General features: G+C 69.5%; 45 protein-coding genes and 1 pseudogene. 25 read left to right on the top strand and 21 right to left on the bottom strand.

What is annotated here, in order from left to right; translation table 11 throughout:
* Positions 1 to 352: 352 nt before the first annotated feature.
* Positions 353 to 1351 carry an SRPBCC family protein gene (locus tag ACFO0C_RS01480; protein WP_378064615.1) on the top strand — a complete coding sequence of 333 codons (999 nt, stop codon included), beginning with the start codon at positions 353 to 355 and terminating at the stop codon, positions 1349 to 1351.
* Positions 1348 to 2523 carry a zinc-dependent alcohol dehydrogenase gene (locus tag ACFO0C_RS01475; protein ID WP_378064614.1) on the top strand — a complete coding sequence of 392 codons (1176 nt, stop codon included), beginning with the start codon at positions 1348 to 1350 and terminating at the stop codon, positions 2521 to 2523. Before ACFO0C_RS01480 ends, ACFO0C_RS01475 begins: the two co-directional genes overlap by 4 nt.
* A 15-nt stretch (positions 2524 to 2538) precedes the next feature.
* Here the strand turns inward: ACFO0C_RS01475 and ACFO0C_RS01470 are convergent, their stop codons facing one another.
* Positions 2539 to 3534 (bottom strand): AraC family transcriptional regulator, encoded by a 996-nt coding sequence (locus ACFO0C_RS01470; RefSeq protein WP_378064613.1) that lies wholly within the window; start codon positions 3532 to 3534, stop codon positions 2539 to 2541.
* A gap of 272 nt (positions 3535 to 3806) precedes the next feature.
* Here ACFO0C_RS01470 and ACFO0C_RS01465 point away from each other — a divergent pair, with 272 nt between their 5' ends.
* Complete coding sequence (locus tag ACFO0C_RS01465; protein ID WP_378064612.1) at positions 3807 to 6047, top strand: putative bifunctional diguanylate cyclase/phosphodiesterase; 2241 nt, start codon at positions 3807 to 3809, stop codon at positions 6045 to 6047.
* 47 nt (positions 6048 to 6094) lie between these two features.
* On the top strand, positions 6095 to 7675 hold the full coding sequence (locus ACFO0C_RS01460) for a diguanylate cyclase domain-containing protein (RefSeq protein ID WP_378064611.1): 1581 nt from the start codon (positions 6095 to 6097) through the stop codon (positions 7673 to 7675).
* A 132-nt stretch (positions 7676 to 7807) separates the two neighbouring features.
* Here ACFO0C_RS01460 and ACFO0C_RS01455 read toward each other — a convergent pair whose 3' ends face one another.
* Positions 7808 to 9175: a M14 family zinc carboxypeptidase gene (locus ACFO0C_RS01455; protein ID WP_378064610.1), complete on the bottom strand. Its 1368-nt coding sequence runs from the start codon at positions 9173 to 9175 to the stop codon at positions 7808 to 7810.
* Between the two features lie 204 nt (positions 9176 to 9379).
* Between ACFO0C_RS01455 and ACFO0C_RS01450 the strand changes: the two genes are divergently transcribed.
* Both ACFO0C_RS01450 and ACFO0C_RS01445 read left to right on the top strand, forming a co-directional pair.
* Entirely contained in the window at positions 9380 to 9937 is a 558-nt protein-coding gene (locus tag ACFO0C_RS01450; RefSeq protein WP_378064609.1) for a hypothetical protein, read from the top strand.
* 78 nt (positions 9938 to 10015) lie between these two features.
* Positions 10016 to 10714, top strand: coding sequence for a peptidylprolyl isomerase (locus ACFO0C_RS01445; RefSeq protein ID WP_378064730.1), 699 nt, complete (start codon positions 10016 to 10018; stop codon positions 10712 to 10714).
* 50 nt (positions 10715 to 10764) lie between these two features.
* On the opposite strand, the gene ACFO0C_RS01440 is transcribed toward ACFO0C_RS01445, so the two are convergent.
* Together ACFO0C_RS01440 and ACFO0C_RS01435 are read right to left on the bottom strand one after the other, a co-directional pair.
* On the bottom strand, positions 10765 to 12189 hold the full coding sequence (locus ACFO0C_RS01440; RefSeq protein WP_378064608.1) for an MFS transporter: 1425 nt from the start codon (positions 12187 to 12189) through the stop codon (positions 10765 to 10767).
* A gap of 209 nt (positions 12190 to 12398) precedes the next feature.
* Positions 12399 to 13004, bottom strand: coding sequence for a TetR/AcrR family transcriptional regulator (locus ACFO0C_RS01435; RefSeq protein ID WP_378064607.1), 606 nt, complete (start codon positions 13002 to 13004; stop codon positions 12399 to 12401).
* Between the two features lie 94 nt (positions 13005 to 13098).
* On the opposite strand from ACFO0C_RS01435, the gene ACFO0C_RS01430 reads away from it, so the two are divergent.
* The gene (locus ACFO0C_RS01430; RefSeq protein WP_378064606.1) at positions 13099 to 14028 is read left to right on the top strand and encodes an NmrA family NAD(P)-binding protein; all 930 of its coding nucleotides are present in this window, start codon (positions 13099 to 13101) and stop codon (positions 14026 to 14028) included.
* Between the two features lie 82 nt (positions 14029 to 14110).
* Here the strand turns inward: ACFO0C_RS01430 and ACFO0C_RS01425 are convergent, their stop codons facing one another.
* Positions 14111 to 15262, bottom strand: a complete 1152-nt coding sequence (locus ACFO0C_RS01425; RefSeq protein ID WP_378064605.1) for a phospholipase effector Tle1 domain-containing protein — start codon at positions 15260 to 15262, stop codon at positions 14111 to 14113.
* Between the two features lie 102 nt (positions 15263 to 15364).
* Here ACFO0C_RS01425 and ACFO0C_RS01420 point away from each other — a divergent pair, with 102 nt between their 5' ends.
* The gene (locus ACFO0C_RS01420) at positions 15365 to 16537 is read left to right on the top strand and encodes a GNAT family N-acetyltransferase (RefSeq protein ID WP_378064603.1); all 1173 of its coding nucleotides are present in this window, start codon (positions 15365 to 15367) and stop codon (positions 16535 to 16537) included.
* Positions 16538 to 16659: 122 nt separating this feature from the next.
* Here ACFO0C_RS01420 and ACFO0C_RS01415 read toward each other — a convergent pair whose 3' ends face one another.
* The 4 genes from ACFO0C_RS01415 to ACFO0C_RS01400 all read right to left on the bottom strand — a co-directional run bounded on the left by ACFO0C_RS01415 (position 16660) and on the right by ACFO0C_RS01400 (position 20418).
* Positions 16660 to 17331 carry a dienelactone hydrolase family protein gene (locus ACFO0C_RS01415; RefSeq protein WP_378064601.1) on the bottom strand — a complete coding sequence of 224 codons (672 nt, stop codon included), beginning with the start codon at positions 17329 to 17331 and terminating at the stop codon, positions 16660 to 16662.
* A gap of 86 nt (positions 17332 to 17417) precedes the next feature.
* The gene (locus tag ACFO0C_RS01410; RefSeq protein ID WP_378064599.1) at positions 17418 to 18272 is read right to left on the bottom strand and encodes an alpha/beta hydrolase; all 855 of its coding nucleotides are present in this window, start codon (positions 18270 to 18272) and stop codon (positions 17418 to 17420) included.
* Between the two features lie 39 nt (positions 18273 to 18311).
* Positions 18312 to 19340, bottom strand: a complete 1029-nt coding sequence (locus tag ACFO0C_RS01405) for a LacI family DNA-binding transcriptional regulator (RefSeq protein WP_378064598.1) — start codon at positions 19338 to 19340, stop codon at positions 18312 to 18314.
* 40 nt (positions 19341 to 19380) lie between these two features.
* On the bottom strand, positions 19381 to 20418 hold the full coding sequence (locus ACFO0C_RS01400) for a LacI family DNA-binding transcriptional regulator (RefSeq protein WP_378064597.1): 1038 nt from the start codon (positions 20416 to 20418) through the stop codon (positions 19381 to 19383).
* Positions 20419 to 20678: 260 nt separating this feature from the next.
* Between ACFO0C_RS01400 and ACFO0C_RS01395 the strand changes: the two genes are divergently transcribed.
* Genes ACFO0C_RS01395 through ACFO0C_RS01360 form a run of 8 tightly spaced genes read left to right on the top strand, consistent with a single transcriptional unit; the run spans position 20679 to position 34316 of the window.
* Positions 20679 to 21608: a carbohydrate ABC transporter permease gene (locus ACFO0C_RS01395; protein ID WP_378064596.1), complete on the top strand. Its 930-nt coding sequence runs from the start codon at positions 20679 to 20681 to the stop codon at positions 21606 to 21608.
* On the top strand, positions 21605 to 22426 hold the full coding sequence (locus tag ACFO0C_RS01390) for a carbohydrate ABC transporter permease (RefSeq protein WP_378064595.1): 822 nt from the start codon (positions 21605 to 21607) through the stop codon (positions 22424 to 22426). Before ACFO0C_RS01395 ends, ACFO0C_RS01390 begins: the two co-directional genes overlap by 4 nt.
* Positions 22423 to 25023, top strand: a complete 2601-nt coding sequence (locus tag ACFO0C_RS01385) for an alpha-L-rhamnosidase (RefSeq protein ID WP_378064594.1) — start codon at positions 22423 to 22425, stop codon at positions 25021 to 25023. The genes ACFO0C_RS01390 and ACFO0C_RS01385 overlap by 4 nt, the downstream gene beginning before the upstream one ends.
* Before the next feature lie 26 nt (positions 25024 to 25049).
* Positions 25050 to 26303 carry an ABC transporter substrate-binding protein gene (locus ACFO0C_RS01380; protein ID WP_378064593.1) on the top strand — a complete coding sequence of 418 codons (1254 nt, stop codon included), beginning with the start codon at positions 25050 to 25052 and terminating at the stop codon, positions 26301 to 26303.
* Positions 26300 to 29350: a family 78 glycoside hydrolase catalytic domain gene (locus ACFO0C_RS01375; RefSeq protein WP_378064592.1), complete on the top strand. Its 3051-nt coding sequence runs from the start codon at positions 26300 to 26302 to the stop codon at positions 29348 to 29350. Before ACFO0C_RS01380 ends, ACFO0C_RS01375 begins: the two co-directional genes overlap by 4 nt.
* Positions 29351 to 29403: 53 nt before the next feature.
* On the top strand, positions 29404 to 30567 hold the full coding sequence (locus tag ACFO0C_RS01370) for a glycoside hydrolase family 1 protein (RefSeq protein ID WP_378064591.1): 1164 nt from the start codon (positions 29404 to 29406) through the stop codon (positions 30565 to 30567).
* Entirely contained in the window at positions 30564 to 32711 is a 2148-nt protein-coding gene (locus tag ACFO0C_RS01365; protein WP_378064590.1) for a beta-glucosidase, read from the top strand. The genes ACFO0C_RS01370 and ACFO0C_RS01365 overlap by 4 nt, the downstream gene beginning before the upstream one ends.
* A 6-nt stretch (positions 32712 to 32717) precedes the next feature.
* The gene (locus tag ACFO0C_RS01360) at positions 32718 to 34316 is read left to right on the top strand and encodes a carboxylesterase/lipase family protein (RefSeq protein ID WP_378064589.1); all 1599 of its coding nucleotides are present in this window, start codon (positions 32718 to 32720) and stop codon (positions 34314 to 34316) included.
* A 57-nt stretch (positions 34317 to 34373) separates the two neighbouring features.
* Here the strand turns inward: ACFO0C_RS01360 and ACFO0C_RS01355 are convergent, their stop codons facing one another.
* Complete coding sequence (locus ACFO0C_RS01355; protein WP_378064587.1) at positions 34374 to 36407, bottom strand: alpha-L-rhamnosidase-related protein; 2034 nt, start codon at positions 36405 to 36407, stop codon at positions 34374 to 34376.
* Between the two features lie 400 nt (positions 36408 to 36807).
* Between ACFO0C_RS01355 and ACFO0C_RS01350 the strand changes: the two genes are divergently transcribed.
* Positions 36808 to 37725, top strand: coding sequence for an alpha/beta hydrolase family protein (locus ACFO0C_RS01350; RefSeq protein WP_378064586.1), 918 nt, complete (start codon positions 36808 to 36810; stop codon positions 37723 to 37725).
* Positions 37726 to 37777: 52 nt separating this feature from the next.
* Here ACFO0C_RS01350 and ACFO0C_RS01345 read toward each other — a convergent pair whose 3' ends face one another.
* Positions 37778 to 38347 carry a TetR/AcrR family transcriptional regulator gene (locus ACFO0C_RS01345; protein ID WP_378064584.1) on the bottom strand — a complete coding sequence of 190 codons (570 nt, stop codon included), beginning with the start codon at positions 38345 to 38347 and terminating at the stop codon, positions 37778 to 37780.
* A gap of 72 nt (positions 38348 to 38419) precedes the next feature.
* Between ACFO0C_RS01345 and ACFO0C_RS01340 the strand changes: the two genes are divergently transcribed.
* Positions 38420 to 39235 (top strand): SDR family oxidoreductase, encoded by an 816-nt coding sequence (locus tag ACFO0C_RS01340; protein WP_378064582.1) that lies wholly within the window; start codon positions 38420 to 38422, stop codon positions 39233 to 39235.
* Between the two features lie 190 nt (positions 39236 to 39425).
* Here the strand turns inward: ACFO0C_RS01340 and ACFO0C_RS01335 are convergent, their stop codons facing one another.
* Both ACFO0C_RS01335 and soxR read right to left on the bottom strand, forming a co-directional pair.
* Positions 39426 to 39920, bottom strand: coding sequence for a MarR family winged helix-turn-helix transcriptional regulator (locus ACFO0C_RS01335; RefSeq protein WP_378064580.1), 495 nt, complete (start codon positions 39918 to 39920; stop codon positions 39426 to 39428).
* Positions 39913 to 40416 carry a redox-sensitive transcriptional activator SoxR gene (gene soxR / locus ACFO0C_RS01330; protein ID WP_378064578.1) on the bottom strand — a complete coding sequence of 168 codons (504 nt, stop codon included), beginning with the start codon at positions 40414 to 40416 and terminating at the stop codon, positions 39913 to 39915. Before soxR ends, ACFO0C_RS01335 begins: the two co-directional genes overlap by 8 nt.
* A 167-nt stretch (positions 40417 to 40583) precedes the next feature.
* On the opposite strand from soxR, the gene ACFO0C_RS01325 reads away from it, so the two are divergent.
* The 3 genes from ACFO0C_RS01325 (at position 40584) to mqnP (ending at position 42431) form a co-directional block, all read left to right on the top strand.
* Positions 40584 to 41204: a TetR/AcrR family transcriptional regulator gene (locus ACFO0C_RS01325; protein ID WP_378064576.1), complete on the top strand. Its 621-nt coding sequence runs from the start codon at positions 40584 to 40586 to the stop codon at positions 41202 to 41204.
* 35 nt (positions 41205 to 41239) lie between these two features.
* Positions 41240 to 41380 (top strand): hypothetical protein, encoded by a 141-nt coding sequence (locus ACFO0C_RS01320; protein ID WP_378064575.1) that lies wholly within the window; start codon positions 41240 to 41242, stop codon positions 41378 to 41380.
* 154 nt (positions 41381 to 41534) lie between these two features.
* A complete protein-coding gene (mqnP, locus tag ACFO0C_RS01315; RefSeq protein WP_378064573.1) occupies positions 41535 to 42431 on the top strand; it encodes a menaquinone biosynthesis prenyltransferase MqnP in 897 nt (298 codons plus the stop codon).
* Here the strand turns inward: mqnP and ACFO0C_RS01310 are convergent, their stop codons facing one another.
* Entirely contained in the window at positions 42432 to 43058 is a 627-nt protein-coding gene (locus tag ACFO0C_RS01310; protein WP_378064571.1) for a TetR/AcrR family transcriptional regulator, read from the bottom strand.
* Positions 43059 to 43152: 94 nt separating this feature from the next.
* On the opposite strand from ACFO0C_RS01310, the gene ACFO0C_RS01305 reads away from it, so the two are divergent.
* Positions 43153 to 44187, top strand: a complete 1035-nt coding sequence (locus ACFO0C_RS01305) for a hypothetical protein (RefSeq protein ID WP_378064570.1) — start codon at positions 43153 to 43155, stop codon at positions 44185 to 44187.
* Between the two features lie 457 nt (positions 44188 to 44644).
* On the opposite strand, the gene ACFO0C_RS01300 is transcribed toward ACFO0C_RS01305, so the two are convergent.
* Genes ACFO0C_RS01300 through ACFO0C_RS01290 form a run of 3 tightly spaced genes read right to left on the bottom strand, consistent with a single transcriptional unit; the run spans position 44645 to position 46928 of the window.
* Positions 44645 to 45010 carry a PPOX class F420-dependent oxidoreductase gene (locus ACFO0C_RS01300; RefSeq protein WP_378064568.1) on the bottom strand — a complete coding sequence of 122 codons (366 nt, stop codon included), beginning with the start codon at positions 45008 to 45010 and terminating at the stop codon, positions 44645 to 44647.
* On the bottom strand, positions 45007 to 45855 hold the full coding sequence (locus tag ACFO0C_RS01295; RefSeq protein ID WP_378064566.1) for an SDR family NAD(P)-dependent oxidoreductase: 849 nt from the start codon (positions 45853 to 45855) through the stop codon (positions 45007 to 45009). Before ACFO0C_RS01295 ends, ACFO0C_RS01300 begins: the two co-directional genes overlap by 4 nt.
* A gap of 2 nt (positions 45856 to 45857) precedes the next feature.
* Positions 45858 to 46928, bottom strand: a complete 1071-nt coding sequence (locus ACFO0C_RS01290) for an alkene reductase (protein WP_378064564.1) — start codon at positions 46926 to 46928, stop codon at positions 45858 to 45860.
* A 162-nt stretch (positions 46929 to 47090) separates the two neighbouring features.
* Between ACFO0C_RS01290 and ACFO0C_RS01285 the strand changes: the two genes are divergently transcribed.
* The gene (locus tag ACFO0C_RS01285; protein ID WP_378064562.1) at positions 47091 to 47531 is read left to right on the top strand and encodes a MarR family winged helix-turn-helix transcriptional regulator; all 441 of its coding nucleotides are present in this window, start codon (positions 47091 to 47093) and stop codon (positions 47529 to 47531) included.
* Positions 47532 to 48004: 473 nt separating this feature from the next.
* On the opposite strand, the gene ACFO0C_RS01280 is transcribed toward ACFO0C_RS01285, so the two are convergent.
* Both ACFO0C_RS01280 and ACFO0C_RS01275 read right to left on the bottom strand, forming a co-directional pair.
* Positions 48005 to 48166, bottom strand: a complete 162-nt coding sequence (locus tag ACFO0C_RS01280) for a hypothetical protein (RefSeq protein WP_378064560.1) — start codon at positions 48164 to 48166, stop codon at positions 48005 to 48007.
* Complete coding sequence (locus ACFO0C_RS01275) at positions 48163 to 50481, bottom strand: CaiB/BaiF CoA-transferase family protein (protein WP_378064559.1); 2319 nt, start codon at positions 50479 to 50481, stop codon at positions 48163 to 48165. Before ACFO0C_RS01275 ends, ACFO0C_RS01280 begins: the two co-directional genes overlap by 4 nt.
* A gap of 313 nt (positions 50482 to 50794) precedes the next feature.
* On the opposite strand from ACFO0C_RS01275, the gene ACFO0C_RS01270 reads away from it, so the two are divergent.
* Entirely contained in the window at positions 50795 to 51700 is a 906-nt protein-coding gene (locus ACFO0C_RS01270) for a LysR family transcriptional regulator (RefSeq protein ID WP_378064557.1), read from the top strand.
* A 132-nt stretch (positions 51701 to 51832) separates the two neighbouring features.
* Here ACFO0C_RS01270 and ACFO0C_RS01265 read toward each other — a convergent pair whose 3' ends face one another.
* Together ACFO0C_RS01265 and ACFO0C_RS01260 are read right to left on the bottom strand one after the other, a co-directional pair.
* On the bottom strand, positions 51833 to 51967 hold the full coding sequence (locus tag ACFO0C_RS01265) for a hypothetical protein (protein WP_378064732.1): 135 nt from the start codon (positions 51965 to 51967) through the stop codon (positions 51833 to 51835).
* Between the two features lie 41 nt (positions 51968 to 52008).
* Positions 52009 to 52278, bottom strand: a pseudogene (locus ACFO0C_RS01260) (TetR family transcriptional regulator); the annotation flags it as partial.
* Between ACFO0C_RS01260 and ACFO0C_RS01255 the strand changes: the two are divergent.
* Positions 52277 to 53431: acyl-CoA dehydrogenase family protein (locus ACFO0C_RS01255; RefSeq protein WP_378064555.1), on the top strand; the 1155-nt coding region annotated here is incomplete at its 3' end. The pseudogene ACFO0C_RS01260 and the gene ACFO0C_RS01255 overlap by 2 nt on opposite strands.

The raw sequence follows: 53431 nt of genomic DNA, 5'->3' as shown, positions 1-53431 counted from the left end.
GGCATCGACCTGCTCGGAGAGCAGGCCGGCGAGCTCGCCGGCGAGCCGCGCCGTGACCCGTGCCGGGTGGTCCGGTGGAGTGGCGACCAGACCGACGACGACTTCTGGGTTCTGATCGTGTTCGGTCATCACAGCTCCTCGCCGAAATCGGGACGCGTTGCGGTGCGGGCGCTTTCCCCATCGGCGCACATACATGCGCCCGGCCCCCGGTGAATACCGCCCGCCTCGCCGGGAATCACGGGGCCAAGGACGGTCCGGACGGTTTAGGCGTTTTCGTCGAGGGAAGCCGTGCCTCAACCGGACTCGCTCCCGGTCATGGGGGACGGGATGCGGTCGACCACGGAGGTTAACCGTGACGCAAGTGGCAACCCGACAAGCAACGAACAACAGGCAGGCCGAGGTCCAGCGGCGGGGCCGCGGGCTCGGCTGGATGAGTCTCGGCCTGGGTGTGGCACAGCTGATGGCACCGGGCCGTGTGCGCCGGATCAGCGGCGTCGACGACTCCGCGACCTCGCGGACGGTGGTGCCGCTGGTGGGGGCGCGGGAACTGGTCCACGCGGCCGGGCTTCTGGCGAGCCGGCGCAAGGGTGTCTGGGCGTGGACCCGTGTGGTGGGTGACGCGATGGACCTGACCGCATTGGGCATGGCCCTCGCCCACCGTGACGGCAGCCGTCGGCGACGGCTGCTCGCGGTGACGGGCGCCGTCGCCGGGATCACCGTGCTGGATCTGCTGACTGCCGTACAGGCCACCCGGGCCGACGAATCCGGCGCCGCGCCGACGATGCGGGGCGCCCGCAAAGGAGAATCCATGGAGCTGACGGCGACCACGACCATCCGCAAATCCGCATCCGAGGTGTACGCCTTCTGGCGCAATCTGGAGAACCTGCCGACGTTCATGGCGCATCTCGAACAGGTCCGTGCCACCGGCGCCCGGACGAGCCACTGGTCCGCCGCCGCCCCGTTCGGCAAGAACGTCGAGTGGGACGCGGAAGTCATCGACGAGGAGCCCGGCGAGAAGATCGCGTGGCGGTCGACCGGCAACGCCGACGTACCCAACGCCGGTACGGTCCGGTTCGAGCCCGCCCCCGACGGTGTCAGCACCGAGGTCCACGTGGCACTCGTCTACGACATCCCAGGCGGCACCATCGGCAAGGCGGTCGCCAAGTACTTCGGCGAGGAACCGCACCAGCAGCTCGACGACGACCTGCGCCGGCTCAAGCAGGTCCTGGAGACCGGCGAGGTGGTCCGCTCCGACGGCGCCCCGTGGGGCAAACGGGCCCGCAAGGAGTTCCCGCAACGCCCGGCGCAACCGCTGTCGGACGCCGAACTCGCGAAGGGAGCCGACCAGTGAGAGCGAACACCTGGGCGGGCCGCAACAAGGTCGAGGTCCGTGACGTCCCGGACCCGAAAATTCTCAACAAGCGCGACGCCATCGTACGGATCACCTCCACCGCGATCTGCGGCTCGGACCTGCACCTGGTCGACGGGTATGTGCCCACGATGCAGGACGGCGACGTCATGGGCCACGAGTTCATGGGTGAGGTGATCGAGGTCGGGTCCGGCGTCAGCGCGGAGCGGCTGCGCGTCGGCGATCGGGTGGTCGTGCCGTTCCCCATCGCCTGCGGCGCGTGCGCCGCTTGCGCCGCTGAGTTGTACTCGTGCTGCGAGAACAGCAACCCCAATGCCGGTATCGCCGAGAAGATGTTCGGTCACCCGGTCGCCGGGATCTTCGGCTACTCGCATCTGACCGGCGGCTTCGCGGGCGGTCAGGCCCAGTACGCGCGGGTCCCGTTCGCCGACGTCGGCCCTCTGAAGATCGAATCCGGCCTGACCGACGAGCAGGTGCTGTTCCTGTCCGACATCCTGCCCACCGGTTACATGGGCGCCGAGATGTGCGACATCCAGCCCAGCGACGTGGTGGCGGTGTGGGGCGCGGGCCCGGTCGGGCAGTTCGCCATGGACAGTGCCCGGGTGCTCGGCGCCGCGAAGGTCATCGCGATCGACAAGGAGCCGTATCGGCTGCGGATGGCCGAGCAGGCCGGCCACATCCCGGTCAACTTCGACGAGGTCGACGTACGGTCACGGCTGCTCGAACTCACCGGTGGGCGAGGCCCGGACAAGTGCATCGACGCGGTCGGTATGGAAGCCACCCACGGCAGCGCGCACATCGCCGCGTACGACCGGGTCAAGCAGGCCGTGAGGTCGGAGACCGAACGCCCGCACGCTCTGCGCCAGGCGATCATGTCCTGCCGTAGCGGCGGCGTGGTCTCGGTCATCGGCGTCTACGGCGGATTCCTCGACAAGTTCCCCGCCGGCGCCTGGATGAACAGGTCGCTGACCCTGCGTACCGGCCAATGCCATGTCCAGCGCTACATGAAGCCTCTGCTCGAGCGCATCGAACGCGGTGAACTCGACCCGACCCGGATCATCACCCACACCCTGCCGCTCGACGAGGCGGAACGGGGCTTCGAGATGTTCAAGAACAAGCAGGACAACTGCGAGAAGGTCGTCCTCAAACCCTGACGGGTGAAGGCCTCGTCATGCGGAGGCGTCGAGCGTCTGGGACGGTGTCACACCGAACCGTGCGCGGTAGGAGCCCGCGAACCGTCCCAGATGCGCGAATCCCCAGCGGTGCGCGACCTCGGCCACCGTCGTCCGGCCGGGTTCTGCCTGCCGGAGCTCGTCGTGTGCGCGGTCGAGGCGGACCTGCCGCAGGTACGCGGTGGGTGAGAGACCGACGTACCGCTGGAAACCTGCCTGCAGTGCCCGTTCGCTCACGCCGGTCGCGTCGGCGAGTCTCGCGATGGTGATCGGCTGCTCGGGGCGGCTGTGCAGAAGGTCGATCGCCTGGCGGATCGCGCGGGGCGCTGGACACGGTCCGCCTGGCGTGGCGAGCCGCTCCCGGTACGGGTGGTCGCCGGCGAGCAGCAGACCGCGGAGCAGAACCTCCTGCAGAGGTTCGGCGAGCAGCGGGTTCCGAGTCAGGCCGTGCGTCTCGCCGAGAGCGTCCGAGGCGAGCGTGCGGACCATGTTGGTCCACGTCCGGCCGGGACCGTGAGATTGGTCCAGCTGAGGGCTCAGCGGAACCGGTGAGCCGACAGGCGTGTCGAGCATGCGAGCCAACCGCGTTTCGAGGGCGCTGCGGTCGATCTTGACTGCCAGTAGCCGGCAGTCTCCGGTCCACCGGTGCAGAACTGTGTCCCCGACCGGCTGGAACACCGCACCGCTGGTGCCGGTGGCGACCCGGTGTTCGTCGCCGCCCTGCTGCCATTCGAGCCGGCCGGACAGGATCACGTCGACGTGGTAAGCGCCGAGTTCGTACAGCCTCACCTTGAGGTCGGTGCCGAAACGTACGTCACCGATGGTGACCGGGCCGAGGCTGGTTACCCGGAGCCGGGTGTCCAGGCTTTCAGAGGGTTCCAGCATGTCGACGAAGTTGGAGTAGAAGTGCTCGGCGAGTACCAGCCGGGTCTCGTCCAGGTCGGAGCTGTGCAGCGCGACCGGCCGGGTCCCGTCGATATCAGAATCGGACATACCGCATCACCTCTTCGTCATTATATTCGGTACACGGATGGCATTTCTCCGGTGCGGGCGCAATGGCGGCCTCACATTTTCTGGCCTTTCGAGGCCACTTGTGGAACGTGGATCAACCGGCTATCCGGATACCGAAGGTCCCATCCATCTCCCGTAGTGAGCACTATGGCATGACCGGGTGAATTCAGATTTGAACTCAGATGCGGCCGTAATCGCGCCGATGGCCGCTCGTGCGACTTGAGCGGATATGGTGCTGGTGGCTCGCGGCCGCTGTGCTGGCGACGGCAGGGTATTTCCTGCTGCCCGCCTCCTCACACGCCGCCAGGATCACCTACAACGCCATCGGCCTGGCGGCCGTGGTGGCCATGCTCGTCGGCGTACGCCTGTACCGGCCTCGACGCCCCGGGCTGTGGTACTGGTTCGCGGCCGGGCAGTTACTGACAGTGCTCGGCGACATCGCGTACGACTATTACCTGTACGGCTTGGGCGGCGTACCGTACCCCTCGATCGCTGACGCCTTCTATCTCGCCTCCTACCCGTTCCGTTTCGTGGGTTTGCTACTGCTGTCGCGCCGTCGGCAGTCAGACGGCGAAATCGGCCGTCTGATCGACGCGGCCGTCGCCGCCATCGGGCTCGGCCTGGTGCTCTGGACGTTCGTCCTGCACCCGACCGTGGCCGACAGTTCGGCCTCGGCCATTGCGCGTGTGATCAGCACCGTCTATCCGGTGGCGGATCTTCTGCTGCTGGTGATGGTGGCGTGGCTGTTCACCGATCGGCGCGGCCGCACCACCAGCATCAGGTTGCTCAAGGCCGCCGCAGCGACAGTGTTGGCCGCCGACACCTGCTACTCAGTGACGATCGTCTACTTCGGTGCTGATCCGTACGTCCTGGACGCGATGTTCGTCGCCTCCTCGGTGCTCTGGGCCGCGGCAGCCTTGCATCCTTCGATGGCGGCCGACACGGGTGCCGTCGGACTCCCGAGGGCTGAGCACAGCGTGGCGCGCTGGTGCGTTCCCGCCGCGTGCTCACTACTCGGGCCGGCGCTGCTTCTCACCCCCTATGCCGGGAAGAACACGCTCGACAGCACGGTCATCGCCTGCGGCACCATCGTGCTCGTCCTGCTCACCATTGCTCGGACGGTTCTGATCCTGAAGCAACTGAAAACGCAGTCACAGGACATGGAAGAGCTCGCCATGCAGGACGAAATGACCGGGCTGGCCAACCGGCGTCGATTCGAGAACACGCTACGTATCGCGATGGCCGAGGGCCCGGCACAGGTGGCGTTGCTCGGGTTGAACGGCTTCAAGAACGTCAACGACGAATTCGGGCGTTCGGTAGGTGACCGTGCCCTCTCTTCTCTCGCCCAGCGGCTGGCGCAGGCGGTGCCGGACGAGGCTCTGCTCGCCCGGATCGGCGGCGACGAGTTCGCTGTCCTGCTGCCCGGCAGCAGTTCCGCGGAGTCCAGGGCGCTCGCCATTCAGCTTGCCGCCCAGCTGCGTGAACCCGTGCACGCGTGCGGCCACGATCTGCTCGTGTGCGTCGGTATAGGTCTCGCCGACGGTGAACGCGCCGACCCGATGGAGGTGCTGCGCCGGGCCGAGGCGGCAATGTACGCCGCGAAGCGAGCCGGGCAGACGTATCGACGCTGGGAGCCGGCCCTGGACGAGCAGTCGTCGGGGCACGCCAGGCTCGGCGCCGAGATGCGGGTCGGTCTGGACACCGGCCAGTTCCGGGTCGTCTACCAGCCGATCGTGGCCTTCCCGCAGGGCCGGGTCGCCGCTGTCGAGGCGCTGGTGCGCTGGGTACACCCGCATCGGGGCATGGTCAGCCCGGCGGATTTCGTACCGGTAGCCGAGCAGAACGGCCTCATCATCGAACTCGGTACGTGGATCATGCGGACAGCCTGCCGCCAGATGGCACGGTGGCGGGCCGAACTCGGCGCCGACACGCCCGACAAGGTCAGCGTCAACGTCTCCGCCCGTCAACTCGTCCGGCCGGACTTCGCCGCGACGGTCGCCGACATCCTGGCCGAGACGGGACTTCCCCCGCGCCATCTCGCCGTCGAGGTCACCGAGACCGCCGTCTTCGAGGGCGGCCAGGCGGTGACGACGCTGCACGAACTGCGCAAGCTCGGCGTACGGATCGCGCTGGACGACTTCGGCACCGGGCATTCGTCGCTCGGTCTGCTCCAGACGGTGCCGGTCGACATCCTCAAAGTCGACAAGTCGTTCGTCGACAACGTCACCGAGGCCGGCCGGCACAGCGTGATAGCGGAGGCGCTCATCCGGATCAGCACCGAACTCGGCATGACCGCGGTCGCCGAAGGTGTCGAGACCGCCGAGCAGGCCGACGCCCTCCACCGGCTCGGCTACACCCTGCTGCAGGGCTACCACTTCAGTCGTCCCGTCGCCGAGCCCGATTTCGGCCCACGGTCCACCGCAACCGCCGGCGTGACGACTGCCGCCGTCACCGATCAGGGGCCACCCCGCCTGCAGAACGCCAACATGCCTTGAAGAGAGAAGACCTTAGCGGGCCGACGGTGCGCGGGAGGGCAGGGCACATGCAACGGGTAGGAGTCTGGGTAGCGGGGGCGATCGTCGCCGGTTCGGCCGTACAGGGCCTTGCTCCTCTTCTCGAGCCCCGCGCCGCCGTGGTGTCCGACAACATCCTGCTGGCCGTGATCGCGTTCGTGACCACGCTCGGCCATGTCCGGCAGGCCAGGCTGTCGCGTGGGCGGCGGCGCGTCGTGTGGTCGCTGGCCGCCTTCTCCGCCGGCTTCTGGGCGCTGTCCAGCGTGATCGACACCGTGGACGTCTTCATGGCGACCGAGGCGGTGCTGGACGAGGGGCTCGCTGTCGGCGCGGCGATCTGCTCGCTGGCCGCGCTCGTGGCGCTCGACGCCGTCGGCAGGGCCGGTTTGGCCGGCTGGCTGCCACGGCTTCTCGATGTCGCCACGGTTGCCGGCGCGCTGTTCTTCCTCGCCTGGGAGTTCGTTCTCGGCCCAGCCTATGCGCGCCTTCCCGGTGGCAGTGGTCCCCTCGTCGTCCTCGTTGTGCTTCCCGAGCTGATCGGTGCCGCGTACGCGGTTGTTCTGCTCTCGCGCAGCCTGTCCGACCGTGGTGACGTGGCGCTGAGCCTGCTCGCGTCGGCGCTGATGACGTTCGCGGTGACGATGCTGCTCGCGGTGCACAATTTCGCCCAGGGACTGCCCTGGTACGCCACCGGGGTCGGTGCGGGGTACGTTGTCGCTGGTCTGCTGACCGCGCTGGCCAGCCGGGCGCCGTTACCGTCGGAGACGTTCACCGACCAGAGCCGTCAGAATGGCCGGTGGACACTACTGCCGTACCTGCCGGTCGGTCTCGCCTTCGGCGCCGCCGCCTGGCGTTTCGTCCGCACCGGCAATGTGACCGCCGTCCTGTTCTGGTTGCTGCTGGCCACCGCCAGCCTCGTACTGGCCCGCCAGTTCCTCAACCTGCGCGTCAATCAGCGGCTCGCCGACGACCTACGGCGCCAACGCGCTGAGCTGGCCTACCAGGCGTCCCACGATTCCCTGACCGGCTTGGCGAACCGCGCCGGTTTCCAGCACCGGGCGCAGACCGCGCTGGCGGAGGCCGGCCCGGACGGCCTGACCGGAGTCCTGCTGATCGACCTCGACGGTTTCAAGGCTGTCAACGACACCTACGGGCACAGCACCGGAGACGCGCTGCTGGTCGGTGTGGCGGCACGGCTGCGAGCGGGCATGCGTGGCGACGACACGGTGGCCCGTCTCGGCGGCGACGAGTTCGTCGTCCTGCTGCCTCACCTGGCCCACCCGGACGAGGCGCGGGACATCGGCGTCCGTGTGCTCGAACTACTGGCCGAACCGATCGACGTGGGCGCCGTCGTTGGCACCGCACGCGGCAGCGTCGGTGCGACCGTCGGCGTCGGGGCCCGCTATCAGCCGCTCGAGTTGGTGGAGCAGGCCGACGTCGCCCTTTACGAAGCGAAGGCCGCCGGCAAGGGCGTGGTGCGCGGATACGCCACCGCAGACGAGAGCCTCCGCAACGGCACGGAGCCGGCCACCGGTGAGGCCGCGAGCCGTGGCGAAACCGATCACAGGCAGCCCGGCGAGGACCGCCGCCGAGTGAGAGCGGCACCGTGAGCACCGGTGCGCTGGCCTGCCGGCCGCGTCGGCTGGCTGGGGCATCGGGGCGTTGAGTTTGTGCGAGGGGTTCCGAGGGGCCGCCGCCGTTGTCGTGATGCCAGGACAGCGGCCCCCGGTGGGTGGTGTGTGTCAGCTCCCGGTCGGGTACGGCTTGGCAGCCGCTGTCCCCAGGGTCATGAAAGCGGGCAGGTTGAGACTCCAGAAAGACGCCATGCAGCTGTACGCGGGGAAGAACCCACTGCACGAGGAGCTGCTGGGGCCGACCTCGATCGTGTATCCCGGCACACCCAGCGTGCCGTAGATCCAGTCGTCGGTGGCACCCGGCGCGAAGTAGTTCAGACCACCGTCGCCGTGCACGACCGTGTACTTGTTGGACTTGGCCATGTTCGCGGCGATCGTCTTGAGGTCGGTGTTGTTCGGCGCGAGCGAGTTCGTCCAGCCGTACGGATAGATGTTCAACTCGGCGTAACTGTGCAGCGTGAGGAAGGTGCCGGTGGTGGCGGTCGTCGCCGCCGAGAAGTCGGCGGCCGGCTTGGTGTCGCGGTAGATGCTCGACAGGAAGCTCTGAATGGCCCGCGTCTCCGGCTCGCTGCCGGCGCTCGCACCGGGATAGGTCTCGGTGCACTTGGTGCCCTGGTTGACGTCCCAGTGGTAACTCGAGTTCCGGTTGAGGTCGACTCCGCGCCCGGTGCCCGAGCACCCGTTGTCGTGGGCGTTCTTGCGCTGGGAGACGGGCCGCGTCGAGTTCGACGAGACGATGTCGACGCCGTCCGGGTTGGCGATCGGGATGACCCACAGCTCGGTCGTGTCCATCAGCGTCGTCACGGCAGCGACCTTGCCGTAGTTGGCCACCAGGTAGTCGATCCACATGTACGCGAGCTCACCGGTGGCCAGTTCGCGCGCGTGCATCTGGGCCATCAGCGTGAACTTCGGTTTCGAGCCGGTGGTGCTCAGCGCGCAGTCACCGGTGGTGATCTTCGTGATGCAGAGGGCCTGGATGTCGTGACCGCCCCGGTTCTGGGTCTTCAGCCATGACTGACCGATGGTCTTCAGGGCCGCCAGCTCCGGGTGGGCCGTCACGACCTGCTGGTTGTGGGCCTCGTGCGCGGCCGCGGTGTGATAGCCGCCGTAGTAGGTGCCGGCCGCGGCCTGCACCGACGCCGGCACCGGCTGGTAGAGCGGCCCGGTGTACCGCACGCTCAGGCCGTCGCGCCGTAGCCGCTGGGCTTGAGCCGCAGTCGCCAGGATCGGCGCCCCGTCCGGCGACAGTCCCTCCATGACGTCGTAGCCGCGCTTGCTGAGGTCGTCGGCCAGCTCACCCACGGTGGTGGTGGGAGAGGCCACCAGCCAGTAGCCCGGTTCGCTGGTGTCCGGGCCGGCCGCGGTCGCGCTGCCGGGCATCATGAGCCCCGCAGAGATCAGCAGGAGCATCGCGGTCGTCACTGCGGCCGGCAGCCGGCGCGCCCGTGATCGCCGGAGGTTCGGGAACCTGGTCATTGGCACCTCGGTCGTGGGATGGCCGGTGTCACCGTGCACCGACGCTATCGATTTACGCTCATCGATGAAACTGTGCCCGTCAACATGCCGATGTGGTCATATCTGGCGCGCTCGTTCAATGCCTGGCTGCGTGCGTCCGCTCACCGACGGTCATTCTTTGCGCAATGATGTGGCGATCAAGATCAAACCGATTAGCATGCGCCCGTGACCACACCGGAAGACATCCTCGCCACCACCCCCTGGGGGGATCTGGAAGACGCCTACGGTTCCGCGGAGGACCTGCCCGGCCTGTTGCAGCCGCTCCTCAACGGGGAGACGGCCGACTTCGCCGCGGCCATGCACACCCTGACCTGGAACCTGGCCCACCAGGGCAACTTCTACTCGGCCACGCTGCCGGCCGCGCGGTACGTCGTCGCCGTCCTGTCCGATCCACGCACCAAGGCGGGCAAGGCGGCCATGCTGAGCTGGCTGAACGTGCTCGCCGGCAGCGCCGTCGAGTTCGAGGAGTTCGACAACGAACCGGACGCCGACGCCGTCCGCGAGGCGATCCCGTCCTTCTATCCGGCGGTCGCCGCCAACTTCGAACACACCAATGCGCTGGTACGGGTGGCCGCCCGCCGTGCCGCCCTCACCATGCTCGACCGCCCCGGCCTGGAGCACGAGCGTGCCGCAGCGGCCCCGCACCTGCTCGCCGAGCCCGAGTTGCTGACCGACTCGGAACAGGGCGTGGTCCGTGCCGTCGTCGCCGGGTGGGAGGCCTGAGCCGGGGCCGCGCGGCGGCCGGAGAACTCCAGTCGTATAGATTGGCATGCGTCGATCTCTGGAGGTAATGTGCGATCACTGACGCTCGTCGTCGCCACCACGATTGCCCTGGTCGCGGTGGCGGCACCCGCCTCGGCTCACGAACCCGGCCCGACCGCCGGCCCGTGTCAGTACACACCCACGCCCGACGAGCCGGCCGCGCGCCCGGTGCCGTTGCCGCGCGACCCACGCCCAACGCCCGACCGGGGCACCGTCCGCGTGGTGCTGCGCACGAATCTGGGGCAGATCCCACTGGTTCTCGATCGGGCCGCCGCGCCGTGCACGGTCCAGAGCTTCCTGCACCTGACGCGGCACCGGTTCTACGACCGGACCATCTGTCACCGGCTCACCGCGTACCCCACCTTGAAGGTCCTTCAATGCGGCGATCCGAGCGGCACCGGCGAGGGTGGCCCCGGATACCGCTACCGCGACGAGTTGCCTGCCGGCCTTCCGCCAGCGCCGACCGACCCGACCGGTGTGCGCCGGCTCTACGCCCGGGGAGTGCTGGCGATGGCGAACGCGGGACCCGACACGAACGGCAGTCAGTTCTTCCTGGTGTACGGCGATTCCGCGCTGCGCCCCCACTATTCGATCTTCGGCGAGGTGAGCACGCCCGGCCTGACGACGCTCGACAGGATCGCGGCCGGGGGCATCGCACCGACCACGGACGACCCGGCGCCAGTCGACGGGACGCCGGCCCTTCGTACCGAAATCCGCAAGGTCCGCGTCAAGCACTGACCCGAGCCGGGAGGCGCCGCCCGCATCGCGTGACGGCGCCTCTCGCCGGGTCAGGCCGTTGCCGTCCGGCGGTCGTCCGCCGATGCGATGCGGGATCCACCGGGCAGCAGCGCGGCCAGCGCCACCATCACGCCCGCCACGAACACCATGCCGATGAAGATGCGATGTACGGCCGTCGTCAACCCCGCAGCCGTCGGCTCACCCGAGCCGAGCACCGCGTTCGCGACCGCCCCGAAAATCGCCACGCCGAAGGCGCTGCCGAGCGAGCGCAGGAAGATGTTGTTCGCCGTGACCACACCGCGTTGCGCCCAGCCGACGCTGGACTGCGCCGCGATCAGCGTCGGCGACGCGGTGAGACCCATACCCAAGCCGATGACCAGGCAGGGGGCGGCCACCTCGAGGACGGTGGAGTCCCGCCCGAGCAGGAGCAGCAGCGCCGACCCGAGGAACACCAGCGTGGTGCCGATGAGCGCGCACACCCGGAATCCGAAGCGCAGGTAGATCCGGCCGGCCTGACTTGCCGAGACCGGCCAGCCCAGGGTGAGCGCGGCGAGCGCCAGCCCGGCGACGAGCGGTCCGGCGCCGAGTACCTCCTGCGCGAAGGTCGGCACGTACGAGCTGAGGGCCAGCAGGACGACGCCGATGCCCACGGAGAGCTGCCCGCTCGTGACCAGCAGACGGCGGCGGAACATCCAGAGCGGCAGGACCGGCTCGGCCGCGGTGCGCTCCACGAAACCGAACGCGACAAGCATCAACGTGCCGAGCCCGAGGATCGCGACGCTGATCGCAGAGGACCAGCCCCAGGCCTGACCGCCTTCCAGGACGCCGAGCACGAGCAGGGTCAGCCCGACGGTGAGCAGGACCGAGCCCTTGTAGTCGATCACCGGGCGCCCACGGTCGCGCTGTTCGTGGAACTTCCGCACGATCATCCAGGCGGCCAGCAGGCACAGCGGGATGTTCACGAGGAAAATCCAGCGCCAGCTCACGTACTCGCTGAAGACGCCGCCCAGGGTCGGGCCGACGACCGAGGAGACGCCCCAGACGCTCGCGAGGTAGCCCTGGACCTTGGCACGTTCCTCAACCGAATAGAGGTCGCCGACGATCGTGATGGTGGTCGGCTGGATAGCCCCCGCACCCAGGCCCTGCACGACCCGAAACGCGATGAGCACCCACATGTTCCACGCCGCGCCGCAGAAGATCGAGCCGAGCAGGAACAGCGCGATGCCGAACAGGATCACCGGTTTGCGGCCGAACAGGTCGTTGAGCTTGCCGTACACCGGCACCGACACGGCCTGGGCCAGCAGGTAGATCGAGAAGAGCCAGGGAAACTCGTGAAAACCGCCGATGTCACGAACCACCGACGGCACCGCAGTCGCGATGATCGTCGAGTCGATCGCGATGAGCCCGGTCGCGAGCATCATCGCGCCCAGCACCGCACCGCGGTCCCCGCGCAGGCCAAGTCCGTTGTCCGCCATTTCCGCCACCCTAAACCCGTCCCGGTGCGGGTGCCCGCGGAGAGCGTTCAGGGTGGCGCACCGTGCCGCACAGACATCCCGGTTGCTACGCCACCCGGCACGAAGGTCACACAAACGACGGTCTGACCAGGATCACCGACACGGGACCGAGTCCGGTCGCGGCACATAGCCGTTCACCGGCCGCGGGCAACCCCGCAGCCCGTCCTTCATCAGTGGCGCGCTCTCGGCCATGGTGATGAACCACTGCTGGATGCCGTCGTCAAAGGCTGCCGCGGCGATGTGATCGTGAAACCGGTCATGGCCAGTGAGAGTAGGCGGGTCGCGGTGGCGGCCGGGTCGCTGTCCTTCTCGGTTACCAGGGCGATCCCGGTGACCAGGGTCGACAGGTCGGCGAAAGTGACGCCGGGTGCCAGCACTCCGGCCTCGGCGGCCCGGCGAACCAGCGGCTCACCCGCCTCGGACAGCTGGTCGGACGCGCAGTAGACGCCTTCGGCACGGCTGCGGTTCAGCGCCTCGGCCAAACCTCGGATCGTCGCGGCGGCCCGCGTGATCGCGACGAGGAAATCGACGAGCGCGGTGCGCGGATCCGGGCCGGCAGCCAGTTCGCGGGCCTGAGCGCAGAGGGCGCCGATGCGGTCCCGGAAGACGGCTTCGAGCAGGGCATGCCGGGTCGGGAAATGGCGGCGGACCGTACCGGATCCCACCCCTGCGGTCCGGGCGATCTGCTCCAGCGACGCATCGGCCCCCTGCTCGGCCACCGCCTGTGCGGCTACCTCGAGGAGATGTTCGTAGTTCCGGCGGGCGTCCGCTCGCATGTCTCACCTCGGGCGTTGCTAACCGGCGGGGTCCGCCGTATGTTAGCAGCAGTAAACGGCGGACCCCGCCGTTTCCTGTTCGAGGAGTGTGCCCATGTCCGATCGAGCACCAGTCCTGGTCGTCGGCGCCACCGGCCGGCAGGGCGGGGCGACCGCCCGCGCCCTGCTCGCTGCCGGCGTACCGGTGCGTGCCCTGGTCCGTGATCCCGCCACCGTCCGAGCCGCCGCGGTCGCCGCCCTCGGTGCCGAACTGGTCACGGGCGACCTCCGCGACCCCGGCTCGTTGGTCCCTGCAGCCCGGGGCGCCCGGGCCGTCTTCTCCGTGCAGATGCCGGAACTACAGGGCGACACCTGGGACTTCGAGAGCGAACTCGCTCAGGGCGTCAACCTGATCGAGGCCGCGCTGGCCGCCGAGGTCCCGCAGTTCATCCACACCTCGGTCTCCGGCGCCGGGAAACACGAGCACGCCCCGGGCTGGGCCGACGGGCGCTGGGCCGCGATGGAGCGCGTCTACCTGCCCAAAGCCGGGATGCAGGAACGCGTCCGGGCCGCAGGCTTCGACCGGTGGACGCTGATCAAGCCGGGCTTCTTCATGGAGAACTTCCTGCCCGATGTGGCCTACCTGCTGCCGCGAGGCATCACCGGCGGGCTCGCGACGGTGCTCCGGCCGCAGACATACCTGTCGCTGGTCGCCGTCGACGACATCGGCCGAGCGGCAGCGGCGGCCATCGCCGACCCGGACCGTTTCCACCGTGTCGAACTCGAACTGGCCGGCGACCATCTGCCGATGACCGACATCGCGAAGATCATCGGAGAGTCGCTCGGCATCGACGGTGCCGCTCCCGACATGACCGAGCAGGAGGCACTTGCCGCCGGCATGCCGCCCTGGGCCACCACGTCCCACGAGTTCCTGAACGCCGCCGGGCAACCGGCCCGTCCCGAGTTCGCACGTGCCCTCGGCATCCCCCTGACCAGCTTCGCCGAGTGGGCCGACCGCTACCTGCGTCCCCTCCGCCAGCGGTGATCGTCAGCTGAGGCGGTCGAGGAGTCCTTCGGGATCATGTTCCCGCGCGGGTGATCTCGACGTGCTGAGTGACGGGCGGCGCTCAGGGTGCTTCCGGGCGGTACGTCCGGCACGTCGCGGTCGGGCCCATGGCCGAGGCATCGGTGTTGGTGGCATGCGCGGTCGCCTGTTCTCCTCGCAGCACCTTCGACGGTTCACGGGCGCCGTCGCTGCCCCACACCCAGCGCCGGTAGGGCCACTTGTCGTCGTTGAAGATCTCCAGGCGAGGTAGCTGTTCCATCAGCCCCCACACGGCCGTGGACGAGTCGGTCATCGGTGGTGTGGGGTCGGGCCGGGCCAGGAAGGTGAGGGCGTCCGCGCGGAGTCCCAGACCGGACCCGCGGTGCAGGGCCTCGCCGAGCATCCATCGCAGCGTGATGTCCCCGGCACCGACGTCGCTGTGGAAGCCGGTGAACCAGACCTCGGCGATCGTCTGCGCACCGTATCGATCACGGTCCTCGGGGAGCGTACGCTCCATCGCCTTGCCCTTGTCTTTGTCCATGTCGAGCTGGCCCCAGGTGGTGGCTTTGAACCAGGCGCGCCGCTCGTGCAGCGCGAGAGCGTGGGCCACGTGCCGGACGATCGGGTTGTGGCGCAGGTGCGGCAGTCTCGTCGGCACCAGACCGCCGTATGACTTCACGGTGTCCCAGACACCCAGGAACTCGATCTCCGGGGAGCGGTTGCCGGAAAGCTCCCGGAAGGCCCTGACCTCCGCGACGGGTACGGACATCGGCTTGAACAACTGCCAGGCCCGGTTGAAGGTGCGACGGTCGACCCGTTCCGGGAGCCCGCAGCGGTAGATCAGCCCGGCCAGCGCCCGCACCGCGAACGCGCCTCGGCTGAACCCGAACAGGTAGATCCGGTCGTCGGCGTCGGTGTGCAACCCGGCCAGTCGCCGGTACATCTCCCGGACCAGCGGCTGGAGCCCGTAGCCGAAGCCGAGACCGAGAACCCGGAGCACGGTGGTGTGCGCCCCGAGCCGGGACTCCCGTGGCGTGAACGTCTGCAGCGCCGGGCCGTGATCGCGTACCGCGGAGATCCGGATGCCGTTGGTGCCGACGCCTTGGGCGTAGACGGCAACCTGCCGCTGCGGGTCGCTCAGGTCGAGGAACCGGATCAGCCGGGTCACGTTGGTGGGTTCACCGTCGAAGGTGTTTCCGGTGCCGTCGCAGCAGATCACGATCGTGCGGGCCATACCTTCTGCCTACACCTGCCGGTCACCGGTCACAGTCGGCCCGGCGACACCTTGCTCGCTCCGCCGGCACCCGCCGAGTGTGTTTCCGGCAGGATGGCCGGTGTGACGTATGAGGTACGGCCGCTCGGCCCGGGGGATCAGCAGCTCGCGTGGGACCTCGGGAGCCTCACGTTCGGGTACCACGAGCGGCCCATGCCGGAGGGGTGGCTCTCCGACTCTCCCGGCCGGCGCACGCTCGGTGTCTTCGACCCGGCCGGGCGGTTGGTCGCCAAGGCGGTGGACCGCGAGCAGGGCCAGTGGTTCGGCGGCCGCATCGTGCCGGCCAGCGGCGTCGCCGGTGTGGCGACCGCGGCCGAGCTGCGTGGGCGTGGCCTGGGCCGGCTCGTGCTGACCCGGCTGCTGCAGGACGCCCGGGGGCGCGGCGCGGTGATCAGCACGCTGTTCGACACCACGCCGGGGCCGTACCGGGCACTGGGCTGGGAGGAGGTCGGTGCCCTGGTGTACTACCGGGTGCCGACGCGGGTGCTGGCGGAGATCCGCCCCGACCCGACGACGGTGCTGCGGCCGGCGACCGAGGCCGACCTCCCCGCGGTCGACGCGATCTATCGCGAGGTGGCACGGACCGGCACCGCCATGATGGACCGGGCCGGGCCCGCCTTCGTCACAGCCGACCATGACGGCTGCACCGTCGCCGTCGACGGCACCGGCACGATCGTCGGGTACGCGACGTGGGACCGTGGCCCCGGCTACGACGCGAGCGGCAGGCTCACCGTGGACGATCTGATCGGGCTGACGCCCGAGGCGACGCGCACGCTGCTGGCGATGCTCGGCGGCTGGGCCAGTGTCGCGCCGACGGTCGTGATCCGGCTGGGCGCCGCCGATCCGGTCTGGGCACTGTTGGCACGCGGCGACGCCACTCCCGAGTCCACGCAGCCGTGGATGCTGCGTGTCGTCGACGCGCCCGCCGCGGTCGCCGCCCGCGGCTGGCCACGGCACCTGACCGGCGAGGTCGACCTCGAACTCACCGACGAGGTCTGCCCCTGGCATCAGGGCCGCCACCGGCTGGTGCTCGCCGGCGGCACCGGACGGTTGGAACCGGGCGGCGCGGGTACGGTCCGGCTGACACCGCGCGGCCTGGCCGCCTGGTACGCGGGCGCCGCAATACCGCAGCAGCTACGTCGCAGCGGTTTCCTGAGCGGCGGGACCGCGGACACCGACGAACTGCTGCGCACCGCGACGGCCGGTCCCGCGCCGACACTGCACGACTACTTCTGAAAGATCTCGAACCATCCTCTGAGACCCTGCCGCTCCCGCGCTGATGGTGGGCGGGGTTGACGCGGAAGGTTGCGGGACGATGGATCCCGGCCAGCCCGCGATGGCCGGACGGGGTCTCATGGTCAGCGTGCGAGATGCTTGTTCAGGAAGGTGACGGCTCGTGACCAGGCCAGCTTCGCGGCCCCCGGGTCGTAGGTGCCGATCAGGTTCTCGTCGTTGAGGAAGGCGTGGCCGGCGTCGTAGACGTGTAGTTCAGAGTTCTTCAGTTGCCCGAACAGGTCCCGGACCGCGTCCAGCGGAATGCGGTCCTTGGTTGCGTAGTGGCCCTGTACCGCGCCGCGGATGCGGGGCGCGACGTCGGCCGGGTCCTGTGGGAAGCCGTAGAACGGGACGGCGGCCGAGATCTGTTCGGAACGGTCGGCGGCGAGCTGGAGGACGAAGCCGCCGCCCATGCAGAAGCCGATGACACCGACCGTCGTGCTGGTCACCGCGTCGTGTGCGAGAAGGTAGTCGACGGCTCCGGACAGGTCTTTGGCTGCGCGGTCCGCGGGCAGCTCCGTCATGAGCTGCTGAGCCTCGGCCGCATCGTGGGTGGTCGAACCGCCGTACAGGTCGGGAGCGAGCGCGACGAACCCTTCGGCGGCGAGACGGCGGGTGATGTCAGCGATGTGGTCGGTGAGTCCCCACCACTCCTGGATGACGATCACGCCTGGGCCGGTACCCGAATCGGGGAGCTGGAGGTAGCCGTGCGCCTGCCCGCCGTTGCTGGGGAAGCTGACGTTCTGGACGGACATGTTCTCTCCTGGCATGTGATGAGGCTTTGATGACACTATCGAGCGACCGGCCGGCCCGTAGCTGATCCGCGTTGACCGAAAGGGGCTCATCCACCGTCGGTGTCCGTTGCGTCGGACAGCGACAAGAGCCACCGCGCCATACGGCTGACACTCCGGGTGGCGGCGGGGTTGTCGGGCTCATTGAGGTGGCCGTGGCTTGTCCCGGTTTCGCGGATCATCGCCAGGTCGACACCGGCGGCGGCGAGTTCGGCGCCGTATTGCTGTCCGGAGGCGCGTAGCGGGTCGATGTCGGCGTTGAGGATGAACGTGGGCGGCAGGCCGGTGAGGTCGTGGCCGCCGGGAAAGGCGTACGACGCGGTCAGCGTTTCCGGACTGCGCACGTAGTTGAGGTTCATCCTGCTGACGGCCTCGGCGCCGATCAGCTCGGGGTTCGGCAGCGTCGCCACCTTGGCGGCCAGCTCGGCGGGGAGTTCGGGCAACGCCGCGTGCAGGAGCGGATAGGCCAGCAGCACAGCGGCGGGAGGCGGACGGTCGTTGTCGCGCAGGCGTAGGGCGGCGCCCGCGGTGAGGGTTCCGCCGGCACTGGCCCCGCCGATCGCCCAGCGCTGAGCGGGGTGCACCGAGACAGCCCACGTGAAGGCGGTGGTGACCTCCTCGGAGGCGACGGGGTAGTGGAAGCGGCCGGCCTGGTCCCCGGTCGCGCCGGTGGCCCAGTCCAGGGTGGGCGCGAGACGGTAGTCCACGGCCACGACCGTGATGCCGCGGTCGGCGAGTTGCCGGGCGACCCAGTCGCTCTCCGGCATGTCGAGGTCACCACCGAAGAAGGCGCCCCCGTGCGCCCAGACCAGACCGGCTCGGGATTCGTCGGCCGGCGTGTAGACGCGCACGGGTATCCGGCCGTACGGCCCGTCGATCCACAGGTTCTCGATGCTGACGATCATGACAAGGCTCATCCCGTTGTGGTGCGCGGAGTAAGGGGATCAGATGGTCGCGGTGGTGCGCCGCACCACCAGGCTGGGCGTCAGCTTCACCTGAGTCGGCCGGCGGTCGCGCTGGTTGATGCGCTCGACCAGCAGGCGGGCGGCGTTCGCGCCCATCTGGCGGCCGTCCTGGTCGACGCTGGTCAGCGAGATCGGCCCGAAGGCGGCCAGGGCGCTGTTGTCGTAGCCGGCGACCGAGATGTCGCCGGGTACCGACAGGCCGGCCTCGGCGATCGCCTCCAGCGCGCCCAGGGCCACGACGTCGGCGCCGGCGAAGATCGCGGTGGGCCGTACCGGCCGGGCGAGCAGCTCCTTCGCGCCCTGGTATCCGCCGGCCTGGGTGTAGCTGGTCGAGGCCACATCGATCTCGTCCTCCAGGCCATGGGCGATCATCGCGTGGCGGTATCCGTTCGCCCGTAGTGCGTTGGGCATCTCAGCGAGCCGGATCCGGTCGGTCTCGTGGTGCTCGATGTGGGCGATGCGGCGGTGGCCGAGGCTGACGAGATGGTCCACGACCAGGGCGGCGCCGGCGATGTCGTCGTCGGTGACGCTGTCGTAGGTGGGGGAGGCGCCGTGCCGTCCGACTACCACGGTGGGCACGCCGGCGGCGACCTCGGTGAGGCGTTTCTTCGCCGAGACCGGGGCGATCAGCACCAGGCCGTCCATGCTGCGGTCGATCATCGCGTCGATGACTTTGGCTTCGGCCTTCTCGCCGTTGCAGCCGGGTGCGAGCAGTACCTGGTAGTCGCTGTCGCCGAGCTGGGTGGTGATGCCGTCGAGGATGTCGGCGAAGAACAGGTTGCGCAGCTCGGGCAGCATGACGCCGATGGTGTACGTCTGGCCGCGCAGGCCCCGGGCGGCGGCGGACGGGCGGTAGCCGAGCTCGTCGATGGCCTGCTGGACCTTGGTGCGCATGGCGGGGCTGGCGCCGTACGCGTTGCGCAGCACCTTGGAGACCGCGGTGGTCGACACCTGGGCGTGGCGCGCGACGTCGACGATCGTGACGCGACGGGGCGCGGGCTTGTCCACCGGATCTCCTTCGTGAAGTGGGTTCAGCAAAGCGTACTGATCAGCGTGGCGGGCCGGTCGTGCCCCGTACGACCGGGGTGGGGGTGAGTTTGACCTGGGTGGCCTGGCGGTCCGGGTCGGTGATGCGGTCGAGCAGCAGGCGGGTCGCGGCGGTTCCGATGCGGTGGCCGCCCTGGTCGATCGAGGTCAGGGAGACGGCGCGGATTCCGGCCAGGGTGATGTTGTCGTATCCGGCGACGGAGATGTCGCCGGGTGCGGACAGTCCGGCCTCGGTGAGCGCGTCCAGGACGCCCAGCGCGACGACGTCGGCGCCTGCGAAGATCGCGGTTGGCGGGTCCTCCCGGTCGAGGAGGATCTTCGCGCCGTGTTGGCCGCCGGCGCGGGTGTAGCTGGTGGAGGCGACATCGATGTGCTCGCCGAGCCCGTGCTCGCGCATGGCGTGGCGGTAGCCGTCGGCACGCAGCGCGTTGGGCATCTCGGCGAGGCGTATCCGGTCGGTCTCGTGATGCTCGATGTGGGCGATGCGGCGGTGGCCGAGGGCGGCCAGGTGCGCCACGATCAGCCCGGCGCCGATGAAGTCGTCGTCGTTGACGGTGTCGAAGCGTGCCGATCGGCTGTGCCGGCCGATGACCACGGTCGGCACGGTCTGGGCTACGCGCTCCAGGTGCCTGGGTGGGGACACCGGTGCGATCAGGATCAGCCCGTCCATGCTGCGGTCGATCATGGCTTCGGTGACGCGGGCCTCGCTCGCCACGTCGTCGCAGCCGGATGTCATGAACAGCTGATAGTCGGTGCTGTCGAGGTGTTCGGTGACGCCGTCGAGGATGTCGGCGAAGAACGGGTTGCGCACGTCGGGCAGCATCACGCCGACCGTCCAGGTGCGGCCGCGCAGGGCGCGGGCGGCGGCGGACGGCCGGTAGCCGAGGGCGTCGACGGCGGCGTGGACCCGGCTGCGCATGTGCGCGCTGGTGCCGTATGCGTTGCGCAGCACCTTCGACACCGCGGTCGTCGACACCCCCGCGTGCCGGGCCACGTCCCCGATCGTCACCCTCCGGGCGGTTGCCGGCGGTTGGTGCATGCGCTCTCCCTACTTGGTGAAACGTTATCCACCATAGAGATCATCGTGGCGGTGGGAAAGTGGGGCCGGGCAGCGAGCGAAAGCCGCGATTGCCAGGCCTGAACCTCTTGACGCTGTTCGGCACGCGCTCGTAAGGTCGGCGAAACATTTGGAAAACGTTGCCCACATCACTCCGGCGCCGCTTCGGTCGCCTTGCCGCGGCGTAGGCGTCGCGGTCGTTCCACCTGATCATGAAACGATTCAGCAAGGTGGGGTTTCCCGTGACAACCGATCTTCGACAGCGGCGCCCCGGCCGGGCCGTTGCGGCGTCCCCGCCGCGCCGCCGGACCCATGCCGCACCACCGTGGTGGTTCACCGTTCCGGCACTGCTGCTGTTCGCCTTCGTGGTGCTCGCGCCGAGCGCCCGCGGCGTCTACTACGCCTTCACCGACTGGGACGGCCTCGACCCGGACTTCGCTTTCATCGGCCTGGACAACTTCCGGGCCATGACCGACGATCCCGACGCGCTACAGGCCATCTGGCACACCCTGCTGGTGGCGGCCGCGATCACCGTGCTGCAGAACGGCCTGGGCCTGCTGCTGGCCCTCGGCGTCAACACGGCCATCAAGAGCCGCAACTTCCTGCGGGTCCTGCTGTTCGCCCCGGCCGTCGTCGCCCAGATCGTCACCGCCTACCTGTGGCGCAACCTGCTCGGCCCGGACGGCGCGGTGAACAGCCTGCTCGGGATGTTCGGCATAACGGGTCAGAACTGGCTGGGCGATCCGGACCTGGCGCTGTGGATGATCGTGCTGGTCGTGGTCTGGCAGTACGCCGGCTACTCGATGGTCATCTTCATCGCCGGCCTCCAGTCGATTCCCAAGGAGATCTACGAGGCCGCGGCCATCGACGGCAGCGGACCGGTACGCCGCTTCTGGTCCATCGTCCGGCCCCTGCTCGCACCCGCGCTGACGATCAACCTGATGCTGTCGATCATCGGCGGGCTCAAGCTGTTCGACCAGGTCTACGGCATGACCGGCGGCGGACCCGGCCACGCCACCGACACCATCTCCACGCTGATCTACAAGGACGCCTTCACCCTCGGCGAGTTCGGCTACAGCATCGCCCTCGCCGTCGTGCTCACCGCCATCGTCGCGGTCATCTCCGCCGGCCAGTACACCGCCCTCAACCGCAACGAGAAGGCGGCGTCATGAACCGCTACACGAGGAAGACGTTCGCCCTCGAGATCCTGATGATCGCGGTCGCCATCGTCTTCGCCTTCCCCGTCTACGTGCTGGTGAACCTGGCCTTCCGGGCGCCGAGCGACACCTCCTCGCCGATCAGCCCCACCACGTCGCCCACACTGGCCAACTTCAGCCAGGCCTGGCAGGAGGGCGGCCTGGGAGGCGCCCTGATCAACAGCGTGCTCGTCACCACGCTCAGCGTCCTCATCGTGCTGGTCGTGTCGTCGCTGGCCGCCTACCCGCTGGCCCGCTCCACCGCGCACTGGTCCCGCGGCACGTTCCTACTGATCATGCTCGGGCTGATCCTGCCGTTCCAGCTGGCCTCGCTGCCGCTCTACCAGACCATCCGCGACCTGGGGCTGCTCGGCTCGGTCTGGTCCCTGGTCCTGTTCTACGCCGGCCTGCAGGTCCCGTTCACCACCTTCCTGTACGTCGGATTCCTCCGGGCGCTGCCCCGCGACTTCGAGGAGGCCGCCACCATCGACGGCTGCGGGCCGCTGACCGCGTTCCGCTACGTGATCCTGCCGATGCTCAAGCCGATCACCGTGACCGCGCTGGTGCTCAACGCCGTCAGCGTCTGGAACGACTTCTTCACCCCATTGCTCTATCTGTCCGGCAGCGACCAGCAGACCATGCCCGTCGCGATCGCCGGGTTCGTCGGCCAGTTCGTCAGTGACTGGAACCTCATCTTCGCCGCCCTGCTGATCAGCATCGTGCCGGTCCTCGCCGTCTACCTGGCCCTGCAGCGCAGCATCATCAACGGATTCGCGGGAGGGCTGAAGGGATGACCCCCTACGGCTTGCAGACAGAACAGCGCACCGAACCACTCGGCATCGGCGCACGGCAGCCGCGCCTGTCGTGGAAACTGCGCTCCGACCGGCCCGGTGCCGCGCAGAGCGCCTACCGCATCATCGCCACCGCCGACGGCGAGACCGTCTGGGACACCGGCCGGCGCGAGAGCGCCGACACCATCCTCATTCCCTGGCAGGGCGCGGGGTTGCGCTCGGCGACCCGCTATCGCTGGTCGGTCGAGGTCTTCGACGAGGGGGGTACGAGCACCGGCGCGGCCGAGACCTGGTTCGAGACCGGGCTGCTGGAGCCGGACGAGTGGACCGCCGTGTGGATCGGCCGTGACCCGGTGGCCCTGCCGCCGGTCGACCCGCCGACCGACGACGACCTGGTCTCACCCGGTCCCGCCGAGGCCGCGCTGCACCTGCGCCGCGACTTCGATGTGCCGGAGCAGCCGATCCGGGCCCGGCTCTACGCCACCGCCCGTGGCGTCTACGAGCCGGAACTCAACGGCGAGCGCGTCGGCGATCACGAGCTCGCGCCGGGCTGGACCGAGTACCACCACCGCATCCAGTACCAGACCTACGACGTCACCGGCCAGGTCCGGGCCGGTCGCAACACCGTCGCCGCGACCGTCGCCGACGGCTGGTGGAGCGGCTACGTCGGCTTCGACCCGCGCCGCCCGGCCCGCCACTACGGCGACGCCCCGGGACTGCTCGCCCAGTTGGTCCTCGACTTCGCCGACGGTTCCCGGCAGATCATCGCCACCGCCGACGACTGGACCGAGCACGACGGCCCGGTCCGCTCCGCCGATCTGATGATGGGTCAGTTCACCGACGGCCGCCGTGAGCTGTCCGGGCCGCGCCCGGTCGTCGTCCTGGACACCGCGGTCGGGCCGCTGACCGCGGAACCGGACGAGCCGATCCGGGTGACCGCCGAACTGCCGGCCGTCACGGTCGAGAACGGCATCGCCGACTTCGGGCAGAACCTGGTCGGCCGGGTCCGCCTGACCATCCGCAACGCCACCGCCGGGCAGCGGATCACCCTGCGCCACGCCGAGGTCCTCAACACCGACGGCTCGCTGTACCTCGACAACCTGCGGCGTGCCGCGGCCACCGACACCTACATCTGCGCCGGCCACGAGATCGAGGTCTTCGAGCCGCGATTCACCTTCCATGGCTTCCGGTACGCCGAGGTCACCGGGTACACCCCCGATCCCGCGGAGGTGACCGCCCGGGTCCTGCACTCCGACATCCCGTGGACCGGCCGGTTCGAGTCGTCGGACCCGACCGTCAACCAGTTGCACGCCAACATCGGCTGGGGGCAGCGCGGCAACTTCGTCGCGGTGCCGACCGACTGCCCGCAGCGCGACGAGCGGCTCGGCTGGCTCGCCGACGCGCAGGTGTTCGCGCCGACCGCGACCCGCAACGCCGACGTCTCCGCCTTCTTCGCCCGCTGGATGCGCGACGTCGTCGACGGCCAGGACGACGACGGAGCGTTCCGGGACATCGCCCCGATCATCGTCCTGGACCGGGAGGGAGCCCCGGCCTGGGGCGACGCCGGCGTCATCATCCCGTGGCTGCTGTGGCGCACCTACGGCGACCGGCGGGTGCTGGAGAACAGCTTCGACGCGATGGCCCGCTGGGTCGACCACATCCACCGGCACAACCCGGACCTGCTGTGGGAGCACCGCACCGGCAACTCCTACGGAGACTGGCTGCAGATCGACGCCGAGACTCCCCGCGATGTGCTGGCCACCGCCTACTTCGCGCACAGCACCCGGATCGTCGCCGATGCCGCCGACGTGCTCGGCCGGCCGTCGCAACGATTCCGTGAGTTGCACGCGCGGATCCGGGACGCCTTCGTCGACGCTTTCGTCGCCGACGACGGCAGCGTCAAGGGCGGCACCCAGACGGCGTACCTGCTGGCACTCGCCTTCGAACTGTTGCCGGCGGACCTCGTACACCCGGCCGTTGATCGTCTGGCGCACGACATCGAGAGTCGCGGCAATCGGCTGACCACCGGATTCGTCGGCGTGTCCCTGCTGTGCCCGGTGCTCGCCGAACACGGCCGCGCCGATCTGGCCTACGCCCTGCTGCACCAGGACGAATACCCGTCGTGGGGCTACTCGATCCGGCACGGCGCCACCACGATCTGGGAGCGCTGGGACGGCTGGACCGAACACGGCGGCTTCCAGTCCGCGGCCATGAACTCCTTCAACCACTACAGCCTCGGCAGCGTCGGCGACTGGCTCTACGGCCGCGTCGCCGGCATCGACCAGACCCCGGGCTCGGTCGCCTACTCCGAACTGCTGCTGCGCCCCACCCCCGACCCGACCGGCCGGCTCACCTGGGCGCGCGCCGAGCAGGAGACCGCCCGCGGCCTGGTGGCCTGCGGCTGGTCGATCGACGACGACCGGCTCACCGTGACCGCCACGGTGCCGCCGGGAAGCACCGCCATCCTTCTGATCCCCACCAGCGATCCCGGCCGTGTGCACGCTGCCGGAACGCCCGGGGTTCTACGGGCCGAACCGTCCGCCGCCGGGCTCACCCTGCGGCTGGCATCCGGCCGATACACCTTCACCACCCCCGTCTGAGTCATCTCCCCACTCAGGAGAAGATCGTGAAAAAAGTCCTCGCCGCGGTCGCGGCCGCGTCCCTGCTCGCCGCCTGCTCGAGCGGCACCAACTCCAGCACCAGCAGCGCCGGTGACAACCAGACCCTGACCATCGCCTCGGTCGACCAGGGCTCCATCGAGAAGGTCGTCGACGCGTTCAAGGCCGCCAACCCCGGCATCACCGTCAACCTGACCACCAGCGGCGCCGACCAGTACCAGCAGCAGATCCGCACCCAGCTGGCGTCCGGCACCGCCCCCGACGTGATGACCGTCTGGCCCGGCAACGGCAACCCCGGCGCCACCTACGTGATCGCCAAGCCCGGCTACCTGCTCGACCTGTCCGACCAGCCATGGGCCGCCCAGCTGCCCGACGCGTTCAAGAAGGTCGCCCAGTACGAGGGCAAGACCTACAACGCGCTGTTCGGGCTCAACGGCATCGGCGCGGTCTACAACGACGACGCCCTGACCAAGGCCGGGCTGACCGCGCCGGGCACCTGGACCGACCTGCTCACCTTCTGCAAGGCCGCCGCCGGCAAGGGCACCCCCGCCTTCGCTCTCGGCATCCAGGACAACTGGGTCACCCAGATCGCCCTGTACGCCCTGGTCGCCACCACCGTCTACAGCACCGACAAGGACTTCGACACCAAGATGGCCGCCGGTCAGGCCACCTTCGCCGGGTCGCCGTGGACCACCGCGATGGCCAAGTACCAGGAGATGAACGCCGCGGGTTGCTTCCAGAAGGACCCGCTGGGCACCAGCTACGAGGCCAGCCAGACTCTCGCGGCCACCGGCAAGACCCTCGGCATCATTCAGGGCAACTGGATCATCGGGCTGCTCAAGCAGAAGAACCCGTCCGGCAAGTTCACCATGAAGGCGCTGCCGGCCACCGACGACGCGGCGAGCTTCATCATGCCCGCGGCGGCCGGCGCCGGGTACGGCGTGAACGCCAAGGCCAAGAACAAGGAACTCGCGCTCAAGTTCATCACCTTCGTCATGTCGCCGGCCGGCATGAAGACCTTCAACGAGGCCCAGGGCAGCCTGCCGACCCTGCCGGGCGCCGGCACCACCGTCGACCCGGGCCTGGCCGAACTCACCACGTTCGTCGAGGGCAACAAGACCGTGCCGTTCATGGACCAGCTGTGGCCCAACGCCAAGGTCCAGCAGACCATGCTCAGCGGTCTGCAGGAGGTCTTCAGCAACCAGGCCACCGCCGACGAGGTCCTCAAGGACATGGACACCGACTACAAGGCCGGCGCATGAAACGCCGCACCGCACTGGGGATCACCATCGCCGTACCGTCCGCGACTCTGTTGACCCCCGGCCCCGCCACCGCCGGCGCCCCCGGACTCCGTGTCGTCGGCCTGCGGGTCGAGGGCCGCGAGGACCAGCCGCTCGGTCTCGACACCCCGAACCCCGTGTTCGGCTGGCGTTTCGCCGAGACGTCGTCGGCCGCCGCGGACCGGCAGACCGCCTACCAGATCCGGGTCCACGGGCCCGGCCTGCTCTGGGACACCGGGAAGGTCGGCTCGTCCGTCCAGTCCGGCGTCCGCTACAACGGCAAAGCGCTGACCTCCCGGCAGCGCATCACCTGGCAGGTCCGGGCATGGGACGCCGACGGCCGCGCCACCGACTGGAGCCGGTCGTCCACCTTCGAGATGGGCCTGCTGCACCAGGAGGACTGGGGTGCCGCGCGCTGGATCGACTACCCGGGACGGGCCGAGACCCAGCCGATGCCGATCTTCGCCCGGCAGTTCACCACCGATGCGCATCGCAAGGTTGTCCGGGCCCGGCTCTACCTGTCCGGCGTCGGCATGCACCTGGCCACCCTCAACGGGCGTGGCCTCACCGACGAGGTGCTCGCGCCGGGCTACTCCAACTGGCAGCTCTCCAGCGAGTACCGGGTCTACGACATCACCGGCGAGCTGCGCAAAGGCGCCAACACCGTGGGGGTACGCCTGGGCAACGGCCCCGCCTACGTGCGGCGCAGCGCCACCAACCCCGCCGTCGGGCGCACCGCCCCGTACTCGTGGTGGCAGAGCCAGCTCAAGGGCAACGGCACCCTGACCGGCGCCGTCGAGGCCGGGGCCACCACGGTCACGTTGAGCAGCGTCACCGGCTACCACGTCGGCGGCACCATCAACGTCGACACCGGCGCCGGCGGCGACAACCTCGAATCGCGGGTCATCACCACGATCGGCACGGACAGCATCACCTTCAGCCCCGGCCTGTCCGAGCCGCACCCGGCCGGCGTGACGGTCACCGGCTCGGGCAACAACATCGCGGCCAGCGACGCCAGCGCCGGAGCGGCCGTCACACCCCGCTTCATCGCGCGCCTCGAAATCACGTACGCCGGTGGGAAAGAGACGGTGATCGTCTCGGACCGGGAGTGGCGCACCGCGCTGGGCCCGCTGGTCACCGACGCCTGGTACTCGGGGTCGGACTTCGACGCCCGTCGCGAGCAGCCCGGCTGGGACCAGCCCAAGTCCGACCTGTCGGCGGCCGCGAAGCGGCGCGACGGCACGCTCACCGGGTGGATCGCGGCCGGGATCGCGCCGCCGCCGAACCTGGCGACGAAACTGGTCGGCCGCACCGCGCCGCCGATCACGATCGCCGACCGGTACGAGCCAGTCGCGATCACCAACCCGCTGCCCGGGACGTGGGTGTTCGACTTCGGTCAGAACATCGTCGGATTCCCGCAGCTGACGGTGAAGGGCCTACCCGCCGGCGTCACCATCCGCGTCTCGCCGGCCGAGTCCCTCGCGGCCGACGGCACCGTGGACCAGGCGTCACTGCGCGGTGGTGGCGGTAGCCGGGGTGTGGACCTGTTCAACACCTACACGACCGCCGGGCTGCGCGGCGGGGAGACGTGGCGGCCGGACTTCAACTACTTCGGCATGCAGTGGGTGCAGGTCACCGGCCTGCCCGAGGGCTATGTCCCGACGAAGGAGACGATCACCGGGCTGCGGGTCCAGGCCGAGACCCCGCTCGCCGGGGCGGTCACCACGTCGAACGCCCGAGTGAACCGGCTGCACAAGATGGCCTGGTACTCGTTCGCCGGCAACATCATGAGCGTCTTCACCGACTGCCCCGGCCGGGAGAAACTGTCCTACCCGGCCGACTACACGATGCCGATGGGCTCGATCCACCGCAACTTTGACCTCGACGCCTACCTGCGCACCCACGAGCACCACCTGGTCGAAGGACAGTCGGTCGCGGCCACCCCGATGGCCGGCAACGTGGCGCTCAAGACCCCGGTCTACGACTGGGGATACACGGGCCGTTTCGGTGACGAGATCAACTGGGGCAACGCGATCATCCTGGTGCCGGGGTTCCTGCGGCAGCTCTACGGCGACGTTTCCACTGCCGAGCGGTACTACCCGCGGATGGTGGCGTTCGCCGACTACATCGCGCGGCAGAAGGCGGTCGGCAACATCGTCGACGCGGCGCTGGCCGACTGGGTGTCCGCCGAACCGGTGTCCGGCAGGATCACCGGCACCTGGGGCTACTACGTGATGATCAGCGAGCTGGCGAAACTCGCGCCGCCCGCCGACGCCGCGAAGTACGCCGCGCTCGCGGCCGACATCAAAACCGCATTCCACCAGGCCTTCTGGGACCCGGCCCGGCGACTGTACGCGGACAACGGCGCCGTCTCCCAGACCGCGCAGGCGCTCGCGCTCGACGCCGGGCTCGTGCCCGAGGCCGAGCGTCAGGCCGTGCTGGACGCGCTGGTGGGGCTCGTGACCGCCGCCGGGCACTTCATGGGCGGCACCATCGGCATGGCACCGATCGTGCGGGCGCTCTCCGCGGGTGGCCGCGACGACGTGCTGTGGGACCTGATCCACGTCGACACCCAGCCCAGTTACGGCTACTTCATGGAGTCGACCGTCGCCAACCCCGGCGGTATGACGACGATGGGGGAGCGCTGGAACCGGGGGGACTCGAAGAACCACATGATCCTCGCCCAGATCGAGGAGTGGTTCCACGCCGGTCTCGCCGGCATCCGCGCGGCGGAGGGCGTGGTCGCGTACCGCGAATTGGTCATTCAGCCGAAGGTGGTCGGTGACCTGACGTTCGTCAAAGGCCACTACACCACCCCGCAGGGCACCGCCCGGTCGGAGTGGAAACGCGACGGCAACCGGCTTCGGCTGACCGTCACGGTCCCGCCGAACACCACCGCCACGATCCATGTGCCGACCCTGGGCGGCCGGGTGGCCGGCACCCCGCGCCGCGCGAAGTTCCTGCGCACCACCGGCGGCTACGCCGTCTTCCAGGTGCCGTCCGGCACCTACGCCTTCACCACCAAGTGACGAACCGGCCCGGCCTCCCTTGGCGAGGCCGGGCCCTCCACGATGGGTTCCCCGTGACATTTCCTGACGGATTCCTGTGGGGCAGCGCCACCTCGGCCCATCAGGTCGAGGGCGGCAACACCAACAACGACTGGTGGGACTTCGAACAAACCCCGGCCTCTGCCGCGAGGTGGTCGTCCGGCGACGGCATCGATCATTTCCATCGGTACGCCGACGACTTCGCGCTGCTGGCATCCCTGGGACACACCGCACACCGGCTGTCGCTGGAATGGTCCCGCATCGAACCGGCGCCCGGGCAGTTCAGCCGGGCGGCGATCGGCCACTACCGGCGCGTACTGACCGAGCTCGCCGCCACCGGCATGGCGGGGTTCGTCACCCTGCACCACTTCACGCTGCCACGCTGGCTGGCCGCCCGGGGCGGATGGCTCGCCTCCGACGCGACCGACCTGTTCACCCGGTACTGCGCTTTCGTGACCGAGGCGCTCGGCGACCTCATGCCCTACCTCTGCACCATCAACGAACCGCAGATGATCGCCCTGCACGGCTACCTGGAGGGCTACCACCCGCCCGGCCTCACCAACCCGGCCCTGTGGCGGCGGGTCGGCGGTGTGCTCCTCGACGCCCACCTCGCGGCCGTCCCGGCGATCCGGGCGGCCGGCGGCACGCAGATCGGCCTGGCCGTACAGTTGCCGCTGCTCGACGGCCCCGAGCCGTTCCTCAGCCTGATGCGCCACGAGATCGTCGACCGCTATCTCGACGGCCTGACCGGTGTCGACGGCGGCGACTGGCTCGGCGTCCAGTACTACCGCAAACAGTGGGTCGACCCCGCGTCACCGTTCTTCTTCGCACCACCACCACCGGATGTACCCGTCACCCAGATGGGCTGGGCCGTACACCCCGACGGCCTGCGCGAGATCCTGCACCGCGCCGCTCGCGTCGGCCTGCCGATCTACGTCACCGAGAACGGCATCGCCACCGAGGACGACACCGAACGCATCGCCTACCTGCGATCACACGTCGCCGCGGTGGGACAGGCCATCGCCGAGGGCGTCGACGTGCGCGGCTACCTGCACTGGTCGGCGTTCGACAACTTCGAATGGTCCGAAGGCTACCGGCCCAGATTCGGGCTGATCGCCGTCGACGACGACTTCACCCGCCACCCCAAACCCAGCGCCCACGCCTTCGCCGGCATCATCCGACAAGGAACCCATCCGTGAACCTCACCCTCGAGGAGAAGGCCGCCCTCTGCCTCGGCTCCACCTTCTGGCACACCGCGCCGATCGACCGCCTCGGCATCCCGGCGATCATGGTCTCCGACGGCCCGCACGGGCTGCGCCGCCAGCCCGACGGCAACCAGGCCGGCATCACCGGCGCCCTGCCCGCCACCTGCTTCCCGACCGCGTCCGCGCTCGGCTCCTCCTGGGACCCCGATCTGGTACGCCGTATCGGCGCGGCGATCGGCGCTGAGGCCCGTGCCCTCAGCGTCGCCGTGGTCCTCGGACCCGGCGTCAACATCAAACGATCACCGCTGTGCGGCCGCAACTTCGAGTACTTCTCCGAGGACCCGCTGCTCACCGGCGTCCTCGGCGAGGCCCACGTCACCGGCGTGCAGAGCCAGGGCGTCGGCGCGTGCGTGAAGCACTTCGCCGCCAACAACCAGGAGACCGACCGCCTGCGGGTCAGCGCGGATGTCGACGAGCGCACCCTGCGCGAGATCTACCTGCCGCACTTCGAACGCATCGTCACCCGGGCGAAGCCGTGGATGGTGATGTCCGCGTACAACCTGGTCAACGGGGTGCCTGCCGCCGAGCACCGGTGGCTGCTCACCGATGTGCTGCGCGACGAATGGGCCTATGACGGTGTCGTCGTCTCCGACTGGGGCGCCGTCCGCGACCGGGTCGCGGCGCTCGTCGCCGGACTGGACCTGGAGATGCCGCCGAAACTCGGGATCAGCGACGCCGCGATCGTCGCCGCGGTCCGCGACGGCCGTCTCGACGAGAAGGTCCTCGACCAGACGGTGGAACGCATCCTGCGGCTCATCGACCGGGCCCCCGACCCCGACGGGCCCTTCGACGTCGACGCCCATCACGCGCTGGCCCGTGCCGCCGCCGCGGATTGCGCGGTCCTTCTCAAGAACGACCGGGACCTGCTCCCGTTGCGCCCCGCGCCCGGCGACACCATCGCCGTCATCGGTGCGTCTCCGCGTTTCCAGGGAGCCGGGAGCTCGCAGGTCAACCCCACCCGCGTGGACGATCTGATCACCGAGCTGCGCGCCAGGACCACGGTGGAGTTCGCAGCCGGTGGGGATCAGGCGATCGACCTCGCCGCCCGGGCGGCCACTGTCGTGGTGCTCATGGGCCTGCCCGCCGGTGACGAGACCGAAGGCGCCGACCGCCGGCACATGGATCTACCCGCGGAACAGATCACACTGCTGGCCCGGATCGCCCAGGTCAACGACAACGTCGTCGTGGTGCTCGCCAACGGCTCCGCCGTCGAGGTGGCATCGTGGCAGCAACATGCCGGGGCGATCCTGGAGACCTGGTTGTCCGGGCAGGCCGTCGGCGGCGCGATCGCCGACCTGCTGCTCGGGACGGTCAACCCGTCGGGGCGACTGGCCGAGACGTTGCCGGTACGGCTCGCCGACAACCCGTCCTACCTCAACTTCCCGGGCGAGGCCGGGCACGTCCGCTACGGCGAGGGCGTCTTCGTCGGCTACCGCGCCTACGACGCGGTGGATCGGGCGGTCGCCTACCCGTTCGGGCACGGGCTGTCCTACACCACCTTCGCGTACCACGACCTTGCCGTCACCGTCGCCGGTGACTCGTCCGTCCTGGTCACCTGCACCGTCGTCAACACCGGAGCGCGGCACGGCAAGGAGGTCGTGCAGCTCTACGTCGGTCCCCCCGCTTCGCCGGTGGCCCGGCCCGTGCGTGAACTCAAGGCGTTCGCCAAGCTCGATCTGCCGCCGGGCGCCGGCGAGACCGTCACCTTCCAGCTCGATCCCCGCGACCTGGCGTACTGGTCGACCCGGCATCAGCGGTGGCTCGTCCAAGGCGGCGCCTACGAGATCGCCGTCGGCGCCTCGTCACGTGACCTGCGTCTGACCACGACGGCCGAGGTGCCCGGTGACATGGTGACCGAGCCGCTGACCGCGGTGTCGACCCTGCGCGAATGGCTCGCCGATCCGGCCGGGGCCGCCGCGCTGCGCGCCGCCGTGGGGGAGTCGCAGGGCATCTTCGCCGACCCGGAGTCGCAGATCGTGCTCGGCGACTTCCCGCTCACCGCCCTGACCGCCTTCCCCGGCCTGGGCCTGTCCGATCCCGTCCTGGCGCACGCCGTGCGCCTGTCCAAGGAGGTTTGATCACTCATGGAACGCAGGACTCTGCTCGCCGGTTCGCTGGCGGCCGCCGTCACATCCCTCGCCGCGACCCCGGCACAGGCCCATTCGGGCCGAACGAGGGACGAGGCGTCCACCCGGTACGGCCGGGTGCGGGGGCGCCGCGAGGACGGCATCGTCAAGTTCCTCGGCGTCCCCTACGCCACCCCGCCGCTCGGCAAGCTCCGGTTCCGGGCGCCGCAGCCGCCTCGCAGCTGGCGCGGCGTCCGGGACACGGTCGAGTTCCCGAACCCGGCCTACCAGGTCGCCGGCGGCGAGATGGGCCCCGGCGGCAACGGCCGGATGCCGGCGCCGTCCGAGGACTGTCTCTACCTCAACATCTGGACCCCGGCCGCCGACGGTAAGCGCCGGCCGGTGATGTTCTACAACCACGGCGGCGGCTACATGATCGGCTCCGGGTCGGCGTCCGGTCAGGACGGGACCCGGCTGGCCCGGCTGCATGACGTGGTCGTGGTCGAGTCGAACCACCGGCTCGGCCTGCTCGGCTACCTGTATCTCGGCTTCGCGCACGACGGCTACGCCGCCAATCAGGGCATGCAGGACATCCTCGCCGCACTGCGCTGGACGGCCGAGAACATCGACAACTTCGGCGGTGACCCGGACAACATCATGGTCTGGGGGGAGAGCGGCGGCGGCGCCAAGACCGCGGCCGTCTACACCATGCCCGCGGCGGCCCGGCTGTTCCACAAGGCGTCGGTGGAGAGCGCCGCGCCGCTGCGGTTCCCGACCCGCGACGGCGCCATCGCCCGCGCCGACCGGACCCTGCACCTGCTCGGGCTGACCCGGCGCGACATCCGCACGCTGCACGACATCCCGGCCGCCCGGCTGCTGGAGATCCAGGTGTCCGAGGCCGCGAACGGCGTCGCGCCCTGGGGCGACCCCGACCCGGTGCTGCCCGGCTTCGGCGCCTTCGTCGACGGCACCGTCATCCCGCGGCACCCGTTCGCCGACGGCGTCGCGCCGTTCTCGGCCGGCAAACCGCTGATGGTCGGCACCACCCGCGACGAGATGGTGTTCTTCAGCCTCTTCGGCTCGAAGGACATCTTCAGCATCGATGACGCCGGTCTGCGCAGCCGCCTGAGCGGCACCTACCAGGGCGCCGAACTCGACCGGATCATCGCCACCTTCCGCCGGTCGCGCCCGCAGGCCACCCCGGCCCAGTTGTATTTCGCGATCACCACCTCGCCGATCTGGCGCGACGCCATCAAGATCGCCGAGGCGAAGGCTGCCCAGCATCGGGCGCCGGTCTACATGTACCAGCTCGCCTACCCCGACCCGACGCTGGTGCCCGGCACCGACTTCCCGCTCGGATCGCCGCACGCCTCCGACATTCCGCTCAAGTTCGACACCCTCCGCCGGGATTCCCTGCCCGGGCAGCTGGCGACCGCGCGGCACATGAGCGCGCTGTGGGCCGGGTTCGCCCGCGACGGCCGCCCGAACGCACCCGGCGTGCCCCGCTGGCCGGCCTACACCCGCCACGACCGCGCCACCATGTGGATCGACGCGACCTGCCGCATCGTCAACGACCCGGACCGCAGCGAACGGCTGTACTGGCAGCGTCGCGCATGACGGGCGCCGCCGATTCCGGCATCCCCGGAATCGGCGGCACGTTCGCACCGTGAGGCGTTACGGAGCCGAGGTGAACTCGGAGGTCCCGGCATTCACGGCGTAGACGTCGTAGAGCCCGTCCCGGCGAACCAGCGTCGCGCCCTCCGTCACCGCGGTACTGGTCGCCGACGCCGACGCCAGCGGAACCCACACCTGCCCGCTGGTGCCGGCCGGTGCGGTCACCTGCAGGCGGAACTGCCCGGCGGTGTCGCGCGCCCATTTGACGACCAGCGACCCGCCGGCCGCCGGCACGCTGCCCTGCGCCCACGTGAGGCCGCCGGCCTGCGGTTTGACCTGCCAGCTGGTGTAGCCGGGGTTGACCGCGGTCGCGCCGAGCACGCTTTCGGTCAGTACCTGGGTGGGGCCGGCGCCCCAGGCGTGGGCGAGGCTGTCGAAGCCACGCGACGGCAGCCCGTCGGCGTTGACGAACTCCCAGAAGGTGCCGGTGTAGTAGCCGCTGTCCGGGTCGACCTGGATGCCCCAGTGCCGGCGCATCAGATCGAGGGCGCCGCTGGTGTCGCCGTCGGTGAACCGGGCCATGACCTCCCAGGTGTTGTTGAGCGGCTCGATGGTGTGGCCGTACGGGTCGGCCATGCTCGGCGCGGGCTGCGAGATCTGGCTGCCGTGCGCCTGCCATCGGGCCTTGAAGTAGGCCAGGATGCCCTGCACCCTGTCGGCCGGAGCTACGCCGAGACGGATCGCGTTCATGTTGGCGTCCAGCGGGAACACGTTCGGCCGGCTGTTGGTGTGCTGGTAGAGCCCCGCCGCGGTGTTGAACAGCCGGGCGTTGATCGCGGTCTTGAGCGAGGCGGCCTTGTTCGTGTACTCGGTGACCCGGGCCGTGGTGCCGACCCGCTGCTCCATCCAGATCATGTTCTGCAGCAGCTCGTAGTAGGCGAGGCTGTACTCGGTGACCTCACCGGTCTGACGGGTCTGCCAGTAGTCGTTGTCGTCGGTGACGACCAGACCGTTGGCGTTGACCCGCGTGGCGTGATACGCCGTCGCGGCCTCCAGTTTGCTGCGCAGACCGGTGATGAACGCCGTGTCGCCGGTGTAGCGGTAGTACTGGATCGCGATGATCGCCGAGTACGCCGAATACGTCACCGCGTAGTCGAAGGCGCCGCAGCCGCGGAACCCGACCGCGCTGGTGAGCCGGCCGTTCGCCGCCTGCAGGTTGAAGATGCTGTTGATCGAGCCCTTGACGTACGCGACGCTGTTCGAGCCCAGGGACAGCTGGGCGACCGGGTTGGTGATCATGAGGTCGCCGGACCAGATGGCCCGGTCACGTTTGGCGCCGTCGAAGATGACCGGCACGGTGAAGCAGGACGCGACACCGGCGGGAACCATGTCCATCTGCGTGGTGTAGGCGCCGGCGTACCACATCCGGTTGAGCTGGTCGTCGCTCGAGATGAAGTACCCCTGGTACCGGTCGGCGGAGGCCCGGTACGCCTTGAAGTTCACGCCCGCACCGGTCAGCGTGACACTGCCCGGCGTGGTCAGCTGGATCGCGGCGAACCGGAACCCACCCCGTAGCGCGCCGGTGTACGTGCGTGCGCCGTTGACGGCGAAGCTGACCGGGGAGCCGTTGTCGTTGTTGTACACGCCGTTGCTGCCCACCGTCAGGAACGGCAGCGCCTCACTGGTCGCCACGCGCAGGGTTACCGACGAGCCGCTGGACGCCTGCCATGCCGATACGTTCGCGAACGGGGTGCCGCCGACCTCCTTGCCGAAGTCGAGCACGATTGTCGCCGGAGAACTCGCCGAGGTGGTGGTCAGCACCGTCGTGCCGGTGCCCTGTCCGGCCAGCCCCGCGGCGTTGGTGACCGTACCGCTGGTGCGGGTCACGCTCAGGGCGCGGACGCTGTCGCTGGTCGGGGCCGGGACCAGAGCCCGCCAGTCCGGGTTCGCCGGCCAGGTCGGTGGCGCGGCCGCGGCCGCGCCCGGCAGCGCTGTCGCCGCGACCGTGCAGGCGGCGAAGCCGGCCAGTATCCGCCGAGCCAGATGGCCCGGGTGTCGTTGCCGCTGATCAGGTCTGTCATCCAGGTCGTACATCGGGCGCACTCCTCGATAAATGATTGTAACGTTTCATTAGATGGGTAAGGGTGGCGATGGGGTAGCGGGTGCATGCTGCGTGGAGAGGTGAAGGCGCGAATGTCCCGAGAGAAGCGCCCGACGGGTAACGTTTCTCACGCGTTGCCCAGAAGATAAGCGTCAATGTCGTTCCTGGTCAATCATCAAATTCTCGATCTCATGTGGCGCCGCGACTCCAACGCTCCCTGGCTTGGGTGTCCCTTGACCCGCCAGGCATCGACTCCTATCGTTGGCGCGAAACAGCTGAGAAACGTTCTACGCGCTGCCAGCCCATCTAAAGACGCAGCAACGGCGTCCCCGGCAGTGCATGAAACGTTGCATTCTTGCCCCGGATCAGAGCCAGCCACCGAAGGAGAAGAGCATGCTGAGAAGACAGTCGAATCCGGCCCGCACCTTGCGTGTCCGCAAGGCCGTCACCGCAGCCGCGGTGGCACTCGGTGCGCTCATCGCTGCCGTGGCGCAGAGCCCGGCGTCGGCGGCCGGTCCGTACCAGCGCGGTCCCGACCCGACCGCGGCCAGCGTCGCCGCCGTCACCGGCCCGTTCGCCATCGCGTCGGTCTCGGTCGCTCGGGGCAACGGCTTCGGCGGCGGAGTGATCTACTATCCGACCGACACCAGCCAGGGAACGTTCGGCGGGATCGCCATCTCCCCGGGACTCAACGGCACCTGGCCCGGAATCGCCTGGCTCGGACCGCGACTGGCCTCCCAGGGCTTCGTCGTGTTCGGCATCGAGACGAACAACCTCAACGACAGCCCTGCCAGCCGCGGCACCCAACTGCTGGCGGCCCTGGACTACCTCACCCGCAACAGTGCGGTGCGGACCAGGGTCGACGCCGGTCGGCTCGGGGTGATCGGGCATTCCATGGGCGGCGGTGGAGCCCTCGACGCGGCCCTGCGCCGGCCCGTCCTGCAGGCGGCGATCGGCAACGCACCCCACCTGCCGTCAGGCAGCCTGGCCGGCGACCGGGTCCCGACTCTCGTCTACGCCATGCAGAACGACACGCTCGTCACCCCGGCCCGCCTGAGCAGCCTGTACAACACCATTCCGGCGACGACCGAACGCGCCTACATCGAAGTCACCGGAGCGGGCCACAACTACATCGGCCAGCCCAGCACCGTGCTGGCCCGTACCATGATCCCCTGGTTGAAGATCTTCATCGACGACGACGCCCGGTACAGCCGGTTCCTCTGTCCGCTGTCCAATCAGGCCGGCATCTCGCAATACCGCAGCAGTTGCCCGCTGATCTCGACGACCGCGACGGCGTCGAACGCCGGTTGACGACTGGCGCCGGGGCGCCGTGCAGACGGACGTCGGTCGAAGACGGCTGGCGCTACGGGCCCGGGGCCAGCCGTGGCCGGGCCTGATCGAGGTAGCGCCGCAGACGCTGCAGGTAGGCGTCGAAGGGTTCGTCGGCCGGCCAGGTCTGGTATGCGGTGACGGTGGCCGCGCGCGCCAGGTTCAGCTGCAGGATCGCATCGTCCTCGCCGCCGGTGCGTGCGGTCACCCAGTCGCCCAGGTCGGTGGTGAACTGCTCGCCGAAGGCCTGGGTCGATTGCGCCAGCGCGGGTGACTGCGCCTTGAGGCGCCGTTGCAGGGGCATCCGGTCGCGCAGTGTCTCGTTGAAGCCAATCATGATCGCGGTCAGGGACTCCCAGAGCGGTTCGTCGTCGGGCCGGTCGGCCATGAGTGCCCGCCACGCGTCGCGTTCTTCGGGGTCCTGGTCGAAGACGACGGCTTCCTTGCTGGCGAAGTAGTTGAAGAACGTGGCGCGGGAGACGTCGGCGGCGGCCGCGATCTGTTCGACGGTGGTGGCCTCGTAGCCCTGCTCCTGGAACAGGCGCAACGCCGCGACGCGGATCGCCCGCCACGCCGCCACCTTTTTGCGTTCACGCAGATTCATCACATCTCCTCCGCGAGCATCCTACTTCCTAGACTGGTATAACTTTAGACGAGTCCAAGTTTAGGGAGTGTCATGAGCAAGACCTGGTTCATCACCGGCACCTCACGTGGCTTCGGCCGCCAGTTCACCGAGTCCGCGCTCGAGCGTGGCGACAAGGTCGCCGCCACCGCCCGCGACCCCAAGACGCTCGACGACCTGGTTGCCAAGTACGGCGACGCGATCCTGCCGCTGGCCCTGGACGTGACCGACAAGGCCGCTGTCGCAGCGGCGGTCGCGACGGCGCACGAGAAGTTCGGCCGCCTCGACGTGGTGGTCAACAACGCCGGCTACGGCCTGTTCGGCGCGGTCGAGGAGATCAGCGAGGAACAGCTGCGCGACCAGTTGGAGACCAACCTGTTCGGCGCGTTCTTCGTGACCCAGGCGGTCCTGCCGATCCTGCGCGAGCAGGGCTCCGGTCACATCGTCCAGATCTCCACCATCGGCGGCATCGGCGCGTTCCCATCGCTCGGCGGCTACCACGCCTCCAAGTGGGCCCTGGAAGGCCTCACCGAGTCCCTCGCCCAGGAGGTCGCCGGGTTCGGCATCAAGGTCACTCTGGTCGAGCCGGGCGGCTTCAGCACCGACTGGTCCGGCTCGTCGGCCGTACACGCCGAGCCCAACCCCGTCTACCAGCCGATGCGCGACGCGATGGCCGCCCGGCGTGGCAGCGCCCAGTCCGGGGACCCGGCCGCCAGCGGACCCGCCCTGCTGCAGATCGTCGACGCCGAGAACCCGCCGCTGCGGGTGCTGTTCGGCTCGCAGCCGACCCAGCTCGTCAAGCACCTGTACGCCCAGCGCCTGCAGACCTGGGCCGACTGGGAGCATGTCGCGCACGCCGCGCAGGGCTGACCCGGATGCCGCTGCCGGTCTCCGGTACACGGCCGCCACTCAGTGGGCTCGCGCCTGCTGGGCGGCGGCCGAGCCGAAGCCCCGGCGTCCATCGAACCCGCCGGCCATCACGGAGCGGGGGCGCCGGCCACCCGGACGCCATCGGGCATGTTCGCCGGTCGATCTTTCCCTGATCCGCTTCCGATGGCTTCTACGTTGTACGCAAGGTCGCTGCTAGCAGAGCCGGCAGGCCTGGAGCGACGGTCGGTAGCATCTGGTCGCACAGGTGCCGGAGTTGGTTGACCTGGTCCGTTGTCAGCGCGTCGAGCACGAGACGCCGTACCTCACGCACGTGCAGCGGGGTGACTTGGGCGAGGAGTTCCCGGCCGGTCTCGGTCAGGGCGACCTCGGTACGGCGGGGGCCGTGATGGTGCGTACGCCGTTGCGCCCAGCCGTGTCGTTCGAGGCGGGTCACCGCGTGCGACAGGCGTGACACCGATCCGGCGATGAGGTCCGCCAGTCTCGTCATCTGCACGGCGTCTTCCGGTGCGTCGGCCAGCGCGGCCAGAATGCCGTACTCGAACAGGTTCATACCGGCGTCGCGTTTCAGCTGGGCGTCGATGGCCGTGGGCAGGGTGACCATCAGGGCGGCCAGGGTCATCCAGGCGATCCGCTCGTCGGCGGAGAATTCCGCTTCGTCATTCACGCCGGGCCACCTGCGCCGTTCGCGGATCCGGCTCGATGTCGTCCTCCAGGCGGACCGGGCCCTGTCCGTGTCGGGCGAGCTGGTCGCCGGGGTTCCGGACGCCGCAGGAGCGCATCGACAGGCAGCCGCAGCCGATGCAGCCGGTGAGTTCGCGTTCCAGGTTGCCGAGGTAGCGGCGCCGGGCTTCCAGTTCGCCTTTCCAGAGCTGGGAGACGTGATGCCAGTCGTGCTGGCTGGGCGTGCGGCCGGCGGGCAGGGTGGTCAGTATCGCGGCGACGTCGGTCAGCGGGATCCCGAGTCGTTTGGCCGCCAGTACCAGGGAGATCCGGCGCAGCATGTGACGGCGGTACCGGCGTTGCCTTCCAGGGCTGCGCTCGGCGGTGATCAGGCCCAGGGCCTCGTAGAAGCGCAGCGCGGACGCGGGCGCGCCGGTGCGCTCGGCGACCTCCCCGACGGTGAGGAGGTCGTCCGGGCTGGTGGACTGCTCTGCTGACACGCAGCCAGCGTAAAACCTAAACACTTGTTGAGTTCTAGGGGTGAGTTTTCGCCCGACGCGGACGACCGGCGCCTGGTCAGCTCCGCGCGGGCCTTGGCGTTGAGCTCGGTGACGGAACTGGCTGGTTCGATAGGCTCGCCAGGCCGACGCCGAGGAGGAGAAGCCGCATGAGTCCGACCCCCGCGGTCACATCCCCGTCCGCCGGGCAGGAGGTGACCCCGCAAGGGGATCGCCCCGAGCGCAAGGGCGAGCGGACCAAGCGGCGCATCCTGGAGACCGCGCGGCGGGTGTTCGCTGAGAACGGCTTCGAACGTGCCACCATCCGGGCGATCGCTGTCGCCGCCGGGGTCGACAAGTCATCGGTGATCCAGTATTTCGGCACCAAGCGGGAGCTGTTCCGTGCGGCGGTCCACTGGGAGATCCCGATCCGTGACCTCACCACCGACGATCCCACGAGCAGTATCGACAACTATCTGCGTGCCATGCTCAGCACCTGGGCCGCCGACCCCGACAGCCCGATGGCCGTGCTGCTGCGCGCCAGCATGACCAGTGAAGAGGCGGCCGAGATCCTTCGCGATCACATCTCCGGTGAGGCGGTGGGTGCTCTCGCCGAAACGCTGGACGGTCCCGATGCCCGGTTGAGAGCCGCTCTGGCGGGCGCCATGATGATGGGCATCGCGACCCAGCGCTATCTGCTGCGTATGCCCGATGTCGCCGGGGCAGACCTGGAGGACGTCCTGAGGCTGGCGGGCCCGGCCATGCGGGCTGTCATCGCGCCCGAACGCTGATACCCCGGCGCGGTTGCAGAGCGGCACATCGGCCGGTGCCGGTGTGGCTGGACGCCGCCTTGGCCCGCGGCGAGCTCTTCACCGACTCCGGCGACCTGTCCCGACCGGTCGGCCGCCCACCCGCTACCGTCGCCGACGCGGTCGCCGAGGCCTTCGATGAGTCGTGGCGGCCTTGAGCGGTCTTCGGCCATCGCCGGTGCCCAGTGGTTACGGGGTCTGAGCGGTGAGACAGGGGAACCGCCTCTGGTCGAGGTCAATGCCCTGTCCGGTAGGGCACATTTCTCAACGCTTGGTTACTTCTGTGGTCGCCGTGGTGCAAGGATGCCCGTCATGACCGCCGCCACCGTGCCGCACCGGGGCAGGATCAAAGCTTTCCTGCGCCTGGTGATGATCGAGCACTCGATCTTCGCGTTGCCGTTCGCCTACCTGTCGTCGCTGGTCGCGATCCAGTCGCTCGACGACGCGGTCGGTGGGCACTGGTTCGATCTGGTGCTGGTGACGATCGCGATGGTCTCCGGGCGTACCTTCGCCATGGCCGCCAACCGCATCCTGGACCGGAAGATCGATGCGCTGAACCCGCGGACGCAGAACCGGGAGCTGGTCACCGGCGCGGTCAGTGTGCGTACCGCCTGGACCGGCGCGACCATCTCGCTCGTCGTCCTGATCGTCGCGGCCGGCCTGCTCAACCCGCTCTGCCTGGTCCTGTCGCCGCTGGCGGTGGTCCCGCTGGTGGTGTATCCGTACGCGAAGCGGTTCACGAACTTCCCGCACTACGTGCTCGCGCTGGCCCAGGCGGTCGCTCCGGTCGGCGCCTGGCTGGCGATCACCGGCACCTTCGCGGGCTCCTGGGCGGCCTGGGTGCTCGGCGTCGCGGTCGGCCTGTGGATCGGTGGTTTCGACATCATCTACGCCTGCCAGGACGCCGAAGTCGATCGGCGGATCGGGGTGCACTCCACTCCGGCACGCTATGGCGTACGCACAGCGCTGCAGATCTCCACCGTTACCCACGTCGTGACCTTCGCGCTGTTCGTCTGGTTCGGCGAGTTGGCCGGCCTCGGCTGGGCGTGGTGGATCGGCCTGCTGCTCACCGGGGCCGGCCTGGTCTACCAGCACGTCGTGGTGACCGAGACCGACCTGTCGCGGGTCAACCGGGCGTTCCTGAACGCCAACGGCTTCATAGCGATCGCCATCTTCGTCCTGGCCGTGCTCGACATCGCGCTGCTGTGATCAGCGCACCGCGTCGCTGGCCACCGTCGGGACCAGTGCGGCGATCCCGGCGAGGTAGCCGTCGGCGTCTGTTCCACCGACCAGCAGGCGTTGCAGGACGTAGCCCTGCACGAGGCTGAGCATGGCGGCACCGATCTGTTCGGGCGCCGCGTCGGCGGGCAGGTTCCCGGCCTGCTGCCAGCGCCGGGCGGCCTCGGCGAAGTGGTCGCGCAGCTGTCGGTAGACCTCGTCGACGCGGGCCGCGAGCCGCTCGCTGCGCAGTGCTTCGGCCCACACCTGGATCCCGACGCGGCTCAGGTCGACGCCCACGTCCGGGTTGTTGACGATCCGGTCCGTGATGCCGCGGACCACGGCTTCCAGCGCCTGCTGGGGCGACGGGGTCGCCCCGTCGGCGAGCATGCCGCCGAACACTTCGTCGGCCGCGTTGAGCGCGTGCTCCGAGACCGCCAGAATCAGGTCTTCCTTGCTGGCGAAGTACCGGTACACCGCGCCGGCGGACAGCCCGGACTCGCTGATGATGTCGGCCATCGACGTGGCGTGGAATCCGTTGCCGGCGAACAGGCGCGCCGCCGCGGCGACGATCTCGGCGCGGCGGTTGGCCCGGTACTCCTCAGACACACGTGGCATGTGACGAACCTTAAAGGCGAACGTTCGTTCTTGTAAGAGGACCCCGCAACTGCCACCCTTAAAGCGAACACCCGTTCTTTTTCAGGAGTCCGTCATGGCCGAAACCGCCACTGCGTCCACCTCCCCATCACCGTGGCCGGTGGTGGCGCGCGCCGTCGCCCTGCTCACTGTGATCATCGCGGTGCTGCTGACCGCCTTCGCCTGGCCCGCAGTCAACTCCTCGGTTCACAACGTGCCGATCGCCGTTGCCGGACCCGCCGCCGCGACCGATCAGGTCGTCGCTGCGCTCGACCAGCGCATGCCGGACTCGTTCGAGATCACCCGTGTCGAGACCACGGCCGAGGCCGAGAAGCTGATCCGCGACCGCGAGGTCGACGGGGCGATCGACCTCAGCAGTGGCAAGCCGCAGATCCTCACCGCCACGGCTGCCAGTGCCGCGATCGCCCAGACCCTGCAGGGTGTCGGCGCCGCGCTCAGCCAAGGGCAGACCGCCGGCGCCAACCCGGCGGTCGCGGTGCGTGACGTCGTGCCCCTGACGGCCGACGACCCGCGTGGCACCGGCATGGGCGCCGCCGCACTGCCGTTGGTGATGGGTGGCATGTTCGCCGCCATCCTGCTCACCAACCTGGTCAAGGGCCGGGTGAGGCGCATCGTCGGCGCCTTCTCGTTCGCGATCACCGGCGGGCTAGTGATGACCGCGATCCTGCAGGTGTGGCTGGGCTCGCTCGACGGTAACTTCTTCGCCAACACCGGCGCCATCGCCCTGACCGTGGCCGCCACCTCGCTGACCATCCTCGGCCTGGAGTCGCTGCTCGGCGTCGCCGGGTTCGGCATCGGCGCCGCCACGATGATGCTGATCGGCAACCCGCTGTCCGGCAACACCAGCTCGCCCGAGATGCTGCCCGGATGGACCGGTGCCATCGGCCAGCTCATGCCTCCGGGCGCCGGCGGCCAGCTGCTGCGCTCGACCGCCTTCTTCGACGGCCACGGCATCGCCCACTCCGTCATCGTGCTGGTGGCCGGGCTCGCCCTCGGCGCCGTCCTGAGCCTCGTCGGCCACCACCGCTCCCGCCGGGCCACGGCGGGACAGAACGCCACCGCTGAGCCGGCCGCGCTGGTGAACGCCTGACTGATGCACCACGCCATGATGGCCGGCCCACCAGGGCCGGCCATCATTTGCCGTACCGGGGAGAGATCACATGGACGACAGCCGGGAACTCGCCCTGCGCCTACAGGGCCTGCTCATCACTGTTCGCCTGCTCAAGCAAGCCCGCGCGAAGCAACAGCCACGCATCCCCGCCGGCCTGTTCGGGGTCCTTCAGAGCGTCGGCGAGCTCTCGCCCGGCTGCCGGGCCCAAGACCTGGCAGCCCGCACGTCGCTGGATCCGTCGTCGATGACACCCTCGACTGGTACGACGGCGTCCTCGACCGGGGACTCGCCGGCTGGACACCCGAGGAGATCACCGCCCTCAGCACCGCACTCGGCCGGTTCACCAGCGACGTCGACGCGGCGATCACCGACACCTGACAAACCACACGACCGAGGCGGTACGGGAGACCCGTACCGCCTCGGTCGTGTATCGAAGTCAGCCGGCCAGGTGGGCGAAGACCTTCTCCGGGTGGATGCGAATCACTTCGGCGCTGAAGTGAGGGCCGAGCTCGTGCGGGCCCACCAGCAGTTCGGCGGTGCCTCTGATCTCGATCATGCGGGGGCGCCAGGGGCGAACGCTGGCCAGGTCGTCGACGACCAGCGCGATGCGAGGGTTGGACTGCAGGTTGCGCCACTTCTTGCTGGCACCCATGTTCAGGCCGCCGACGATGATCGTGTCGTCGTCGCGCAGCCGGAACGTGACCGGGTTGACCTGCGGCTGCCCCGCCGGGTCCACCGTGGCCATCCGGCCGAGCAGCTGGCTGCGCAGGTAATCGCGCTGAGCCGGGGTGAAGGCGGTCATGACACTTTCGCAGCGAGAGCTGCCGACGCGGTCATGAAGCCGTCCACGTGCTGCTGTGTCAGACCGGGCGACGGCAGGATCGCCTGCGCCTTCCGGTTGAACATGACGCCGGTGTACCGGACCAGGTCCGGTGAGGTCAGCAGCGGTACGACCCGGGCGGCATAGGTGTCGGCGCTCGGGGTGAACAGGCCGATCAGCCCTTCGAGGACCTTCTGGCGCCAGCTGCCCTCACCGAGCATGTTGCCCCGGATGGCCGTCTTGACGATGCCCGGGTTCAGGCCGAAGACGCGCAGGCCCGGGTAGTGTTCCGCGGCGTCCAGAACGAGGGCCTCGTTGGCGGCGACGGTGTTGCTGTGCACGGCCATGCTCTTGTAGGAGCGCTCGGCGTTGAGGTCGTCGTACGAGCCGGTCTGTCCCATCCCGGGCATGCCCATGATGAACACGCGGGTCCCGTTCCGCAGCCGCCCGGCGATGCTCCGCAGGATGACGTATCGGCTCAGGTAGCTGACGGCGGTGTCGCGTTCGATGCCCTCGTCGGTCTGCTGCCGGCTGGTAGCGGCCATGATGCCGGTGGTGAACACGACCACGTCGAGGGTCTCGGCCGGTAGTTCGGCGGCGACCCGCTCGGCTTCGCGCATCAGGTTCAGGTCGGCCTGCTGAAAGCGGATGCCGGGCACGTCCGCGTCGCGGAAGGTCCGTCCGACGACCAGCACCGACGCACCTCGCGCTGCGAGGGAGCGGGCGAAGGCGCGGCCGAGGCCGCCGGTGCCGCCGATGATGGCGACGTTGGTGCCGGTCAGGTCACTGGCGCCGGGCTCCCAGCGCACGCTGCTGTCGAGTTTCATGGTCAGCCCGCCAGGGTGGGGTAGTCGGTGTAGCCGGTGTGGTCGCCGCCGTAGAACTTGTTGGGGTCGGGGGTGTTGAACGGGCCGCCAGCGGCCAGCCGGGCGGGCAGGTCGGGGTTGGCGATGAACTGTGAGCCGAACGCGATCAGGTCGGCGGCGCCGTCCTCGATCAATTTCAGCGCCTCCGGGCCGGTGGCGTCGGGGTAGGTGAACGGGTTGAGGATCAGCGTGGCCGGCCATTGGGCCCGCAGCTTGCCGGTGAGCTCGCGGTCCGGGCCTTCCATGATGTGCAGGTAGGCAAGGCCGAGCGGCGCGAGACGCTCGACGAGCGTGAGGTACAGCTCGTGGGGGTTCTCCTCGGCGATGCCGCCGTACGGGTTGGCCGGGGAGACCCGGAAGCCGACCTTGTCACCGCCGATCGCTGCGGCGATGGCCGCGGCGACCTCGACGCCGAAACGGATGCGGCCCTCGGTGTCGCCGCCCCATCCGTCGGTCCGCACGTTGACGTTCGACGACAGGAACTGGTGCACGAGGTAGCCGTTCGCGCCGTGGATCTCGACGCCGTCGAACCCGGCCGCGATCGCGTTACGGGCAGCCGTGGCGAAGTCGGCGATGGTATCGATGATCTCCGGCTCGGTCAGCTCGCGCGGGGTGACGTAGTCCTTCGGACCCTCATAGGTGAACACCTGCCCGTCGGCCTTGACCGCCGAGGGCGCCACCGGGTGCAGGTCGCCGGGCAGCAGGCTCGGATGCCCGATCCGGCCGGTGTGCATGAGCTGCGCGAAGATCACGCCACCTTCGGCGTGGACGGCGTCGGTGACGGTGCGCCAGGCGGCGACCTGCTCCTCGGAATGCAGCCCGGGGGTGTTGGTGTAGCCCTGGCCGACCACCGACGGCTGGGTGCCCTCGGTGATGATCAGCCCGGCGGAGGCCCGCTGCGCGTAGTAGGTGGCGGTCAGCTCGGTCGGCGTCGCGCCGTCGGTGGTCGCGCGGCTGCGGGTCATCGGCGCCATCGCGATGCGGTTGGCCAGCTTGGTGCCGGCCAGGTCGTGGGTGTCGAACGCGTTAGCCATGGTCGTCTGCTCTCCAGTGGGGGATGTCTCCCACCACTATCCCCGGGATTACCTGTTCGAACAAGTAACTCCTATGAGAGCAGAAACACCAGTTCAAGGAACCGTGGTGGCAATAGAAGTTGTCCGGCCAGCAAGAGCTTGCTGGGCAGTAGGATGGTTCGCGTGACGGAGAAGGAATCGATCAGCCACGCCGTGTTCCGAGTGGCCCGACTGCATCGCATGGTGGCCGGTCAGCTGCTCCGGCAGGTCGGCCTGCACCCCGGCCAGGAGCTGGTCATGATGCACCTCTGGAACGCCGGCCCGCAGCGGCTCTCCGACCTGGTGCAGGCTGTCGGTTCCGACGCGGCGACGATGACGCGCACCGTCCAGCGTCTGGAGCACGCCGGTTTCGTGCGCCGTCGCCCGTGCGAGGCCGACAAACGCGTGGTGATCGTCGAACCCACCTCGGCCAGCCTTGCCCTGCGCGACAAGGTCGAGCAGATGTGGGACCAGCTGGACGCGATCACCGTCTGCGACCTGCCCGAAGAGGAGAGCGCCGAGGCCCTGCGCGTACTGCGCAGCCTGGAGCGCAACCTCCTGCGTGCCGCTTCCCGCGACGCTTGAGGATGTGACAAGAAACAAAGGCGAACATCCGTTCCTCAAGTACGGCCTCCCTGACTGCCAGGACGATCGAGGCGTCGGTACCGGTCCGCCCGCAGACGGGTCCCGACAGCGAACGGCTGCCGCTACGAGATGCGCTCGCGCGCAGGTGCCGGCCTGTGAAGGCGAGGATCTCGGCCTCGCCCGGCACCGGCAGGGCGGCAGCAGCCCACCGATGACATAGGCTGGTCCCGTCTGCTCGCCCAGCACAGAGTCAGCCTCTCGTAGTCGACGTGGGTTCCGACACCGAACGCCCGGGCCAGCCCGGCGACACCGCCACCGATGCCCAGGGCGTACACCAGCAGGAACAACAGCGGTAGCTCGCCGCGGGCCCGGTCGGCGCGGTACGCGGCACCAGCCGGCCCAATCCCATCGAGCCGATCGTGCCGCTCAGGATCAGCACCTGCAACAGGACGATGAGACTGCCGACCGTCGAGTCACCGGACGGGGATTTCACCCGCGAACGGGTCGGGATCCTCGGCGCGGACGGCGACCAGCAGGCGGCCGAGCCGGTTACGCCGTACCTCCGCCGGGGGTGGCCCCTCCTGGAGGTAGGCGGTGCGCCGGGCGTCGAACAGCGGGCGGTGATCGATGGTCATCGGGCGGCGCCTTCGAGGGTGGCCGCTTGCTGGACGATGTCGGCGGCGATCAGGGCGTCGACATCGGCGTCGGGGAGGCCGAGCAGCCGGGTCAGCACCTCGCGGGATTGCTCCCCCATGACCGGGGCGGGGTTCAGTGTGGGGTCCTCGACGTGTTCGAAGATCGCGGGGCTGTTCTCGGTCGGCATGCTCTCGGCGATGCGCGGGTGGTGCATGGTACGGAAGAAACCGCGGTGGGCCAGGTGTGGGTCGTCGAGCAGCTCCGGAACCCGCTGCATCATCGCGGCCGGCACCCCGGCGGCCTGCATCTCCGACATGGCGCGGCGGGGCGGCCGCTGGGCGGTCCATGCGGCGATCAGGGCGCGGTCGAGAGGCGTTTCCGGACCGGTTTCGAGTACGGCGGCCAGGCGATGCGCGTCGCCGGTGTCACGGATGTCGACCACCATCCACTCGTCGTCACCGGCACACGGGTAGAGGCCGCTCAGCGCGTTGTCGGGTTTGGCGTTTCCGACCGGGGCGAGCGACCCGGGCCGTACCGACTCGTAAGCCATCTGGTGGGACAGCTGCCCGAGGATGATCTCGGCCTGAGCGACACTGACCGTGCCACCACGACCGTCGCGGCGGCGGGCGATGAGCTTGGCCAGGATGGCGACGGCCTCGTAGCGGGCGGCGATGTGGTCGGGGTAGATGGTGGAGGCGTCGCTGTGGCCGGCTTCGTCGTCGAGGTAGCGCCAGAGTCCGCTGAGGCCGGCGGAGGCGCGGACCAGAGGGCCGTAGCCGAGGCGGCGGCTCCACGGGCCGGTCGGGCCGAACGCGCTGCTGTCGGCGACCACGATGCCGGGGTTGATTTCGACCAGCTCGTCGTAGCCCAGGCCGAGCGACTCCAAGGTGCCCGGCTTGAAGTTGGAGACCACCACGTCAGAGACCGCGACGAGTTGCTTGAACAGATCTTTCCCCTGGTCGCTGCGCAGATTGAGGCCGAGGCCGAGCTTGTTGCGGTGGCCGTAGGCGAAAGACGCGCTGATCGGTGCGCCGTCGAAGGTCTGCCGGCTGCCGTCCGGGAATGCCTTGTTCTCCACCTTGATGACCTCGGCACCCATGTCGGCGAAGAGCCGGCCGAGCTCGGCACCGACCACGATCACGCCCAGATCCAGCACGCGCAGGCCGGCCAGCGGCCGGGTGCGGGCGACGGTGGTGGGCTCAGCCGGTGCCACCTCCGGCAGGTCGGCGAGAACCTCGTCGGTGTGCTGGCCGTGCGACGGGGCGGGGGTGCGCACGGCGGCCCGGGCGCCGTCGACCTCGAGGAAGCCGTTCGGCATGAGCGCTCCCGGGACCCCCTTGACATCCGTGAACACGCCACGGGCGGTGAACTGCTCGGCGGTCAGCACCTCGGTCGGGGTGAGCAGGGCAGCGGTGGGTACGCCGTACCGCACGCCCTCGGTGACGATCTGGTCCCGGGTGCGGGTGGCCAGCATCCGGCCGATCGCCGGGTAGATCTTCCCGGCGGCGGCGAACCGTTTGCCCAGCGAGGCGAGGGCGGGGTCGGCGAACTCCTCGGGCTCGCCGAGCCAGGTGAACATGCCCTGCCACTGGCGCGGTGCGAGGATGCAGAGACGGACCCAGCCGTCGGCGCAGCGGAAGATCGGGTAGAGGTGCCGGGCGTCGGGCCGGCCACGGGGACCGTTGACCGCGGGGACGCCGCCGGTGGCGCTGCCGCCGATGCCGAACCCGGCGTCGATGGCCTGCACTGTGGACTCGTAGACGGAGATGTCGACGAGGTCACCGACTCCGGTCTCCAGGCGGTTGTAGTAGGCGATCAGAGCGGCCCACGCGGCCTGGGCGGCCGCTGACTCGTACGCCATGGTGCCGGGCGGCAGCAGCGGCTCGCGGCCGGGCAGCCCGGAGCGGCACAGCACGGCGCCGAGCGCCTGGTGTGTCCATTCGGTCGCCTGCCAGCCGGCGTAGGGGCCGGTCAGGCCGAAGTCGGTGACGACCACGACCACCTGGTCCGCGCGTCGCTCGGCCGGCGCCTCGTTGGCGATCACGATGTCGGCGCTGTTGAGCAGCCGGCCGAGCGCCGGGTCGTCGGGGGCGAGGGCCACGGCCCGCTTGTTGGCGTTGTGGGTCGCGTAGTAAAGGCTGACACCGTCGACGACGGGTTCCTGTCGGCGGGAGGCCGCACCTTCGGGCGCCTCGATGCGGATCACGTCGGCACCGAGGTCGGCGAGCAAGCGGGAGGTCATCTCGGCGAGGCCATCGGTGCGGTCCACGACGCGTACGCCGGCCAACGGCAGAGCGGGAGCGTTGTCGGTCATGGGGAACCTCCAGGGGGTCGTGCGGTGCGATAGGTCACACTGTCGCTCCGTACTACCGAGGCCGTAAATCGCTGTTTCACGCATGTTGCATGCCGGGATCCGCAACGTGTCGGCAGATCTCTTTGGTCGTCAACGGCCTGGACCGCGATAGGGTTCGGACCTTTCCGTGGTCGATGAACGGATCCGGTCGAGGCTCGAGGGCTCACGGTGACGACTCGCCAATGACAGTTCGAGCATGCGCTGTATGCCGGGATTCGTAACGGGCCGCACCGATTCCTTGCCGGTATTCGTTCAGTAACGGCAGACTGTGGCCATGGACATCCAGCAGCTGCGCTGTTTCCTCGCGGTGGCCGAGGAACTGCACTTCGGCCGGGCGGCGGAACGGCTGCACATGACCGCCTCGCCGCTCAGCCGGATAGTCAAGGAGCTGGAGCGTGATCTCGGCACCGAGCTGTTCATCCGCGGCTACCACCAGATTCAGCTCACCCCGGCCGGGCAGGAGATGGTCCGGCGGGTGCCGTCGCTGCTGGCCGAGTTCGACCGGCTGCGTAACGAGGTCCTGATCGTCGCCGCCGGAGCCGACCGGGCCGCCCGGCTGGGCACCTCCCACCTGGCGCCGCCGGGAGTGGTGGACGCGGTAGTGGAGAGCGTCGAGAAGAGCCGGCGGGCGGAGGTCACCCTCGGCCCGTCGGCGATACTCCTGTCGGCGATAACGCGTGGCGAGTTGGACGCCGCGGTCGTTCACTTGCCGGTCGACGACCCCGGCGTCGAGGCGTTGCCCCTCGCGTCGTACCGGTTCCTGGTGGCCATGCGGCGCGACGACGAGCTTGCCGATCGTACCGAGATCGCGGTCGCTGACCTTGCCCACCGCGACGTGGTGAGCTATCCGCTCACCTTGCAGCCGCTCGCGATGCAGCAATTGCGCGACGAGCTGGTCGCCAAGGGCTTGCATCAGCTGCGGACGCTGCCGCACGCCGACTCGGCGTTGATAGCCGCCCATGTGCGCCGCACCGGCGATCTCACCTTCACCCTCGCGCCGGAGACCGGCGGATCGGCGCGAGTATATGACGACCCGGCGTTCGCGATCGTGCCGCTGACCGACGGGCCGAAGTTCCACCTGGGCCTGGTCTGGATGGCCCACCGAGCGGCCGATGCGGTCGTCGCCGGCGTCGTGGACGCCGTCCGCGCCCGCTGGGTGGACGGGGAGATGACGATCTAACCGCGGGCGCCGCGCAGGACGGTGTCGACGACCTGCTGCGCGTAGTCGTGCATCTGCTCGAGCATTCTCGGGCGCAACTCCGCAGGGGTGGTCGTACGTGGTTCTGCATGGCGCCGACGACCAGGTCGATGATCAGCCCGGGCTGGTGCCCTCCGGTAGTTCGTCGCGGGCGACGGCGCGGTGAACCATCGCCCTGGCCTGCGACACGACGCCGCCCCGGTAGTCGGCGGCGGCCTCCTGGACCTCCGGATGCAACAGGGTGTCCATGAGGCCTTCAGAGCGTCGTTGAGCTGTTGAGCGCGGTCGGGCCAGCGCCGGTAGAGGGCGGCCTTGCCGATCCCGGACGCGCGGGCGACGCCCTCGAAGTTGAAGCCGCTCCAGCCGGTGCGGCCGTAGGCCTCGATGGCGGCGTCGAAGAGCCGCTCCTCGATGCCGGGATCGCGGGGGCGGCCTCGACGAGGGCCCTGGACGGCGTCGGTCACTCGGTCATGGTGCCAGTGGAACCTATTGCAGACGGAGTTCGTCTGAAATATCGTCGTAGCAACTCCGATTCCTTCATTCGCAGGAGGCCGTGCCATGGCCGGATTGTCCCCAGCAGAGCTCCAGGAATTCGCCGACGCTGTCGATGGCGTGCTCTCCACGACCTGGCCGCAGCCACGCATCGCTGGCGAGGACGCCGACGGCGGCCGGTTGAGCGCCGTCTGGGCCGCGGCCGCCGAGTACGGCTGGACCGACCTGTACTCCGACGAAGCGCTCGACGCGGTCGTCACCGCCCTCGGCCGACTCGGCCGGCACGCCTGCCCGCTGCCGCTGATGGACACCTATGTCGCGGCCAGACTGCTGGCCGGCGACTCCGCCCTCACCACCGGTATCGCGGACGGCAGCGTGCGCCCGGTGGTCGTCACCGCCGGCCGGGACGTACCGTCGGTGCGGTACGTGGAAGGCGCCACCGCGGCCACCCACGTCGTCCTCCTGCTCCCCACCGAGGTCCTCGCCCGGGCCATCGATGAGGTCACCGAGACCCCCGGCCTGGCGAAGCCGTCCTGGTCCGACGTACGTCTCGGCGCCCAGGTGCTGCGGGCCACGCCGGGGGTCGAGGCCATCGAGAACGCCAAGGCGCTGCTCCGCCTCGGACTGGCCGCCCGGGCCGTCGGTGCGGCCGAGCGCACCGTCGAGCACTCCTTGGTGCACGCCAAGGAGCGGATCGCGTTCGGCAAGCCGATCGGCGCGTTCCAAGCTGTCTCACACCGGGCGGTCGACGGCGCCACCGACATGACCGCCGCCCGCGGGCTGATCCGGGAAGCCGTCGAGGCGCACTTGACCGGCCGGGACAGCTGGCAGCTGGCAGTTCAGCTCGCCGTGCAGTTCGCCGTCCCGGCAGCGACCCGCGCGCAGTTCGGCGCCCAGCACACCCTGGCGGCCTCGGGATACTTCGAGGAGCACGACGCCCCCTGGCTGTTCCGCCGGGTCCACGCCGACGCGAGCCTGCTCGACGCCATCACCCTGCGGGCCGGCGATGTCGCCGACATCCTCATCTCCACCGGCGCCGGCCTGCCGTCCTTCGAGCTGGGTGAGCGCGCCGAGCAGTTCCGCCGGGAGGTACGCGAGTTCACCGCCCGGTTCCGTACCGACGCCGCCGTGGAGCACTTCGACAACCGCAACCGGGAGTTCCAGGACGCGGCCGCTGCGGCCGGATACGTCACGCTGGCCTGGCCGGCGGCCGCCGGGGGC

Source organism: Actinoplanes subglobosus (assembly GCF_042650585.1).
GTDB classification, from domain to species: Bacteria; Actinomycetota; Actinomycetes; order Mycobacteriales; family Micromonosporaceae; genus Actinoplanes; species Actinoplanes subglobosus.
This window is presented reverse-complemented; position numbering and strand designations above follow the sequence as displayed.

What these genes read in the sequence shown, in the direction of transcription:
- ACFO0C_RS01470 (WP_378064613.1), bottom strand. Translation starts at nt 3,534, where the DNA reads ATGTCCGATTCTGATATCGACGGGACCCGGCCGGTCGCGCTGCACAGC.
- ACFO0C_RS01280 (WP_378064560.1), bottom strand. Translation starts at nt 48,166, where the DNA reads ATGACCATCGATCACCGCCCGCTGTTCGACGCCCGGCGCACCGCCTAC.
- ACFO0C_RS01350 (WP_378064586.1), top strand. Translation starts at nt 36,808, where the DNA reads ATGCTGAGAAGACAGTCGAATCCGGCCCGCACCTTGCGTGTCCGCAAG.
- ACFO0C_RS01360 (WP_378064589.1), top strand. Translation starts at nt 32,718, where the DNA reads ATGGAACGCAGGACTCTGCTCGCCGGTTCGCTGGCGGCCGCCGTCACA.
- ACFO0C_RS01290 (WP_378064564.1), bottom strand. Translation starts at nt 46,928, where the DNA reads ATGGCTAACGCGTTCGACACCCACGACCTGGCCGGCACCAAGCTGGCC.
- ACFO0C_RS01355 (WP_378064587.1), bottom strand. Translation starts at nt 36,407, where the DNA reads ATGTACGACCTGGATGACAGACCTGATCAGCGGCAACGACACCCGGGC.
- ACFO0C_RS01375 (WP_378064592.1), top strand. Translation starts at nt 26,300, where the DNA reads ATGAAACGCCGCACCGCACTGGGGATCACCATCGCCGTACCGTCCGCG.
- ACFO0C_RS01275 (WP_378064559.1), bottom strand. Translation starts at nt 50,481, where the DNA reads ATGACCGACAACGCTCCCGCTCTGCCGTTGGCCGGCGTACGCGTCGTG.
- ACFO0C_RS01400 (WP_378064597.1), bottom strand. Translation starts at nt 20,418, where the DNA reads ATGCACCAACCGCCGGCAACCGCCCGGAGGGTGACGATCGGGGACGTG.
- ACFO0C_RS01425 (WP_378064605.1), bottom strand. Translation starts at nt 15,262, where the DNA reads ATGGCCCGCACGATCGTGATCTGCTGCGACGGCACCGGAAACACCTTC.
- ACFO0C_RS01440 (WP_378064608.1), bottom strand. Translation starts at nt 12,189, where the DNA reads ATGGCGGACAACGGACTTGGCCTGCGCGGGGACCGCGGTGCGGTGCTG.
- ACFO0C_RS01390 (WP_378064595.1), top strand. Translation starts at nt 21,605, where the DNA reads ATGAACCGCTACACGAGGAAGACGTTCGCCCTCGAGATCCTGATGATC.
- ACFO0C_RS01435 (WP_378064607.1), bottom strand. Translation starts at nt 13,004, where the DNA reads ATGCGAGCGGACGCCCGCCGGAACTACGAACATCTCCTCGAGGTAGCC.
- ACFO0C_RS01270 (WP_378064557.1), top strand. Translation starts at nt 50,795, where the DNA reads ATGGACATCCAGCAGCTGCGCTGTTTCCTCGCGGTGGCCGAGGAACTG.
- ACFO0C_RS01265 (WP_378064732.1), bottom strand. Translation starts at nt 51,967, where the DNA reads ATGGACACCCTGTTGCATCCGGAGGTCCAGGAGGCCGCCGCCGACTAC.
- ACFO0C_RS01340 (WP_378064582.1), top strand. Translation starts at nt 38,420, where the DNA reads ATGAGCAAGACCTGGTTCATCACCGGCACCTCACGTGGCTTCGGCCGC.
- ACFO0C_RS01300 (WP_378064568.1), bottom strand. Translation starts at nt 45,010, where the DNA reads ATGACCGCCTTCACCCCGGCTCAGCGCGATTACCTGCGCAGCCAGCTG.
- ACFO0C_RS01430 (WP_378064606.1), top strand. Translation starts at nt 13,099, where the DNA reads ATGTCCGATCGAGCACCAGTCCTGGTCGTCGGCGCCACCGGCCGGCAG.
- mqnP (WP_378064573.1), top strand. Translation starts at nt 41,535, where the DNA reads ATGACCGCCGCCACCGTGCCGCACCGGGGCAGGATCAAAGCTTTCCTG.
- ACFO0C_RS01415 (WP_378064601.1), bottom strand. Translation starts at nt 17,331, where the DNA reads ATGTCCGTCCAGAACGTCAGCTTCCCCAGCAACGGCGGGCAGGCGCAC.
- ACFO0C_RS01410 (WP_378064599.1), bottom strand. Translation starts at nt 18,272, where the DNA reads ATGATCGTCAGCATCGAGAACCTGTGGATCGACGGGCCGTACGGCCGG.
- ACFO0C_RS01385 (WP_378064594.1), top strand. Translation starts at nt 22,423, where the DNA reads ATGACCCCCTACGGCTTGCAGACAGAACAGCGCACCGAACCACTCGGC.
- ACFO0C_RS01325 (WP_378064576.1), top strand. Translation starts at nt 40,584, where the DNA reads ATGAGTCCGACCCCCGCGGTCACATCCCCGTCCGCCGGGCAGGAGGTG.
- ACFO0C_RS01295 (WP_378064566.1), bottom strand. Translation starts at nt 45,855, where the DNA reads ATGAAACTCGACAGCAGCGTGCGCTGGGAGCCCGGCGCCAGTGACCTG.
- ACFO0C_RS01460 (WP_378064611.1), top strand. Translation starts at nt 6,095, where the DNA reads ATGCAACGGGTAGGAGTCTGGGTAGCGGGGGCGATCGTCGCCGGTTCG.
- ACFO0C_RS01305 (WP_378064570.1), top strand. Translation starts at nt 43,153, where the DNA reads ATGGCCGAAACCGCCACTGCGTCCACCTCCCCATCACCGTGGCCGGTG.
- ACFO0C_RS01345 (WP_378064584.1), bottom strand. Translation starts at nt 38,347, where the DNA reads ATGAATCTGCGTGAACGCAAAAAGGTGGCGGCGTGGCGGGCGATCCGC.
- ACFO0C_RS01310 (WP_378064571.1), bottom strand. Translation starts at nt 43,058, where the DNA reads ATGCCACGTGTGTCTGAGGAGTACCGGGCCAACCGCCGCGCCGAGATC.
- ACFO0C_RS01455 (WP_378064610.1), bottom strand. Translation starts at nt 9,175, where the DNA reads ATGACCAGGTTCCCGAACCTCCGGCGATCACGGGCGCGCCGGCTGCCG.